This is a genomic window from Rhizobium sp. 10N414, assembly GCF_056394785.1.
The window spans coordinates 1-55,391 of sequence record NZ_JBFTIN010000020.1; the positions used below are offsets into that span (position 1 = coordinate 1).

Genomic DNA, 55,391 nt, shown 5'->3' on the forward strand with positions numbered 1-55,391 from the left:
ATGGGGCATTGAGAGCTTCTTCGCCAAGCTCAAACAATGGCGGCGTATCGCAACGCGCTACGACAAGATCGCCGACAACTTCCTCGGCTTCATAAAGCTCGCGAGCATCATGCTATGGATCAAATAGTTAAATTGTCACCACAGCCTAGAGCATTCCGCCGATGCGAACTCGTACGGAGCGACGTCCGATACGGTAGTCAGAGCGCGCCACCCGCCACCATCGTATAAAACAAAAAAGCCCGGCATCAGGCGGGCTTTTACTTCTATTTTCGATCAACCGTTGACGGCCATGCGCTTTTCGTCGCGCCCGCCCTTCATGCGCTCGGCCAGCAGGAAGGCCAGTTCGAGCGCCTGGTCAGCATTGAGACGCGGGTCGCAATGCGTGTGGTAGCGATCGTGCAGATCCTCGGCCGTGACGGCGCGGGCGCCGCCGGTGCATTCCGTCACATCCTTGCCGGTCATCTCGATGTGGATGCCGCCCGGATGCGAACCTTCAGCACGATGGATCTGGAAGAAGCTTTCGACTTCCGACAGGATCCGCTCGAACGGACGCGTCTTGTAGTTGTTCAGCGTGATCGTGTTGCCATGCATCGGATCGCACGACCAGACGACCTTGCGCCCCTCGCGCTCGACCGCGCGGATGAGACGCGGCAGATGCTCGGCAACCTTGTCGTGGCCGAAGCGGCAGATCAGCGTCAGCCGGCCCGCTTCGTTTTCCGGATTGAGAATGTCGATCAGGTTCAGAAGATCGTCCGCCTGCAGAGACGGACCGCACTTCAAGCCGATCGGATTCTTGATGCCGCGGCAGTATTCGACATGGGCATGGTCTGCCTGGCGCGTGCGGTCGCCGATCCAGATCATGTGGCCCGAAGTCGCGTACCAGTCGCCAGACGTCGAGTCGACACGCGTCAGCGCCTCTTCATAGCCAAGCAGCAACGCTTCGTGGCTGGTGAAGAAGTCCGTCTCGCGCAGGCTCGGATTGTTTTCCGCGCTGATGCCGATCGCCTTCATGAAGTCCATGGTTTCGCTGATGCGGCCGGCAAGCTTGCGGTAGCGCTCACCCTGCGGGCTATCCTTGACGAAGCCAAGCATCCACTGATGGACGTTCTCGAGGTTCGCGTAGCCACCCATTGCGAAGGCGCGCAGCAGGTTCAGCGTAGCGGCCGACTGGCGATAGGCCATAGCCTGGCGCTCCGGGTTCGGAATACGTGATTCTTCCGTGAACTCGATGCCGTTGATGATGTCGCCACGGTAGCTCGGAAGCGACACGCCATCCTGCGTCTCGATGCCGGAAGAGCGCGGCTTGGCGAACTGCCCGGCGATGCGGCCGACCTTGACCACCGGCAGCTGTGCCCCGAAGGTCAGGACGACGGCCATCTGCAGGAACGCACGGAAGAAGTCGCGGATGTTGTCGGCGCCATGCTCGGCAAAACTCTCGGCGCAATCGCCACCCTGCAGCAGGAAACCGTTGCCTTCTGCAACGTTGGCGAGATGCTTCTTCAGCCGGCGTGCTTCACCCGCAAAGACAAGAGGCGGATAGGATGCGAGCTGGGCTTCCGTTGCTGCCAATGCGGCCTGGTCCGGATAGTCCGGAACCTGCTGGATCGGTTTTTGCCGCCAACTACTCGGTGTCCAATTCTCTGCCATCTTACTCACCTGCTCCACCATCCGGTCAGTCCGGATGTTCCGTCCTAAAAATGTTGGGCGGCTTATAACCCTTTAGTGCCATCTTGCATAGCGGCGTTCCGCTCTTCGACACTGAGGATTAAATCGGCGACCACGCACGATATAAAGGAATTCGATGACGTATTTTCAAACAGAAAACGTACGATCAACGATCACTATACCAAGACGGTTTGTATCCAATTTAAGCTTGTCCCGGAAAAACGCCGGCAATTCTAATGAGGCGTCATACAGGCGCTCTTCCTCAACGTGATCCGCACGCCCCACATCACCAGCTGCTGGCGTCAGACATGAACACCGTCCCGAATGCGATAGCTCGGGGCATACATTGTGACGAGCTCTTCCGCGGCCGTCGGATGCACGGCCATCGTCCGGTCGAAATCGTCCTTCGTGCAGCCCGCCTTCAGCGTAATTCCAAGGATCTGGGCCATCTCACCGGCGTCGTGGCCGAGGATATGCGCGCCCACAACCTTTTGGCTGGCAGCGACCACAATCAGCTTCATGATCATCTTCTCGCCACGCCCCGACAGCGTCGCCTTCAGTGGACGAAACTGCGCACGGTAGACCTCGAGCTCCTTGTAGCGCTTGCCCGCTTCCTCCTCGGACAGCCCTACGGTACCGATCTCGGGCTGCGAGAAGACCGCCGTTGCGATCGTCTCGTGATCGGGCTTGGTCGGATTGTCCTTGTACTCCGTCTCGATGAAGCACATTGCCTCGTGGATCGCCACCGGCGTCAACTGTATCCTGTCGGTGACATCGCCGAGCGCATAGATGTTCGGGACGTTGGTGCGAGAATAGTCGTCGACCACCACCGCTCCGCGCTCGTCAGTCTTCACACCGGCGGCTTCCAGGCCTAGGCCTTCCGTATTCGGAATGCGCCCGAGCGCCAGCATCACGACATCGGCAACCAGCGTGCCGTTCTTCAGCGTCTCGACGGAAAGACGACCGTCCTCTTTCGATACCTTCTGCAGCATATCATGGCAGAGGATGCGGATGCCCTTGGCGGTCATCGCCTCGTGCAGTCCCTGGCGGAGGTCCTGATCGAAGCGCGACAGAATCTCGGCGCCGCGATAGATCAGCGTCGTCTCGACGCCGAGGCCGTGAAAGATATTGGCAAACTCCACCGCGATATAACCGCCACCCGCAATCACAATCGCCTTCGGCAGCTCCTCCAGATGGAAGGCCTCGTTGGAGGAAATGCAGAGTTCGTTCCCAGGCAAAGCCGCGTGCGGGTTCGGGCGGCCACCGGTCGCGATCACGATGGTCTTCGCGGTCACCGTCTTGCCGGTATTGACCAACCGGACCGTATGCGCGTCGACCAATTCGGCACGTGTTTCCAGGATTTCGGCGTTGGCGCCGGCCAGTCCCTTCTTGTAGAGCCCTTCCAGTCGCGCGATCTCGTTGTCCTTCGCGGCAATCAGCTTCTTCCAGTCAAACGAGCTCTCGCCGACCGTCCAGCCGAAGCCAGCGGCATCCTCGAAATGTTCATGGAACTGAGCCGCATAGACAAAGAGCTTCTTAGGCACGCAGCCGCGGATCACGCATGTTCCGCCGTAGCGGTACTCCTCTGCGATCGCGACCTTCTTACCGAGCGAGGCTGCAACGCGGGCGCTTCGCACACCGCCTGAGCCACCGCCAATGACAAAGAGATCGTAATCGTAGGACGTCATGAGAAACTCCGGATGGAATCGGCTGGTGAGGTGAAAGTGATATAGTATCGGCGGCCGCAAAAACAAAAGCCCGGACGGTGCCGGGCTTTTGATCTGTTATTCGCGCCTTCTTACGGCTTCGGCTTTGCAGCAGCCGGTGCAGCTGGCTTCGGCGCGGCCGTCGCAGCCGGGTTCGCCGGATCGGCAGCCGGTGGCGGGGCCTTGATGACCTTCACGAGTTCAGCGCTCGTCTGTTTCTGCAGATCGCGCGAGATGCCCTGCGCCCAAATGTCGGCGGCCTTGACGGTTTCGCGCGAAGCGATCGGGCCATCCTTGAGCAGCTTCTTGCCAACCGGCGAGTTGTAGAACTCGGCGATCGCGTTGAGTTCCTCGACGGAGAATGCCTTGGCATAGGTCAGCGCGGCTTCCTTCTCGAGATCGGCGCGACGCGGTGCAAGGGCCAGTGCTTGCTTGTCGACCTCAGCGGTGATCGCATCCTGGTAGTTCGGCGAGTCCTGGATGAGATCGGCCTTCAGGCGCTCAGCCAGTCCGGGCAGGATGTTGTCGAACTGCGCGGTGGCGCCGATCGCGTCGATCGCAGCGCGGGCCGCCTTCAGCTGCTCCGGAGAGGCTTCCTGCGCATGTGCGGCAAAGCCGAATGCGACGCCTGAGAAAATAACGGTCGCAGCAGCAAAACGGCCAAGACCTGCAAATTTAATCATGAGTTTCAATGCTCCTGTTACCTGTTCGCCCGCAGCGTGCGTGCGCCTGCTGGACCTGCAATGATCGCAAGCGCCGCCATTTTTAGAAAGAGCCCGTGTTCAACGACTCCGGGTATTGAATTCAGCTCGTTTGAAAGCGCCTCTGCATCAGGAATGCGGCCAAAAGATGCATCCAGGATGTAGTGGCCGCCGTCCGTCATGAAGTCTTCGCCACCGGATTGGCGCAGCGTCAGGCTGCCGCTCAACCCAAGCTTCGAGGCCTTCTTTTCGATCGCCATGCGTGTCGATACGAGTCCGAACGGATTGACCTCAATCGGTAGCGGAAATGCGCCAAGTGTCTCGACCAGTTTGCTCTCGTCGGCAATCACGATCATGCGCTGAGATGCCGCAGCGACGATCTTCTCGCGCAGCAGTGCACCGCCGCCACCCTTGACGAGCGTGAGGTCGGAATCGACCTCATCCGCGCCATCGATCGTCAGATCGAGTTCCGGCAGTTCATCCAGTGACTTCAGCGGTACGCCGAGCTCGACGCAAAGCCTTGCCGTGCGTTCGGAGGTTGGCACGCCTTCGACCTTGAAGCCGGTTGAAACCTTCTCTGCGAGCAGCCGAACAAACTCTTCGGCAGTACTCCCGGTTCCGATTCCAAGCCGCATGCCATATTCGACATGAGCGAGTGCGGCCTCGGCGGCCTTGATCTTCATTTCGCGGGCATCCATGCGCCGCTGACTCCGAATTATTGCGTTGGATGTGCTGTTTACACGGCTCGCTTGCCAAACGAAAGCCAAAAGAGCGTAATGATTTTTGAAAAGCCGTGGGCATTTGCAACTCGTCGCCTTTGCCGGCAAATATTGCTTTTCCGGTCCTCATCACCTACTGCCGATGACATCATTTCTGAAAGGCGCAATCCTTGACCCCTGCCCTTGTTGTATTCGATCTTGACGGAACACTGCTCGATACTCACACCGATCTTGTTGAGAGCCTGAATTATACGATCGCGGCGATCGGTGTGGCGCCGGTCAGCTACGACGACCTCACGCATCTCGTCGGACATGGCGCCAAGGTCATGATCGAGCGGGCCTGCGGTCTTCGAGGACATCCGTTGGCACAGGAACAGCTTCCTGCCCTGCTCAACCGCTTCATTGCGCACTACACCGACAACATGCCGGGACATACCGCGCCTTACCCCAGCCTGGTCGAGGCAATGGATCAACTGAAGAGTGCCGGCTGCAAGCTTGCCGTTTGCACCAACAAGCTCGAGGGCCTGGCGCGCAACCTGATCGAGAAGCTTGAACTCACCCATTATTTCGATGCCATTGCCGGCGGCGACACCTTCACCGTCAGGAAGCCCGACGCCCAACATCTTCTCGGAACCATCGAGCGCGCCGGCGGCGATGTCCGCAGGACCGTCATGATCGGCGACAGCGTCAACGACATTCTTGTTGCCCGCAATGCCGGCGTCCCTTCGATCGCCGTGCCGTTCGGCTATTCCGACGTCCCCGTCGAGACCCTCGGGCCAACGAGCGTGATTACGCATTTCAAGGAGTTAACTCCTGCGCTGATCGACGAATTGATCGAGGACTTCACCTCGGCAACGCCGGCGGCGGCGGCAGGCTGACGCAAAAGAAAAGGAGGCCCGCGGCCCAGCCCCTAACCCGATCGCGCGAAAAAACCCTCGCGAAACCCTGACCTACGCAAGGAGGTTTTGCGACATGCCTAGCCTCGACTATGGACTCTTCTTTTGCAGAGGCACAGATTCAGGATACGAGGCGCAAGTTGCAAATCGTCCGATGCCGCATGCGTGATATGCGCAACTGATACATGATTGGCTCGCGATAGTTCCAAGTGGGTTGCGCATAGCCCGCATGTCCCTGTTCAGGTGACCGACGAATGGACGGTGCGACGGCGTTCCAGAACCGTCACGGAGGGAAATATGCCTGATTTCCAGCGCAGAAAATTTCTCGTTCAAGGTAGCACGGCGGCGCTCGCCGGGATGGCCGGTCTCAATTCTTCATCTCCTGCGTCCGCGGCTCCGACGGACGAGCTCGTGGCCGCTGCCAAGGCAGAGGGCCACCTCACCGTTGTCGGCCTGCCTCGCGACTGGTGGGGATACGGGGACATCATCGACGGTTTCAAGGCGAAATACGGCCTTGGTATCACCGAACTTATGCCCGATGCGGGATCGGCCAAGGTGATCAATACCATCAGAAATGCGAGGGACACAGCCGACCCGCAAGCGCCGGATGTCATCGACGTCGGTCTGCCTTTCGCCTTATCGGCGAAGAGGGACGGCCTGCTGCGGCCTTACAAGGTGGCGGCGTGGGAAGCCATTCCGGACGCAGCCAAGGATCCTGATGGATACTGGTACGGCGGCTACTACGGCACGCTTGCCTTCGAGGTCAACGCGGATATCGTGACGACGATGCCGACCGATTGGGCGGACCTCGCCTCGCCGAAATACAGAAATGCCGTGGGTCTCGCCGGCAATCTGACATCAAATCAAGCCATCCAAGGCATTTTCGCTGCGGGCCTGTCAGCTGCTCACGGCAACGCGGACGAGGCAGCCGATCAGGGGCTGAGCTTCTTTGCAGACCTCAGCCGCCGCGGCAACTTCGTTCCTATCGTCGGCGGCCTTGCTTCGCTTGAGGACGGGCGCACGCCTATCCTCGTTCGCTGGGACTACCTTGCAGCTACTGATCGCGAACGATCAGGAGGACGAACCACGATTGAGATCGTGAGGCCGAAGACGGGCATCGTCGGTGGCGTCTATGCCCAGGCCATCAGCGCGTTCACTCCGCATCCGAACGCAGCCCGATTGTGGATGGAATACCTATACACTGAGACGCGGGCCTTCCTGAATAGCGGGTATGCGCCTGCCGACTTGGAAGGAAAGCTGGCACGGGTTCAGCATTCTGGTACCGAAGTCTACCCGCTCTTCCCAACACAGGAAGAACTCGATAGGGCAAGGGAGATCATCACCAACGGGTGGGGAGACGTCGTCGGAGTGCAAATCCAGTGTCTCCCGTGCGGAAGCCCTTCCGGTATCCCAATGGTTTTCAGTGAAGGCACCATCGGACAGCGCACGATGTCGCGGTAGCCGATATGGTTTTGATCGCCGTGCCATTCGACTATTCCGACATCCCGTCGAGATCCACGGAGCCTGCACAGATCGACGAATTGATCGCGGAGCTTGCTTCCGCAACGCGCGCAGCGGCGGCAAGCCGATCGCAAAAAGAAAAGGCGGCTCCCCGGCCGCCGTCATATCATCGGCGCGATCAAATCTGCGCGTCACGCGCCTTCGTCGTCGCATCGAAAGCCTTCTGCACATAGGCGTCGCGGCCGTATACGTCATCGAAATACTGGATGACACCATCCTTGTTCGGCCAGGCCGTGAAGTAAGCCACGTAGACCGGGATCTTCTGCGGAACCTGCAGGGCGTGGTTCTTGCCCGTGGCAATCTCCTTGCCGATCTGGTCCACCGACGTGTTCAGCACGGCCGCTGCCATCGCGCGTGGCTCGGCAAGGCGGACGCAACCATGGCTGAGGGCGCGCATATCGCGCTTGAAGAAGCTCTTCGAAGGCGTGTCATGCATGTAGATGGCGTGAGCATTCGGGAAAAGGATCTTGAGTTCGCCAAGCGCATTGTCGTCGCTCGGCGGCTGGCGCACGGAAACGTTGGTCGTCGAGCCGTACCAGTCGACGCTGGACGACGCCACGGCGCGACCGCCGACTGTTACCTCATAGCCCATCCGGTCCAGATAGCTCGGGTCGGAGCGCAGGCGCGGCAGCATCTCGTTGATGATGATCGACTGCGGCACACCCCAGAAAGGATTAAACTCGACCGTCTCGATCTGATCCTGGAAGAAGAAGGTCTGGTGCGACGGCTGACCGATCACCACGCGCATCGACAACTGTTCCTTGTTGTCGTTGTGGTAGTAGACCATATAGGCCGGCTGGTTGATGAAGACGTAGCGCGAGCCGAGGTCGGCCGGCAGCCAGCGGGCCTGCTCCAACGCAACAATCAGCTTCTCGACCTTCGATGCGTTGCTGTCGCCGCCAGCCATGATGCGGACCGTCGCCTGGCCGATAACGCCGTCCGGCTTCAGTCCATGTTCCTTCTGGAAACCTTCAACGAGCGAAACGATCTCAGGCGAATATTCGGTGCTGCCCGTATAGGCGGAGAGCGTTGTCGCATGTTCCGCCTTGAGCGCGGCCGAGCCATGCTTGCCGATCGCCTTCACGATGTTCGGGATTTCGGACGAGTTGTCGCCCGGACGAAGCAGGCCGCTCAGCGCGATATCGATGCGCTCTTCGCTGGCTCCCTCTGCGCGCAACTTCGCCAGTTCGCCTTCGAGTGCAACGAACTGCGGCGCATCCGGCGTACGGCTTCTGAGATAGGCCGGGGTATCCGGGCTCATGCGGGCGAGCTTCAGCACCGGCGCAAGGTTCACGTCCTTACGCTTGAAATCGTGATAGCCGGAGAGCTTGTTCGGATCGACGCGACCACGAACTGTATCCTGGACATAGGCGAGCACCTTTGCGGACAGTTCCAGTTCAAACTGCGTCAGGGCGCGGTCACGGACTGCCGGATCCGGATTGGTCGGATCCTCCGCCGGCACCTGGACCGTATAGTCGGCCGGGTCGAGACCGACCGAAGCGGCATCCGCCAGAACGTCCATCGCCGCCTTGGCACGATCGTTGACATCCGTTCCGGCGAGCCAGACCAGCGGATTCTTCACATCGCCGTAATAGGCCTCAAGCGCCCTGGCGACTTCGACGGGGGCGCGCACCTTCGCCTCGATAAGGAAGCGGCGCTGTACCGACGGCGTTGCCTCGGTCGCAGCCGACGCATCGGCAACTGCCCCGGTGACGACAGGATCGGTAAATTTACCGGTATCGACGAAGCGCATCGCATCTGGCTGATAGGTATAGTAGCGCGGGCTCGAAACCTTCGGCAGCGGCGCATCCGGAGCCGACTGAAGGAAGGACGGAACCGACCGCCTCGGATTGACAATCGTGCTCTGGGTGCGAGCGCGATCCCCGCGGATCATATCCATCAACGTGTAAGCCTGCGCGGGCGTGGAACCCATCGCAGCCATGGCGCAGGAAAGCGCTAGTGCGGAAGCCGCACCTTTCAGAAGGAATGTCATGCTTTTATCCAGTCCCAGTGTCATGCTGTCTTCAAATCGCGGGCAAAAACCCGCCTTAAAACTCGTTTCATCCGGCGCGAGCGTCACATGGCAGAAACTGGCCGCAGCCGCCAGCCTTGGGCCTCTCAACCCAAAGTAACGCGGAAAACGCTTATGCCGAGCCCCAGTTCACACAAAATAATGAAATTATTAGTTAATTTTTTACTTTATTTTCGCCTTCGGACACAGTGGCCAACGAGGCACTGAAATATAAAAATTTAGCCGTGTCTAAATGGCCACTGATCACCCGCCGATAACATGATTTATACATTCATATTTTGCATTTCCAGCAGTTTTCTTCGTCCCGTTTCGGACCTATAAGACGCATCTCCGAAGGCACCGCGACAGAAAGGCATGACCATGACCTCCACCCGCACCGAAACAGATACGTTCGGCCCGATCGAAGTACAGAACGACAGATATTGGGGTGCTCAGGCGCAGCGCTCGCTCGGCAATTTCAAGATTGGCTGGGAGAAGCAGCCGCTTTCGATCGTTCGCGCCCTCGGCATCGTCAAGCAGGCGGCGGCGCGTGCCAACATGGCGCTCGGTCAGCTCAATCCGGAGGTCGGCAACGCCATTGTCGACGCGGCGCAGGAAGTGATCGACGGCACGCTCAACGACCACTTCCCCCTCGTTGTCTGGCAGACGGGCTCCGGCACGCAGTCAAACATGAATGCCAACGAAGTGATCTCCAACCGTGCCATCGAATTGTTGGGCGGCGTCATGGGATCGAAGAAGCCGGTGCATCCCAACGATCACGTCAATATGAGCCAGTCGTCAAACGACACCTATCCGACGGCCATGCATATCGCCTGTGCGGAGCAGATCGTGCGCCACCTGCTTCCGAGCTTGAAGCACCTGCACGCCGCGCTCGACATGAAGGTCACCGAATTCAGCCACATCATTAAGATCGGCCGCACGCACACGCAGGATGCGACGCCGCTGACGCTTGGCCAGGAATTCTCCGGCTATGCAGCGCAGGTCGGCTCCGCCATCAAGCGCATCGAATTGACGCTTCCTGGCCTTTGCGAGCTGGCCCAGGGCGGCACCGCGGTCGGCACCGGTCTCAACGCGCCTGTTGGATTTGCCGAGAAGGTCGCTGACGAGATCGCCGAAATCACCGGCCTGCCCTTCGTGACGGCCCCGAACAAGTTCGAAGCACTCGCCGCCCATGACTCCATGGTGTTCAGCCATGGCGCCATCAATGCGGCCGCCGCCGCGCTCTTCAAGATTGCCAACGACATCCGCCTGCTGGGCTCCGGTCCCCGCGCCGGCCTCGGCGAACTCGCCCTTCCCGAGAACGAGCCCGGCTCCTCGATCATGCCCGGCAAGGTCAACCCGACCCAGTGCGAGGCGCTGACGCAGGTCTGCATCCACATCTTCGGCAACAACGCGGCCCTCACCTTCGCCGATAGCCAGGGCCACTTCGAGCTCAACGTCTACAATCCGATGATGGCCTACAACTTCCTCCAGTCGGTGCAACTGCTCGGCGACGCCGCCGTTTCTTTCACCGACAATTGCGTCGTCGGCATCGAGGCGCGCGAGGACAACATCAAGGCCGGTCTCGAACGGTCCCTGATGCTGGTCACGGCGCTTGCTCCGAAGATCGGCTATGACAACGCCGCCAAGATCGCCAAGACCGCGCACAAGAACGGCACGACCCTGAAGGAAGAAGCGTTGGCGAGTGGCCTCGTCACCGTCGAGGAATACGACGCAATCGTTCGCCCTGAAACGATGATCGGCCCGAAGTAAGCCTGCCTCCTCGCTTGCTTGAAACAGTTGACACCGCCGTACCCGCGGCGGTGTTTTCCAGATTTTCATGACTAAAACAGACAAGTTTTAGAATTATTGCAATTGCGAAGACGCCCGAATAGATCATCTGCGATTTCGGTCCGCATGAAAGGTCCCTCGATGGCTGACGATCTTTTCCCCCTCAGCAAAGACTCCACCCAATACCGCAAGATCAGCAGCGACTACGTCTCTGTCGACAGCTTCAAGGGGCAGGATATCCTGACCGTCGAGCCGGAAGGCATCCGCCTCCTTGCCGAAACGGCCTTTGCCGACATCAACCATCTCCTGCGACCCGGCCACCTGAAGCAGCTCGCCTCGATCCTCGAAGACCCGGAGGCGACCGACAACGACCGCTTCGTTGCTTATGACCTGCTGAAGAACGCCAACATCGCCGCAGGTGGCATCTTGCCGATGTGCCAGGACACCGGCACGGCGATCATAATGGGCAAGAAAGGACGCCGCGTCTGGACCGAAGGTGAGGACTACTCGGCTCTCGCCAAGGGCGTCATGGACGCGTACGAGAAGAAGAACCTGCGCTATTCGCAGCTCGCGCCCATCAAGATGTTCGAGGAAAAGAACACCAAGAACAACCTGCCGGCGCAGATCGACATCTACGAGGAAGGCACCGACTCCTACGACTTCCTGTTTGTCGCCAAGGGCGGCGGTTCGGCCAACAAGACCTTCCTCTACCAGGGCACCCCATCGCTCCTGACGCATGACCGGATGATCGACTTCCTTAAGGAGAAGATCCTTACGCTGGGTACGGCAGCCTGTCCCCCCTACCATCTGGCGATCGTCATCGGCGGCACCTCCGCCGAAATGAACCTGAAGACCGTCAAGCTCGCCTCGACGCGCTACCTCGACGATTTGCCGACCGAAGGTTCCGAGAGCGGCCACGCGTTCCGCGACCTCAAGATGGAGAAGGAAATCCACAAGCTGACGCAGCAGATGGGCGTCGGCGCGCAGTTCGGCGGCAAGTATTTCTGCCACGACGTCCGCGTCATCCGCCTGCCCCGCCACGGCGCATCCCTTCCGATCGGCCTCGGCGTTTCCTGCTCCGCCGACCGCCAGGCGAAGGGCAAGATCACCCGCGACGGCATCTTCGTCGAGCAGCTGGAGACCGATCCCTCCAAATACATGCCTGAGATCGACGAGTCGAAGCTGTCGGACTCGATGGTCCGGATCGATCTCAACCAGCCGATGAGCGCAATCCTGGCCGAACTCAGCAAGCACCCGGTCAAGACCCGCCTGTCGCTGACGGGCACGATCATCGTCGCGCGCGACCTTGCCCACGCCAAGATCCGCGAGCGACTGGAAAAAGGCGAAGGCATGCCGGATTACATGAAGAACCATCCGGTTTACTACGCCGGCCCGGCCAAGACCCCGGCAGGCTACGCCTCAGGCTCTTTCGGCCCGACGACCGCCGGTCGCATGGATTCATATGTCGACCAATTCCAATCCTTCGGCGGCTCCATGGTGATGCTTGCCAAGGGCAACCGCTCTCGCGCCGTGCGCGAAGCCTGTAAGACACATGGCGGCTTCTACCTCGGCTCGATCGGCGGACCGGCTGCCCGCCTCGCGCAGGACTGCATCAAGAAGGTCGAGGTGCTGGAGTATCAGGAACTGGGCATGGAAGCCGTGTGGAAGATAGAGGTCGAAGACTTCCCGGCCTTCATCGTCACCGACGACAAGGGCAACGACTTCTTCCAGGAATTCAACCTCGGCTGATCGACGTCAATGGATTGCCGCGGTCGCCCGATGGTCGACCGTGGCGGTATCGACGCGATTTGCGAGATCAGCAACATTGAGGACCTCCTCCGCCTTCACGCTGGCGAGAATGTCGCTGCGAAATACACCGTCGAAGAAACCATCCTGCTGGATCAGCGCGACGGAGCCTGCAATGACTGCAGCAACAAGGACGATCGGCGAAGTGTGACGAGAGCTTTCCAAGATCTCTGCCTTCCGTTGGAGCCACACGGCTCTTTCGGGGGGAATGTGCGCCTTCTCGCCGATCCGCAACAGCGCGACCGATCGACACCGACTGTCAACAAATATGAAACAATGCAAAAGCAACTGAAACGACTGGTTGGATTTTTTATTTTGCGCCACTCGCCCATAAGGCGAAATTACCGCAACCCTTCTGCAGCTTCTCAGATAAAAATCAATACGATAAGCAAATAACGCAGAATAATGGATAAATTTCACATGTAATCATTGGTATATCCTCTCTTAATCATTTCCCAATATTTCTTAGCTATCAAATTAAAGACTGCATTTGACATTCAATTGAGGAGTAGTCGCATGACGACGGCCGCAGCGCCAACGAGGGCGCAGGTTCCCGACGTGGCAGGTCAGATCACGTTCGCCATGCGCTCCATGGGCGTCGCACCGATCCCTCGGAACTACGAACTCTTTTACGAAGCCTATATCGGCTCCAACCCGGCGCTGACACGAGATCTTGCTGCGCTCGGCAGTCAGGCGACGCAGGAGGAACTGGACGCGCTCGGGGCGCAGTATTTTACGCACAGCCCTGCCCGTGTGTTCGACGACGCGCACGGTCGCATTGCCGCCGAGCTCGAGACGCTGCTGCGCGTGCTGCGCCAGGAGCAAATCTCGCTGGAGAGCTACAACAAGCTGCTTGGCGAAACCTACAAGCGGATCAGCTCGAAGAACCATACCAGCGTGGAGCTTATCGAAAACGCCCTCAGCCTGCTCACGCAGGCAACCGGCGACACCATGGCGCACGGCGAACGCACGGTCGAGAACGTCGTCCAGCGATCGCAGGAAATGGATCAGGTCCGCAAGGAGCTTGACGAATACAAGCGTATCGCCAACACGGACTCATTGACACGCCTGTCGAACCGCCGTGCATTCGACGATCGCCTCGCCGCCGTCTACAACAATCCGGCCATGCGGCCCGTCACTGCGCTGGTGCTCGCCGACATCGACAATTTCAAGAAGATCAACGACACCTACGGTCATCCGGTCGGCGACAAGATTCTCGCCACGGTCGCCTCGGTCATCCGCGCCAACGTCCGCCGCGACGTTTTCGTCGCCCGCACCGGCGGCGAGGAGTTCGCCCTCATCATAGAAGGCAACACGGCCGACGAAGTCATGGGGATGGCCGAGCGCATTCGTCGCACGCTGGAAACGACGCCCTTCACCAACTCGCGCACCAGAATAAACTACGGGCCGGTCACGGTATCGGTCGGCGTCTGTATGGCGTCCTACGCGGAAGACGCCGGCGAGCTTTACCACAGGGCCGACGTTGCCCTTTACGGCGCAAAGAATTCCGGCCGCAACTGCAGCGTCCTCTTCGAAGACGGTATGCAGAAGGACTTCACGAAGAGCTGGCTGATCTACAAGGGATAGACCCTGGCAAGCAGCGTCTTCGCCTGCCTGTCGATGAGCTTGATTGCCGCAATCGCCCGTCGCCATCGCAATGGACCGCGATTTGCGCGGCCCTCCTTCCTAAGAGGTGGGCCTGCCAATCCTACGCGGAAGCCTACCACATCGTCCTGGCGGCACGCTCCGGCCATTCGCGGTCATAGGTTTCGTAGTCGAAATCCCCTGTCGCCGCCTTCAGCATCAAACCGGGCGTTGGCAGGCTCTTCGGATCGATGAAGGTTGCCGGATTCCACAGCTCCGAACGGATCAGCGCACGAGCGCATTGGAAATAGACCTCGTCGATCGTAATGACGATCACCGTACGCGGATGCTTTCCGTCCATCACGAAGCTGGACAGGACTGCCTCGTCGTTCGTCACGACACCACGCCCGTTAATACGCATGGTGGTGTTCGAACCGGGAATGAGGAACATCAGCGCCAGGCGTGGATCCCGCACGATGTTGGAGAGCGAATCCACCCGGTTATTGCCGCGCCAGTCAGGCAGATGCAGCGTCCGGTCGTCGACGATGCGCACGACGCCGCCGATATCACCGCGCGGCGAACAGTCGAGGCCTTCGGGTCCCACGGTCGCGAGTGCCACGAAGGGCGACGCCTCGATCATCTCGCGATAGAGCGGCGTCAGATAGTCCGTCACCTTGGCTACGGATGCCTGCGTCAGCCCGCCAGCGTAGATCGCTGCGAGTTCCTCTACCGTTTCAATGATTTTCATGACTGTCCTGCCGCTTTTTATCGTGGCGGCCTTTAGCTGCCTAACGTGACGTTACAATGACACGCGCCGCACAGGAAGATCGAAAAGCGGAATGATCTCAGCATCCTTTCCGGAATCGTCCTCCGCGAGAAAACCCCTAATCGCATCGAGAACCGACCGCGCCGCCACGATGCGACGGTGCCCGAAGCCATTTGCCCAGTGGAGCCGCACGGCATTGCTTGCGGCCGCGTAACGCCGAGCGTGATTGGCACTCACTTCCTTGTCGTCCTCCGCGTGCACGATCATCACTGGCCGCTGGATCGCGCCGGCCGCCCCGCTCGCATCGAACGCCTCTAGTCGCCGACCGGTGACACGGTGCACCTCGTTCTCCAGCGCCTGCTGTGCCGGGCGCCTAAGCCCGATCAGCCTGCCGAAATCCTTGAAGAGCCAATGCATTTCGCTTGGCGAGCCGATCAGCACCAGCTTTTCCGGAAGCACGGCAGACTCGCCAGGCAACATGCCTGCCGCGGCCACCATCAGCGCGGCGCCGCCAAAGGAGTGGCCGATCGCGGCATCGAACGCACCGAATCGACGCTCGGCCGCGGCGATCGCCTTCACCGCCATGCCGATGTGGAGCATCCTCCCCGCCGCGCGGCCATGACCGGGAAAGTCGACCGCGATCACTTCCGCGCCGGTTGCCGCCAAAGTCGTCGCGATGTCGGCCATGTAGGCACCGCTCGATCCCCAGCCATGGGTCACAAGATAGCGCGGGCGCCGTCCCAAGGCGCCACCGTTCAGCCGATAGGCATGCGCCCGTCCGCCGCCGGCCAGACGAAGCGTGAACCGCTCCGCTCCGGCAAGCTTTGCCGCGCCGGCCGCATGTGCTGCTTTCGCCTTCTCGCCCTTCGGCCTTGTCGAGGGTGTTACGCAGAACAGGCGGAACGCCGCCTTCCCGGCGAGGCGCGGCGAAACCGACTGCAGCAGGGAAAAACCGAGGCGGGTGACCTTCAGCGCAAAGTTTGTCATAGTGGGAATCCAATAATGTTCAACACTGAACAATAAAGTACAACGATGAACAAAAATCAATCCCTGCCCTGGGATCATCCGCGTTTTCGCAGCTGGATCGCTGTTGCCCGCGCCTGCCAACTCATGCAGCAGTCGCTCGGTCGCTCGCTATCCGAACTCGATATCAAGACCCCGCACCTCGATATTCTGATCAATCTCTATCGCTTCGAGGGCATCTCGCAGCAGGAACTCGCCCGCAAGCTGCTGGTCGGTCGCTCGAACATGAGCATGCTCTTGCCGCAGATGGAGAAGCGCGGGCTGATCGAACGGCGCGGCGATGAGAAGGACAAGCGCGTACTGCGCCTCTTCCTGACGCCGGAAGGCCGGAATGTCACGGAGAAGGCCATGGTCATCCAGACCGACCTCATCGAGCGGGTGCTTTCGCCCGAGCCGATCGAGCAATGCATGGCGATGGCCGGATCAATGGAACGGATCATCCGGGTCCTGCAGCAAGACCTTGTCGACGAAGACTGATCTCAGTGAACGGTGTGGCCGACCGTTTGCCCCGCAAGGGATTTGTATTCCCACGCGGCCACGATGATCAGCACCAGCATCGCGAGGATACCGGCAAGGTAGACCTCGATGAACGGCGCAATGAAGGCGAGCAGAATCAAGAGCACAAGGCCGGCCAGATGCGACAGCGGCATACGTCCGCTGGTCGCCCCTTTGAACCAGAGATTGCCGGCAAGAAACAGTCCGGAGCCACCGAGTACGGAGGCCATCACGCCTAGATTGCCAGTCTCATGCGGATGCGAGAACATGAACTCGACGGCGACGGCGTGAACGATGATGCCCGCCAGGATCGGGATATGGGCATAGGTGAACGCCAGCCGTGCCAGGCTTCCCGGCGTTTCGTCGTGTTCGATCCGATGCGCCGCCCGCTCGTGGCCGAAGCGGAAATAGAGCCACCACATCGCCACCGTCCCCGCGAATCCAGTCCCGAAGACGACCGCCGTCAATGGCGAAAACGGCATTTCCGAGAAAGTCCGCCCCGACACCAGCACCGCCTCGCCAAGGCAGATGATGACGAAAAGCGCGCAACGCTCGGCCATATGCGCGCCCGACACGTCCCAGTCCGCGGCGGTCGATTTGCCAAGTCCCGGGACGGTAAAGCCGCTCGCCGGAGCGGCATATTCGATAGCAAGGGCGATGAGCCATGCGATCAGTCGCGCCTCGTGTTCCAGAAGGCCGCCGGCGATCCAGAAGACGCCGGAAAATATTAGCCAGCTACTGATGCGCACGAAATTTCGATACTTCAAGGCGTCCGACTTGACCGCATAGCACGCAAACAGCGATCGACCGACCTGCATGAGCACGTAGGACCCGGCAAAGAGCAGCCCCTTGTCGCCAAAAGCCTCGGGGATAGACGCGGAAAGAACCAGGCCAAGCAGCATCAAGACGACGAGCATGCCGCGAACCGCCATCCTGTCGGGGTCGAGCCAGTTTGTAACCCAGGTCGTGAATATCCACACCCACCAGACGGCAAAGGTCATCAGGCCGGCTTCAAGAGCGCCGAGCGGCGTATAATGCGCCGCGAGGGCATGCGAGAGCTGCGAGATCGAGAAGACGAAGACGAGATCGAAAAACAGTTCGAGGAAGCTGACCCTGCTTTCACTCGGACTGCCTTTGGCGCGCAGCCAGTTTCGCTTGCTCGTTCCCGCCATGCATTTCCCCCTTGCGGCAATTGTCGCTTAACGCGGCTTCTCTGAGGTGTCGCGGCTCATGCCCTTTTCGCGCAGCTCTTCTTCATAGGCCGAGAACAGCTCCTCGCCGCGCTCGCCGAGCTCGCGCAGATAGGTCCAGGTATAGATGCCGGTATCATGCATGTCGTCAAAGCCGATGCGCACCGCATAATTGCCGGTCGGCGTCATGGAAATGATCGCGACATTGCGCTTGCCGGGAACGGTGACTTTCTGCCCGGGCCCGTGCCCCTGCACCTCCGCCGATGGCGAAAGCACCCGCAGCATCTCGGCGGAAAGATCGAAACTCTGCTCGTCGTTGAACGTCACGACGAGGTGCTGCCGGTCTTTTGAAACTCTGAGTTCAGTCGGCCAGATATCGGTCATGATCCCATTCCCCTTCAAAATCACGAGTAGGCAATGAGGCTTGCCGAGGCAAGCTCAATTTACCGTGCGTAAGGGGCGTTTCCCTTGACGCGGCAATGGCATATACGCACATTAGTAGCATTGCGGAGGTATTCGTGAACAGCAACGTCGGAACGACAGGCAACGCATCGCCACTGGTTGCAGAGACGAAACCGATGATCGACCCGTTCAAACGGGCCGTGACCTATCTGCGTGTCTCCGTCACCGACCGCTGCGACTTCCGCTGCACCTACTGCATGGCCGAGCACATGACCTTCCTGCCGAAACAGGAGCTGTTGACGCTCGAGGAATTGCACCGGCTCTGTTCCGCCTTTATCGCCAAGGGCGTGCGCAAGCTGAGACTCACCGGCGGCGAGCCGTTGGTGCGCAAGAACATCATGTATCTCGTGCGGGAACTCGGCAAACAGATCGGCTCCGGCCTCGACGAGCTGACCCTGACCACCAACGGCTCGCAGCTTTCCCGCTTTGCCGGCGAGCTCTATGATAGCGGCGTGCGTCGCATCAACGTCTCGCTCGACACGCTTGATCCCGACAAGTTCCGCCAGATCACCCGCTGGGGCGATTTCCACAAGGTGATGGAAGGCATCGAGGCGGCCCAGAAGGCCGGCCTCAAGGTCAAACTGAATGCGGTAGCACTGAAGGACTTCAACGACACCGAAATGCCGGAGATGATCCGCTTCGCGCACGGCCGCGGCATGGATCTCACCGTCATCGAAACCATGCCGATGGGCGAGATCGAGGAAGACCGGACGGACCGCTACCTGCCGCTGTCGAAGCTCAGGGCCGATCTCGAAGAACGATTCACCTTCTCCGACATCGGCTACCGCACCGGCGGTCCGGCACGCTATGTCCAGGTGAAGGAAACCGGCGGCCGGCTCGGCTTCATCACTCCGATGACGCATAATTTCTGCGAGAGCTGCAACCGCGTCCGACTGACCTGCACCGGCACGCTTTACATGTGCCTTGGCCAGAACGACGCCGCGGATCTACGCGCCGCCTTGCGCGCCACCGAGGACGACGGATTGCTCTATGCGGCGATCGACGAGGCCATTTCGCGCAAGCCCAAGGGCCACGACTTCATTATCGACCGCACCCACAATCGCCCTGCCGTTGCCCGCCACATGAGTGTCACGGGTGGGTGACACCCGCGGAGCTAGGGCAGCTTACGTCCGGTTGATCGAAACCCCGCCATCCGCCAGCATTGACGTCCCGGTTACAAAGCTCGCCATATCCGATCCCAGGAACAGTGCGGCCTTGGCGATCTCCTCCGGCCGTGCCAGCCGTTTCAGCGCGTGCAGGCCATGGATGAAGGCGACGAGCTGCATGTCGGGATTCTCGAAATTCGCCGGGTTCAGCGCGGTGTCTGTGCCCCCGGGCAACAGCGCGTTGACGCGGATGTTTTTCGGACCGAGCTCGGCGGCAAGAACCTGCACCAGGCCGGTCAGTCCCGCCTTGCTTGCCGCATAGGCACCCATCCCAGGCATTCCTGCCGTGTGACCGACGAAGGTCGAGGTGAAGACGATCGACCCGCGGCCGCGGGCGATCATTGCTGGCACCTGATATTTCGCTGCCAGAAATGCGCTGGTGAGATTGACCGCCAGCATTTCGTTCCAGCCATCCAGCGACAGGTCAGCCACCGGCGCCGATTCGCCGGCGCTGCCGGCGTTGTTGAAGGCAACATCCAGACCGCCGAAGCGTTCGACCGCCACTTCGACCAGCCGCCAGTTCAAAGCCTCGTCGCGCACGTCGCCGGCAACCGCAACCGCCTCGCCGCCCGCATCTCCGATCTCTTCGACCAGCATGCCAAGCTGAGCCTCGCGTCGCGCCGCGACGACCAGCCGCGCGCCTTCGGCTGCAAAGAGCTTGGCGGCCGCCCGGCCGATGCCGGAGCTCGCGCCGGTTATGATCGCAACCTTGCCATCCAGATATCTCATTTCGGAACCTCCGCTTGTTCTTCGCGGTATCCCAATCCCAGACATCCTGGCGCTCAGCCACCCGTTTCCTGCCCGTGTCGGCGCGCGCCCTATTGTGCACTGCGCAATCGAATTATTTCGGGTGTGTCTTTCGTTCGATACCCATGGCGCCTGGCACGCTCTAAGAACACGTGTACGAGAATCGGAATATCGACATGCCGCGGTCCCGCAACACCCAGGGCGCCATCTACATGAGTTCGGCCATGGCCGGATTTTCCTGCAGCGACGCACTTTCCAAATCAGTTATCGCTTACATGAATGCCGGCCAGATCATGTGTCTGCGCGGCCTCTTCACCAGCATCTTCGTCTACTTCATCGCGCGCCACATGGGTGCCTTGCGATCGTGGCGCATCATCCTCAAGCCCATGATCATCATCCGCGTCATTTGCGAGATATTGGCAGCGGTGACTTACATTACGGCGCTCGGAATGATGCCGATCGCGAACGCATCGGCCATCCTGCAGTCGCTGCCGCTGGTCGTGACCTTCGGTGCGGCGCTATTCTTCCGCGAACCCGTCGGCTGGCGTCGCTGGTCGGCCATTCTCGTCGGCCTGATTGGCGTGCTGATCATCATTCGGCCGGGACCGGACGGTTTCACGGCCGCAGCTCTCCTCTGCGTTGGCAGCGTCCTCACGACGGCCGGCCGCGACCTCGCCACGCGCGGCATCGCCCCCGAGATCCCGTCACTGATGATCACAGTGGTGACGGCCGTCTCGGTAACGGTCGTCGGTGCATTGCTGACGCCGCTGCTGGGAGGATGGGAGCCGGTTAGCGTGACTTCGCTTTCGCACCTGCTGCTCGCCGCCATTCTCGTCCTGGTCGGCTATCAGTCGGTCATCATGGCGATGCGCACCGGTGAAATCTCCTTCGTCGCACCGTTCCGCTACACCAGCCTGATCTTCTCGACATTGCTGGGCTTCGTCTTCTTTGCGGAGTTTCCCGATGTCTGGACGCTCGGCGGTGCGGCTATCGTCATAGCGTCCGGCCTCTACACGTTCTATCGTGAGGCCAAGCGCCATGTACCGCCGGTCGCCCAGGAGTCCGAGCCGAGAACCCCCGTCTGAGGCAACCATGAACGATTTTGTGCTGGATAGATCCAATATTCCGGGTGTGGTCCTGGCGGGAGGACGCTCTTCGCGCATGGGCCGCGACAAAGCCTCCGTGCGGCTCGATGGCCGCACGCTGCTGGAGCGCGTCATCGAACAGCTCGAGCCGCAGGTGAGCACCCTTGCCGTCAACGCCGACGCAACCCCGGAAAATTGCCGGCATCTGTTCATTCCTGATATAGTTCCCGGCAAAGCGGGACCGATGGCCGGCATCCATGCAGCGATGACCTACGGTGCATCGCTTGGGGGTGTCACACACGTGGTCACGGTTTCTGTCGACAGTCCATTCTTTCCGAGCGACCTCGTCGATTGGTTCGCTGGCGTCATCGATTCACCTGGCAAGATTGCCATCGCCGCCTCCGAGGGCCGCAGCCATCCGGTGTTCGGCCTGTGGCCCGTCAGCCTTGCCGATGACCTGGAATCCTGGATCGCAACCGAGGAAAAACGCCGTGCGCGCGACTTCCTTCTACGGCATGACGTTACGGAAGTTGCCTTCCCGCTGCGCCCGACGCGGGCGAGCCTCCTCGATCCGTTTTTCAACGTCAACACGCCGGACGATCTCGCCGAGGCGGAGCGCTGGCTCAAGGTCATGGCATGATGGAGAAACCGAAGGTCTTTGGCATCGCCGGCTGGAAGAACTCGGGCAAGACCGGTTTGGCGGTCCGCCTCGTCGAGGAATTCACCCGCCGCGGCTACCGCATTTCCACCATCAAGCATGCCCATCATGACTTTGACATCGACAAGGTCGGTGCCGATAGCTACCGCCACCGACAGGCCGGCGCTCACGAAGTGACCATCGTCTCCGGAACGCGTTATGCCATCATGCACGAATTGCGCGGCGCCCCAGAGCCGACATTCGACGAAATTCTTGCCCGCATCGCGCCCTGCGACCTTGTCTTGATCGAGGGCTACAAGCGCGAACCGATCCCGAAGATCGAGGCGCGGCGGCTCGAATCCGCCAACCAGGAACCCCTCGCCCCGACGGATCCCCACATCGTTGCCATCGCGGCCGATCACCCGATCGCCGAAGGCTTTCTGCCGGTATTCAACCTCGATGACACCCAGGCAATCGCAGACTTCATTTCCGGAATAGTGGAGCTGCCTGCAAAGTAGGAAACGTTACGACCTAGAAGCTGGTGCGCTCGCGCCAGAACCGCAGAGCGCGCAAACGAAAGCCGCCGGTCTCCCGACGGCTTCCGATCAGTTTCGATTATCGGCTCGCGGAGGCGACCGGGCGTACCAGCGCCGTCACGCGACGGATGGTGACGCGGCGGTTCTCCTGGTTCGGCCCCTGCGTGTTGACCTTGAGGTAACGTTCGCCGTAGCCCTGCGTCGCCAGGTTTTCGGGCGGGATGCCGTAAACGTCGGTCATCACATTCGCCACCGATTCCGCGCGCTGGTCCGAGAGGACGAGGTTGCTCTGGTCGGAGCCGACCGCGTCCGTATGGCCTTCGATCAGAAAGGTTTCCGACGGATCCTTCCGCAACACCTCGTTGATCGCATCGGCGACCTTGCGCAGGCTGCGCGCCTGGCTCATCGGGATCTCGGCACTCCCCGTCGCAAAGGTGATCGTATCGAGATCGATACGGCGAACCTTGTCGCGGATACGCGCCGAATACTTCACCTCATCCAGCGAATAGACACGCTCCACGGGCTCCACCGGCGGCTCGCGCAGGAAGTCGTAGTAGTCGCGATCGTCGTCGCTGCTCGTGTCCATGATGTAGTCATCGAGCGGAATACGCAGGCGCATCGGCGGCAGGTCGCGGCCCGGATCTTCGAAGTAGCCGCGGTCCGGATCTTCGTAGAGACCAGGCGAATAGTAGAGCACGGACTCGCGCCCGCCATTGTCGATGCGCGACCGCTGGATGATGTCACCATAGCGGTTGCGGATCGTCACGATCTGATAGCCGTCACGGTCGATCGTCTCACGGTAACGGTCCCGCGGCAGCTGCTCGTAGGTCGGCCGCTCGCCGTCACGCAGGAAGCGCCGGTCGTCATCGCCGCGAACGATCGTCTGGTTGTTGATCTGGATGATCACACGATTGTCGTCACCACGCTCGCCGAAGCGCGCGCCTTCCGGCCGCTCGAACTGCGGACGCCTGTCGAGACGCCGACCCTGTTCGCTGGTCACGGCTTCGATCTTGATCGGAGCAGCCTTGGCGCCCTCGGTTATGATCTGGGCCTCGGCGTCGGTTTTTGGAACCCGGAAATTCTGCTCCTGGCCGCGTTGCCTGTCGCGGTCACGACGGGACTGGATGCCCCCCGAGCGGTCGGCGTCCTTGTCGCTGTCGAGAACGGCGGCACCGTTTTCAACCGGCAGAACGACGGTTTCCGTGCTCTTGCTCGGGTCCGCCGCAATCTCCTTGCGGCGCTCGAGTTCCTTGGGCGTGATTTTCTCCGGAGCCGGGATAACCTGCTCGGCTTGGCCCACTGCCGGCTGATCGGTCGGCTGCGCCGGAACCTGTTCACCCTGCTGCTGAGCCGGTGCTTGCTCGCCCTGCTGAGGTGCTGGAACCTGTTCGCCCTGCTTCAGGATCGGCTGCGTGCCGCCAGGCTGGGCCTCCGTCGCCGGCTCCTGCGCGGGAACGGGCGGCTTCTCGGCCGTCGGCGCCTCTACTGGAGCAGGCGCCTGTTCCGCGGCTGGCGCCTGCGCTTCAGCGGCAGGCTTCTTGCGCGGCTTCACCGGCTGCTCAGAGCTTTCGGTCGCCTGCTGCTTGCCTGCCTTCCTCGTGGGCTGCGGCGCTTCGCCCTGCGGCTGAGCCTGCTCCTGCTGCGGGGCGACCTGCTCGGTCTGCGGCTGCGGCGCGGCCTCCTGCTGAGGTTGCTGCTTGTCGCGCTTGTTGCGACGCGGCTTTTCCTGGCTTTCGACAGGCTGCTGTTCCTGGGCCGCCGGGGCTATCTGCTCCTGCGGAGCCGCGGGCTCAACCTGCTCAGCGGCCGGCTGCCGCTTCTTGCGCGGCTTTTCGACAGGGGCTGCTTCCTGCAACTGCTGTTCCTGGGCCGGCGCTATCTGCTCCTGCGGAGCCGCAGGCTCTGCCTGCTCGGCGGCCGGCTGCCGCTTCTTGCGCGGCTTTTCGGCGGGGGCTGCCTCCTGCAACTGCTGCAGCTGCTGTTCGACGACAGGCTCCTGCTGTGGCGCGGGCTGTGCCTCTGCTGCCGGCTCACGCTGCTTGCGTGGCTTTTCGGCAGGCGCATCCTGCGATTGCTGTGGCTGCTCCTGCTGGGCGGCCGGCGCCTGTTCTTCACCGCCGCCGCCGTGCTGCTTGTGGTGCTTCTTCAGAATCTCTTCATCGGAGGGCGCATCCTGCGCAACCTCGAAGCTGCCCGCGACCGCTTGCGGTGCTGTCTGAACCTGTTCAACGCTGGCAACTGCGGCAAAGGATTGCACTGGAGGCATCACAAGCGACAGCGACAACAGCGGAAAGGCGGCACTTGCAAACAATCTGGATTTCATTCCCATAAAGGGGCTCCTCGTTGACTTCATTTTCTTGGGACGCGGTCGTGGCCACGTCCGATTTTGGGGCACCCATCCGCGGCGAAAACCGCGCGGGGACTGCATTTGTTCCACGAGTCTTAGGAACTGCAGCATTAACCCGGTATGAATGTGGCAGTGCGGCATTGTTCATCTTCGACATAGTTGATCGTTCGCCACACCCCTGCGATTCCAGTTGCAATTCCGCCGAAAAAGGTTTGAGTATCGCGCCAAGGCCGTGCCTTGCACCGCCCTGCTCAGCCGCCGTCGAAAAGAAGAACACGAGCGGCAGCACCAACAGAGAGGACTAACATGCGTATCTCCACCCGTATTCTTGCCGCCGCTTCCGTCGCCGCGATGTCTCTTTTCGCAGGCGCCGCCATGGCTGATGGCGAGAAGTATGTCATCGGAACAGACTCGACCTACCCGCCCTTCGAATACGTTGACGCCAGCGGCCAGTTCCTCGGCTTCGACATGGACATCGCCCGCGCGCTCTGCGCCGAGATGAAGGCCGACTGCACCATCGTCAGCAGCGACTGGGACGGCATCATTCCCGCCCTGCAGGCCAAGAAGTTCGACATGATCATCTCGTCCATGTCGATCACGCCGGAGCGTTCGAAACTCGTAGACTTCACCAACAAGTACTACAACACCCCGCCGGCAATCGCCGTACCGAAGGATTCGACCGTCACCGACGTGGCCGGCCTGAAGGGCAAGACGATCGGCGCGCAGACCTCCACCACTCACTCGAACTACGCTGAAAAGCACCTGCCGGATACCGAGCTGAAGCTCTACCCGACGGCAGACGAGTACAAGCTCGACATCACGAATGGGCGCGTCGACGCCGTCATCGACGACATCGTCGTGCTGTCGCAGTGGGTCAAGTCGGATGCCGGCGCATGCTGCAAGATCCTGACGCCACTGCCGGTCGACAAGGAAATCAACGGCGTTGGTGCAGGCATTGCCGTCCGCAAGGGCGACGACGCGCTGCGCGAAAAGCTGAACACCGCGATCGCCGCGATCCGCACCAGCGGTGAATACAAGAAGATCCAGGACAAGTACTTCGACTTCAACGTTTACGGCGAATAAGAAAAGCTGTAGGTCGCTGATAAAGCTGATGGCGGAAGGCTTGCTCTTCCGCCATTTTTGTTTGACAACGATAGAAAGATCAAAGCGGTAGAAACCGCGAGGGGAAAACTGGCATGGGCGGATTATTTTCCGCGCTAGGTCCATTCTGGGCCTGGATTGGGCATATCTTCGATCCGCTTTGCGGACCCGCAGGACTCTTCACGTGGTTCGGTTCCTCGACGATCCTGGCCTGTGGCGACACCGGTTGGGGCGATGAGATCGCCGCCGGCCTCAAGGTCACAGTTGCGGTCGCTCTGGTTACCCTTCCAATCGGACTTGTCATCGGCTTCCTCGTCGCACTCGGCCAGCAATCGGAAGAGAAATCGGTCCGCCTTGCGGCCGGCATCTACACCACGATCTTCCGTGGCCTGCCGGAACTGCTGACGCTGTTCATCATCTATTACGGCATGCAGATCCTGATCCAGTCCGTCCTCGCCTCCATGGGCTATGACGGCCGGATCGAAATCAACGCTTTCTTGGCGGGCGTGATCGCGCTGTCGATTGTATTTTCCGCCTATTGCTCGGAGGTGCTGCTCTCGGCTTTCCGCGCCATCCCGAAAGGCCAGTACGAAGCCGGGGACGCACTGGGCTTTCATCGTGGGCGCACGTTGCGCCTGATCGTGTTGCCGCAACTAGTGCGCATCGCCCTTCCCGGCCTGGTGAACCTCTGGATGATCCTGCTCAAGGATACGTCCTACGTCTCGATCATTGGCCTTGCCGATATCCTGCGGCAGACCGGCGTCGCCGTTAAGGTCACTAAACAGGCATTCCTGTTCTATACCGTCGCCTGCGCTCTCTATCTCGGCCTCGCCATCATTTCCTCCTTCGGCCTTCGCTACATAGAACGGTGGGCCAAGCGTTCGGAGATCAGCCGATGAGCCACGCCCAGACGCTCATTCCGGCGCAGCCGGCTCCGAAGCAAGCGCACAGGCCAGTCACCGCTGCGCGCATTACCGGATACGTTGTCGTCGCTCTCTGGATCGTCCTGGCTGCCGCACTGCTCACGATGGTCGTGACCGGTTGGGATCCGGAGAAGTTCACCCGCTACGGTCCCCGCTACCTGCATGGTCTGTATACGACGATTGCCTTGGTGGTGATCTCGGTATTCTTCGGCGCCATCTTGTCGCTGCCGTTGGCCTTTGCCCGCATGTCCAAGAACAGGTTCATCAACGGCATCGCCTACTGCTACGTCTATGTGTTCCGCGGCACGCCGCTGCTGGCACAACTCTTCCTCATTTACTACGGCCTGGGCAGTTTCCGTCCGCAGCTGGAAACCGTCGGCCTCTGGTGGTTCTTCCGCGATGCCTGGTATTGCGGTCTGTTTGCGATGACCATCAACACGGCCGCCTACCAGGCTGAAATCCTGCGTGGCGCCATCCAGAGCGTTCCGCGCGGCCAGCACGAAGCCGCCGCCTCGCTTGGCATCCACAAGGTCATCGCCTTCCGCAAGATCCTCTTGCCGCAGGCGCTGATTGTCGCCTTGCGGCCCTACGGCAACGAGATCATCCTGCTGATCAAGGGCTCTGCGGTCGTCGCCATCATCACCGTTCTCGACCTGATGGGTGAAACGCGCTACGCCTTCTCGCGCACCTTCGATTACCAGACCTACCTTTGGGCAGCGATTTTCTACCTCACCATGGTCGAAGCCCTGCGCCATCTCTGGGCATGGATCGAGCGCCGCCTCACCCGCCACCTGAAGCGCTGAACAACTTGGCAGCACTCGCCGATGAGAGCTGCCAAAGATTTGAAATTGCAAAAGAAATTCCTGAGGCACTAGCAATTCGTCAAGCTTCGGTTAAGCATGTAGTGGTTCCATTTCATTGATCGCTAATGAGCGATCAATGAAACCAGAAGCGAGACGACGATGCACAAGGACATGGAAAGGCAGCTTCAGGGCTACGGCCTCACGACGGCCCAAATCATCTACCGGATGCCGGATCATCAAACGATCCTACAGACATACATCTGGCAGGACTACGACCTTGCACCGGATTTTCCGGAAATGCGCAGCTTCCTGAAGTTCTGGCAGGAAAGGCTCGACGGACCGCTGCATTCGGTCCGCTACATGCACCGGAAGCTCATCTCGGCCACCGAATGGCGGGCGCTGAGAGGCGAGTTCATCATCAACTGATCGCGCTGCGAACGCCGATCAGACATGAGCCTCCCCTTTGACGAACTCGTCTTCGTCCATCTCCCGATGCAGTGTGCCATAGAGGATACCGGCATAGCCCAAGGCAACCAGGCAGAGCACGGCCCAGCCCGGGATTGGCCCAAGTGCCGCGTTCTCGACTACGTAAGTCCATGAATGCGTCTGCGTCAGCGGATTGCCCTCTGTCTGGAGCTTCGGCGTGGTGATCTTCAGACACCATGCGAGCAACAGGATAAAATACATCCAGCAATAGTTGCGGCGCAGTCGCCGCTTGACCGCCCCGGGGTAGCTCAAGAGAAATTGCGGCTTGCGCAAGCTCCTGGCGATCGCGCCGGCCCAATCGGGCCTGGATTCGCCGTTCGGCGCAAGAATTTGTGCGAAATAGCCCCGCTCCAGCTTCCGCACTCGGGCGCGGTAGATATCGAAGAAGCGGTATCGGCGCGCTTCGATGAGCAACAACAGGGTGATCAGCATCATCCCGAAAAGCAGCACGCCATGGTGCGAGGTCGGCGTCGATAGTGAAACGGAAAGCAGTGCCGCCGAGACCGTGATCGCCCAATTTGATGTTCGGTCGATGCGATCGCGCCAGCTTATCATCCGGCCGAGCTCTCCCCGATAATAGTGGCTGAGCGTATTCGTGATCTCGCTTGGCGTTGCCGGGAGCGCTGGTCGCGGGCTATCCAGCTCTATCTCGAAGTTTGCCTTACTGATTTCGGCCACCATGGTATTTCCTCCATTTTGTTCTTATCCATTAGAGGATCCTTATTCTGCGCCTCGAACGTCGCCATTGCAAAAGACAATCAGTCGCCGTAGACGCAGCTCTGGAATTAAAACGATGGTGAATTGCTATGGCCAAGAAGATCGACGAAGACGCACTCGCGGAAGCCTATAACCGGGCTCTTGCCCTCGAGAAGGCGGGAGATGTCGATGCTGCCGTAAAGGCCTATGAAGAGGTCCTGGCCATCGACCCCGAGGATCATGGCGGCGCCGCCGTCCGGATCGCCTCCATGGGACGCGGCGAGACGCCGCCCAAGGCGCCGGACGCCTATGTCGAGACCCTGTTCGATCAGCACGCCGAAGTCTTCGAGGACGTTCTCGTCGAACAGCTCGGCTACCACGTGCCGATGATGGTGCGCCAGCGCCTGCAGGAGCTGAACCTTGGCCCCTTCAAGCGCATGCTCGACCTCGGCTGCGGCACTGGCCTCACCGGCAGCGCGCTCAGCAACCTCTGCGAGGACATGACCGGCATCGACATTTCCGAAAACATGGTCGAGATCGCCCACGAGAAGGAGCTCTACGAGACGCTCTTCGTCGCTGAGGTCGAGGACTTTCTCGAAGACAATGACGAGGATCCGTTCGATCTCGTTACCGCGACTGACGTCCTACCCTATCTCGGCGCGCTCGAACCGCTGTTCTTCGGCGTCGCGGAAAACCTGAACCCCGGCGGTTTCTTCATCTTTTCATCCGAGGAACTGCCCGAAGCCTCCGCAAATGGCCAACCCTACATGGTCGGCCCGCATCAGCGCTTTTTGCATTCGGCAGCTTATATTCGCGAACGCCTCGCAGCGACGGGATTCGAGCTCGTCGAGATGCGAGAGATCAACGTTCGCATGCAGGAAGGCAATCCGAGCCCGGGCCACCTGGTGATTGCGCGGCTGTCTTAATACTTAGCCATCCACGCAACTTTCCTGTTGCCAGCGAAGCGGCGCCCTGATACTTAGCCATTCACGCAAGTTTTAAAACAACGTGAAAGGCCGGCCGCATGTCGCTCTTCCTCCACAGTCATCCGCTTGCATCTTTCTGCCACAAGGTCCTGATCGCCCTTTACGAGAACGACACGCCCTTCGAGCCCGTCCATGTCGATCTCGGAAACGAGGCATCGAGAGCCGCGTTCCTCAGCGTCTGGCCACTCGGAAAGATGCCGGTGCTGCGCGATGAGGCACGCAACCGCACTGTCCCTGAAACGACGATCATCATCGAGTATCTCGATCGCTACTATCCGGGTGCGACGACCCTCATCCCAGGCGATCTCGACAAAGCGCTCGAAGTCCGCCTGTGGGATCGCTTCTTTGACCTGCACGTGCAGGAACCGATGCAACAGATCGTTGCCGAACGTCTGCGCGGCGGCGGCGATCCGAGCCGCGTGGCCAGTGCCGAGGCGGCGCTGCGCAAGGCCTACGGCATGATCGAGCGGCAACTCGGCGAACACCCTTGGATCGCAGGGGATAGCTACACCATGGCCGATTGCGCCGCGGCGCCCGCCCTCTTCTATGCAGAGACCCTTGTTCCTTTCGCCGGCCAGCCAAGCCTGCGGGCTTACTATGACAGGCTTCTGGCGCGCCCGTCCTTTGCACGGGTCCTTGAAGAAGCGCGACCGTATTTCAGATTCTATCCCTACCGGGAACGGCTACCCGCACGCTTCCGGCCGGACGAAGCCTCTATATGATGGACGAACCCGCCGCACTCGATGAGATGTTCCACGCGCTTTCGGACCGCAGCCGGCGCGGGATGGTCGACCGTCTCGGCCGCGGGCCAGCTTCGGTGTCCGAGCTTGCGGAACCTCTGTCGATGGCGCTGCCGACCGTTATGAAACACCTCGCCGTGCTGGAGAGGAGCGGCCTTGTCCGTTCCGAAAAGAGCGGCCGCGTGCGGACCTATCGCCTGGAAGCAGGCGCATTGGGCCAGGTCGAACGCTGGCTTGCCGAACACAAGGCAAGTTGGAACGCCCGCTTTGACCGACTTGAACGATTTCTCTCGGACGACCAACCGGAGTGACGAACGACATGACAAGACATTCCGCCATGCACGAGACATTCGCAATCGAGCGAAAGATGCGGGCGCCGGTCTCACGGGTGTTTGCCGCCTGGGCCGATACGGAGGCCAAGCGGCAGTGGTTTGCATGCCACGACGAGTGGGTCCCCATCGAATACAGCCTAGAGTTCCGCGTCGGCGGCCAGGAGCGCAATCGCGTCGCTGACAGCGACGGCGTGCTGCATGCCTACGAGGCGCGCTATCTCGATATCGTGCCGCAGGCCCGCATCATCTATGCCTATGACATGAAGCTCGGCGAAACCCGCATTTCGGCATCGCTTGCGACGATCACCTTCGAAGCGACGCCATCAGGAACAACCATGCTCTTTACGGAACAGGTCGTCTTCCTCGATGACTATACCGACGGTGGCTCGCGACGGCAGGGAACGGAAATTCTGGTCGATCGCATCCAGGCGTTTGTCGAGCGCGACGGCAGCACAGCGCACTAAATCTTGAACCGGTTTCATGCTAGGTTGGCGCCTCGGCATCTCACGGCCGCAGGCGAGGCAGTATGACTGCAGATAAACGGCACACACAAACCGGATCCACGCTCAAGCGGCGGCCGAAATTCAATCCCAAGCGCGGCCCCAGGCCAAGCGTCCTGGCCCGGGCCAATCGCACGGTTGCCTGGGGAGCGTCCCTGGTTATCGCTGCCTTTCTCCTGATTGTCACAGTCAACGCGTTGGTGCACTAGCCGGAAGAGGCCGGGCTGTACCTAAGCCAGCACCACCGGTCGACGCAGTTATCCGGCGAGCATGGTCGGCAGGTGCGTCGTCGATGAAAGAGCGCCGCCGGACAGCAGACGGCGCCGGTTGCCACATCAGGAGCCGGACACCACTTTGAGGTTTCCGCCATGGCTGCCGCCACCGAAGACCTGATGCTTGCCGAAATCGCTCTGGAAGCCGTGCCGCTGCTCTTCGCGCGTGATCCCGAGTTCCGGGAACAGTAGCTCGGCAACGCGATAGGCCTCCTCGAGATGCGGATAACCGGATCCGATGACTGTATCGATACCGACGTCCTGATATTCCCGCAGGCGGGCGGCCACGGTCTTCGGCGACCCGACAAGTGCTGTCCCTGCCCCGGCGCGCACCAGGCCGACACCGGCCCAAAGGTTCGGCGACACTTCCAGCTTGTCGCGCCGGCCACCGTGCAGGGCCGCCATACGCTGCTGGCCGACGGAGTCGGATTCCTTGACGAAGCGCTCCTGTGCCTCGCGGATCGTCTCGTCGTCGAGTTTCGAGATCAGGCGATCGGCCGCTGCCCATGCTACCTCATCGGTTTCGCGGACGATGAAATGCAGGCGAATGCCGAAGCTGACCTCGCGCCCCTTGTTCGCCGCGGCAGCCCGCACCTTTTGAACCTTTTCGGCAACCTGAGCCGGTGGCTCGCCCCAGGTCAGGTACTTGTCGACGCGGCCGACCGAGAAGTCGATACCGGCATCCGACGAACCGCCGAAGTACAGGGGCGGCCGCGGGTTCTGCACCGATGGAAAGCCAAGCTTCGCATTCGTCGCCTTGATGTATTTCCCGTCGTAGCTCGCGACACCCTTTTCGAGCAGCTCTTCGAAGACCGTGAAGAACTCATCGGCATGGGCATAGCGCTCGTCGTGCGCCAAATGAATGCCGTCGCCGGCAAGCTCCGCCGGACTGCCGCCGACGACGATGTTGAGCAGCAGGCGCCCGTTCGAAATACGGTCCAACGTCGTCGTTAGACGCGCGTAGTATGCGGGTGATGCCGTACCCGGACGGATTGCCACCAGAAACTGCAGCTTCTCGGTCTTGGCGGCAAGCGCTGCCGCTGTCACGAAGGATTCTTCACAGGCAACGCCCGTCGGCAGCAGCACGCCGGAGTACCCAAGGCGATCAGCCGCCTGGGCAATCTGGGTGAGATAACCGATTTCCGGCGCGCGCGTCTGCTCGTTCGAACCGAGATAGGCACCATCCCCAGAGGTCGGGATGAACCAGAGGAAATTGATGGGATCGTGTTTGCCGGTCATGGAAATGATGCCTTCTAGTCGGAATTGAATTAGCTTTGCTTTGCGTGCAAGGCGCCCGTCGTCGGTGTTCAGGACGGTGCCATGCCGAAATGCCCCAGTGTTTGACGTCGTAAAATCATCGTCTTCCCTTTCCGGAAGTCAGCCGCTCTCGGCGCTCCAGTGTCTCGTTGCAATCTTGACAAAACCCATCAAATCGATCGACATTTGTAATTATTTTCTTTCGAGGCTCGCCGGATTATCCGAACCGGCAATTGCCGCTTTCGGAGAAAATTTTTCCGCCACGATGCAACCCGCACTTCGACGGCTTTCCGCGCGCCGTGCTTTCCGCTAATCCTCATGCCCGGCATTCAGGAGAGGATTGGAACATGGCAAAAGTCGCATTCATCGGTCTTGGCGTAATGGGGTTTCCCATGGCTGGCCATCTCAAGGTGAAGGGCGGCCATGACGTTACCGTCTATAACCGGACTGCATCGAAGGCGGCGGCCTGGGCGGAGAAGTTCGGCGGCAAATCGGCCCCAACACCCGCCGAAGCGGCCAAGGATGCGGATTTCGTCTTTACCTGCGTCGGCAACGACGATGATCTCCGTTCGGTGACAATAGGCGAGGACGGCGTTCTCAAGACGATGAAGCCGGGTTCAATCCTGATCGACAACACGACCGCGAGCGCGGAAGTTGCCCGCGAGCTCGATGCCGCCGCGAAAGACAAGGGCTGCGCCTTTATCGATGCCCCGGTATCGGGTGGACAGGCCGGCGCCGAGAACGGCGTCTTGACCGTCATGTGCGGTGGTGACGAGGCCATCTTTGACAAGGCAAAGCCGGTGATCGATGCCTACGCCCGGATGGTCGGCCTCATGGGACCGGCGGGTGCCGGTCAGCTGACCAAGATGATCAACCAGATCTGCATCGCCGGCCTCGTCCAAGGGCTCGCGGAGGGCATTCACTTCGGCAAGCGCGCCGGCCTCGACATCGAGAAGGTCGTCGAGGTTATCTCCAAGGGTGCTGCCGGCTCCTGGCAGATGGAGAACCGGCACAAAACGATGAATGCAGGCAAGTACGACTTCGGCTTTGCCATCGACTGGATGCGCAAGGATCTCGGGATCGTGCTCAACGAGGCACGCCGCAACGGCGCGAAGCTGCCGGTGACGGCCTTGGTCGACCAATTCTATGGTGACGTCCAGGCCATGGGCGGCAATCGCTGGGATACGTCCTCGCTCCTGGCCCGTCTCGAAAAATGATCGGTCCCTCCTCCAGCAGCGCGGAGCTGATTGCGCATCTGCAAACGCTGCGCTCGGAGGAAAGCATATCAGGCATGGCCCGTTTCGGCATCGTCACCGAAACGGCGCTCGGCATCTCCAATCCGGATCTCCGAAAGATCGCCCGAACGGTGAAGCAAAGTAACGGCCGTGCGCTGGAGTTGTGGCAAGGCAACATCCGCGAAGCGCGCCTGCTAGCGCTCTATACGGCCGAACCGCAGAAGCTCACGGCAGACCTCGCCAGAACATGGTCCGATGACTTTCACTCGTGGGAAATCGTCGATACGGCGGCAGACCTCTACGTCAAGGCTGGTCTCAAGGCGCTCATACCTGAATTCGCAGCCGACGATCGCGAGTTCGTTCGGCGAACTGCCTTTGCGATGATTGCCAGCGCAGCCGTGCATCTGAAGAATGAGCCGGACGACACGATCCTTGCCTGGCTTCCACTCATAGACGCGCACGCTCGCGACCCGCGCAATTTCGTACGCAAGGCGGTGAACTGGGCGCTGCGAAACATCGGCAAACGCAACCTGCATTGCCATGCTCGCGCATGCACAGTCGCGGAACGACTTGCCGCATCCGACGACCGGACCGCGCGCTGGATCGGCAAGGACACCGTCCGGGAACTCAAAAGCGAGAAGGTCATCGCGAGGCTCGAGCGAAAGTCGGCAACGCGATAATCGCTGTAAAAGACAGCGAGCGGATGATGGTATCCGCCCGCCGTCCTTCCCCCCACTATTTCTGGATGCAGGTATCGACCGTATCCTTGGTGCACTCATCGAGGCCGGTGAAGACTGGATCCGGGACCGTCTTGCCGGCGATCAGGTCCATCATCACTGACGGTGCCTTGTAGCCCATTTCGAACGGCCGCTGGCCGACAAGAGCGGTGACGAGACCTTCCTTGGCGATCGCGACTTCATCACCGATCGTGTCGGCCGCACCGATCACGAACTCGTTCTTGCCGATCTTTTCGGCCATCGGCTTGAACAGGTCGCGATAGGGCTGCGGCGCGCCGAACAGCGGCCAGCCGCCCATAATCCCGAAAGCATCGAGATCGGGGTTTGCCTGGAGAATGTCGGTCATGGCCTGAACGCCTTTGGCGCCATCGTCGTTCGTGAAGACCGGGCAACCGGCAACTTCGGTCCACCCGCCCTCGCCTTTCAGCGCGGTCAGGCCTTTCTGGCCGGTCAGGGTGTCACGCATCCCCTGCGCGCGCCGCAGAATGTTGTCGGCACCCGGGTTGCCTTCGATCGTGCAGATCTTGCCGCCCTGCGGCTTGGCCTTCTTGATGTACTCGCCGATGCGCGCGCCCATCAGATAGTTATCGGTGCCGAGATAGGTCTTGCGCAGTGCTGAATCTTCCGCCGCAAGGTCGGCGTCGAGCGTCATCACGGGAACCTTGGGATTTGCCGTCTTCAGCGTCTGAGCGATCAGTTTGGCGTTCGACGGAGAAATGGCGATGGCCACCGTTTCCGCCTTGCCCAACACGTCCTGAACGATTTGCGCTTCGCCGGCTTCATCCGAAGTCGATGCAGGGCCAGTGTAGAAGCACTCGTATTCGGAGCTGGCGTTTTCCTTGTTCCACTTCTGGCAGCCTTGGTTGATTGCCTCGAAGAACGGGTTGTCGAGGCCTTTCACAACGATGACCAACTGTTTCTTGGCCGCCAGCGCTTGTCCCGCCGTCAGCGCCAGCACCGCGGCTGTAAGCAATAATGCCTTCCTCATAGCTTCCTCCCATTGAAAAAATGGCGGACGCCATCGTCCGCCACATGATCAACCCGGATACCAGACGATGCGAGGATCCTCCTCCAAACGCACATACCCCCAGGCCGAGTCGATTAGCATTTCCAGATCGTAGACGGGCCGCCATTCGAGCAGGTATTTCGCCTTGCTGTTGTCCATCCAGTTGGAATGGAACTGGCTCGGTATATCGACCGCACCGAGGCCGCGCGTCCGCGAAAGGTGGGCGGCAACCTCGCCGTAGTCGACAGGTCGGTCCATGCAGATGTTGAACAGCTGACCTCGCGCGCGCGGATTGTCGAGCGACGCGAGGATCGCCGAAACCAGATCGTCAACGTGAACGAAATTGCGCTTCAGCGGCCTGCCGTCGGCATCGCGCAACAACGGCACCGTCCGCTCCCGCTGATAGCGCTCCGCATCAGCCCGCGGCACGAGTGTCTTCCAGTCCGGCCCGCCGAAAACATCGTCGCCGAACGACAAGGTGAACTTGAAGTCGTCCTTCTCCATGATCCAGGGCGCGCGCAAGCAGCAGCCGTTTATGCCATACTGTATCTGGAACTGCTCCAGCATCACCTCTTCCAGCACCTTCGACAGCGCATAGCAGCCGGGATAGGCCTGGTGAGGCGTAGCCTCTGTGATTGGCGCTTCATGGCGATAGAAAAAGTGCCCTATCCCTGCATCGCCGCCGATAAGAATGAATTGGCGCGCAGTAGCGCTCGTCCTGAAGCCCTCGAGCAGCCAGAAAAGTCCCTTGACGGTGACGTCCATGACATCTTCAGGCGTTTCCTTGCATGTCGCGAGATGCACGACATGCGTGACGCCGGCAAGCGCATTCGACACGGCCCCTCGATCGCTGATTGAGCCTCGCACAGCTTCGACGCGCTCGTTTTCCGGGCACAAGCGATTATGACAAAGCGCGCGAATGCGCGCCTTGGAAAATCGCGGATCGTCGAGCAGCCCCCCGATGAAGCGCTGCCCGACCTTGCCCGTTGCACCGGTGACAAGGATCAGCATGCTCTCCTCCGTCAACAGCTAATATACAGAGACCTCCGCGCGTCAATCGAATTGTAGTATGAAACGAGTAATTGTAACAAAGACGGTAAATTAGCAGCATCCGATTGACGGTTTCGCACGGTTCTGGGTAAATGTTGTAAGCGCTCGCAGGGAGGAAACTGGCGAGCGAATCAGCGGCCCCAAGAAAGGGTCGCGCTTTGGGAGGCTAGACGGCTGGTGGCAGTTCTTGAGCTCGCCAACATCTCCAAACATTTCGGCGCCATACAGGCGGTCAACGACGTTTCGTTTTTACTGGAAGCGGGAGAAGTCGTCGGATTGATGGGCGATAACGGCGCCGGCAAATCGACGCTCGTGAAAATGATCGCGGGCAATTTCCGTCCGAGCCATGGAACGATGCGGCTCGACGGCAACGACCTCATTCTGCATCGACCAGTCGAGGCCCGGCAGCGGGGCATCGAGATCGTCCACCAGGACCTGGCGCTCTGCAACAATCTGACGGCCGCAGCGAACGTGTTCCTCGGCCGCGAGATGCGCCGTGGTTACGGCCCCATGCGCATTCTCGATTACAAGACGATGTACAAGCGCGCCGGCGAAATCTTCAAGGAACTGAAATCGGAGACGCGGCCGCGAGATCTGGTGAAGCAGATGTCGGGTGGTCAGCGCCAGGCCGTCGCAATCGCTCGCACCATGCTGGCGGAAGCGAAGCTCGTGCTCATGGACGAGCCTACCGCCGCCATCTCGGTTCGCCAGGTTGCCGAGGTTCTTGCTCACATCCGTCAACTGCGCGATCGCGGCATCGCGGTCATTCTCATCAGCCACCGCATGCCTGACGTTTTCTCGGTCGCCGATCGGGTGATCGTCATGCGGCGCGGGCGCAAGGTTGCCGACAAGCCGATAACGGCGAGTTCGCCGGAGGAAGTCACCGGGCTCATAACAGGCGCAATCGAACAGGTGTGACTGGCAGCCGCTCCCTAACGTAAGTGAAGGTCGACCATGGCAATAACCCTCGATCAGACGATAGCGCAAAGGCAGCGCAACTGGTTCTCGTCCGTGTTCGCGAGCCAGACCTTCTGGGTCCTCGTCGCCGTCATCATCGCCTGCATCTTCCTGTCCTTCGCCACGAGCTCCTTCGCCACCCCCACCAATCTCTACAACATCACCCGCAACGTCACCTTTGTCGCCATCATTGCTCTCGGCATGACGCTGGTCATCATCACCGGAGGCATCGATCTGTCCGTTGGGTCGGTTCTTTGCCTCTGCAGTATGGTGTTGGCGGTTACGATGCATGCCGGCTATGGGATCGGGACCGGCATTGCGGCCTCGATCGGCACGGCGCTGGTGGTCGGCGCCTTCAACGGCCTGTTGATTGCCTATCTCGGATTCCCGCCGTTCGTCGTCACCCTTGGCATGCTGTCAATTGCCCGCAGCCTCGCAATGGTGGCCTCCAACAATACCGTCGTCTTCCAGTTCGGCCCGGATCACGACAAGCTGCTAGCGCTTGGCGGCGGCGCATGGCTCGGCATCGCCAATCCGGTCCTTTACATGGCCGTGCTGGCGCTGCTGACCGGCTTCGTGCTGCGCTGGACGCGCTTCGGCCGTTATGTCTTCGCGATTGGTGGAAACGAGCATGCAGCCACGCTGACGGGCGTGCCTGTCAGGAAGATCAAAGTCGCGGTCTATATGATCTCGGCTCTATCAGCCGGTGTCGCCGGCATCATCCAGACCGGATGGCTGGGTGCCGTAACCACGAACATCGGTGCAGGGATGGAACTGCAGGTCATCGCCGCAGCCGTCATCGGCGGCGCCAATCTTGCAGGTGGCGTCGGCACCGCCTTCGGCGCCATTGTCGGCGCCGCGTTGATCGAGGTCATCCGCAACAGCCTCGGCCTGCTCGGCATCAACGCCTTCTGGCAGGGCACCTTCATCGGCGGCGCGATCGTTCTCGCGGTTCTGTTTGACCGGCTCAGGAACCTGCGGCAGAGCGACTAGCAACTGCCGCGGCTCTCGTATCAGTCCTCGTTCGACTTCGCGTTGTCGAGGATCATGTAATCGAGCGGCAACTGCGTCGAATACTTGATCTGCTCCATCGCGAAGGCGGAAGACACGTCGCGAATCTCGATCTTTGCGATCATCCGCTTGTAGAAGGCGTCATAGGCGGCAATGTCAGGCACGACCACCCGCAGAAGGTAGTCCACGTCGCCGCTCATGCGATAGAACTCGACCACCTCGGGAAAATCGGCAACGACTTCCGAAAAACGCCGCAGCCACTCGATCGAGTGTGTTGCGGTGCGGATCGAGACAAAAACCGTGACCTTTGTGTTGACCTTTTCCGGGTCAAGGATGGCGACGCGGCGCTTGATCACGCCATCCTCTTCCATCTTCTGGATGCGCCGCCAGCAGGGTGTCGTGGACAGCCCGACCTTCTTGGCGAGATCGGCAACAGCCAAAGTCGAATCCTCCTGCAACAGGCGCAGGATTTTGCGGTCGAGACGGTCCATACGGAAAAGCCCTTTCGAATTTATTTTCTTTGTATAGCGTGATTCCGGCAGTTTAAAAGAATTTTGTTTCAGCGCAGCAATGAGGCAACCCGCTCTCGCAGCACAGGCAACAACTCCGTCTCGAACCACGGGTTGCGCTTGATCCATCCGGTATTGCGCCAGCTCGGATGAGGCAGCGGCAAGATGCCAGGCATGCGGACCTTCGACAGCGTCGTTCGCCAGGCTCGCACCGTCTCCGTCATATTCTCGCTGCGCTCCGCGCCCATGTGCCACGCCTGCGCATATTGGCCGACTGCAAGGACAAGCTCGATCTGCGGCATAGCCGATATGACCCTGCTCCGCCAATGCGGCGCACATTCACGCCTCGGCGGCAGGTCGCTTCCCTTCGAGTCATAGCCGGGAAAACAGAAGCCCATCGGCACGATGGCGAAACAGTCGGGGTCGTAGAACGTCTCCCGATCCACCCTCAGCCAGTCGCGCAACCGGTCGCCGGATGCATCATTGAAGGGAATGCCGCTCTCATGAACCTTGAGGCCGGGCGCCTGCCCCGCGATCAGGATCCTCGCCTTCGACGACATCACTGCAACCGGCCGCGGCTCGTGCGGCAGACGAGCGTTCGCACCGCCAAGCGGCGTGTCACGACAGATGCGGCACGCCCCAATCTCCTGCCGAAGACTATCGAGCGCCGCGTCGTCCGGCGCACCTCTTGCAATCACCATCCGAGCAACCCCAGGACACCCCGTGCAACTGGTCGCGGCGCATGGTCGCGTACGCTTCGCGGCATCTCGAAGGTGCCCGCCCAGAGCCCGACCTTCTGCGCCCTCGCCCGCGCCTCCTCGTCACCATACGCTCCGTAGGATACCGCCATGCCCTTGCGCACCATCGTGGCGTTGAGATCCGCCCCGCCAGCATGGCAGACCACCAGCAGGCGATCGAAACGGTCCCGTTCGGTTCCCCTGCACTGCGTATCGGCGGCCCTGACAAGGGCTTGCAACGCCTGCTTCGCCTCCCGCCCGCACGCCCATTCGCTGCCCGCACGCTCGCATGTCTGGCTGAGCTCGGGCGCGTCGATACCGTATAGCCGCATCCGATCGCCGCCTATGTTCAGGCTGTCGCCGTCAGCCGCATGAAACTGGCCGGCATAGACCGTTGCCGCGTCATCATTCAGCTTGGCTGCAATCAGCCACAGGAATGCCAGCAGAGCCAGCGCCGTCACGCCGTCGCGCATCACCCGCAAACCGCGCGTCACGCTTTCGCCTCCTTAAAAAACAAATCCTTGGCAAAGATGGCTAACACCATCTTAAGGATTGCGCTTTAGGGTTTAGACAACCGCGGATCAAGTTTCAACGTGCACAATGGGTACTGGCGTTAGCACATCGGCCGACAAGAACATCGTCGACAAGTCACGCAGCCACCGCAACAAGCCAGTGTCGAAGGCTGTGCGGCTGACGCGAGAGCGCCTCCAGTCGAGCCACGCCGCAAGCGGTAACTTCGATCGCGACGTGCTGGCAATGTATATCAATACGGTCCTGCAGGGCGCGTCGATCGTCCCGCTCTTCGTCATGATCATCGCCGCCCTCGGCGTCTACTTCACCGAAAACACCCAAATCTTTCTGTGGGCGCTTCTGACCCTCACGGCCCATGCGACCAACGTATTTCTGGCGCGCCGCGCCCGAGGCCAGGAGATCAACGCGACGACGGCCCGCAAATGGCGCCGCCTTCTCCTGTTTGGACAATTCATGGTCGGCTGCTGCTGGGCGGTGTTTGCCCTGCAGGACTGCACGGCATGCGAACCCTCGAGTTTCCTGCTCTACAAGGGGGCCACGCTGCTGATCGCGCTCTCGATCACTGCGATGTCGAACTTCATGCTGACGCCGTCGGTGCTCATCACCTTCGCGCCGGTCGTCCTCGGACTGATCGCCCAAGCCGGCCTTTCCCGTGGAATCCTCGAGATCAGCCTGACGGCCGTCTTCACCACGACGGTTATCCTCTTCAACTACATCAGCGACCGGCTGTTCCAGTCCAACCTCAGGATCCTCGCCTATCAGGCCGAGAAGGACGACCTGATCGCCGAGTTGGAAGTCGCAAAGTCGATGTCCGATGAGGCCCGCCGCCGTGCGGAAGAAGCAAACCTCGCAAAGTCGCGCTTCCTTGCATCCATGTCGCACGAATTGCGCACGCCTCTCAATGCGATCCTCGGCTTCTCGGAAGTCATGTCCGCCGAGGTGATGGGGCCGCTGAACAACGCCACCTACAAGGAATACACCAGCGACATTCACCGCTCGGGCGAGCACCTGCTGAACCTCATCAACGAGATCCTAGACCTCTCGCGCATCGAGGCCGGAAAATACGAGCTGAGCGAGGAAGCCGTCTCGCTGCTGAACATCTCGGAAGATTGCATCGGCATGGTGCAGCTACGCGCACGCGGCAAGAACATCACCATCTCGCCGCAGTTCGAGGCCGAATTGCCGGCCGTTTGGGCGGATGAGAAATCACTGCGTCAGGTCGTCCTCAATCTGCTGTCCAATGCCGTGAAGTTCACCCCGCAAGGCGGCGAAATCCGCGTCAAGGTCGGCTGGACCGCCGGCGGGGGCCAATACATCTCCATCAAGGACAATGGCCCCGGGATTCCTGAAGAAGAGATCCCCGTGGTTCTCTCGGCCTTCGGCCAGGGGTCGATCGCGATCAAGAGCGCCGAACAAGGCACCGGCCTCGGCCTGCCGATCGTTCAGGCGATCCTCGCCAAGCACGACGGCCAGTTCATCCTCAAATCGAAGCTGCGCGAAGGCACCGAAGTCATCGCCATCCTGCCCGCCAAACGCGTGCTCCAGACTGTCCCGGCGGTCGAAGATGCGCCGGCGGTCTCCCGCAAGCGCCGGAGTTTTGCTTGACCGTCTGGTCGACCACAGGCGCCTCTATCCAAACAGCAGATGCTTGCCGATCGTGAACAGCAGGAACACGCCGCACGCAACGATCATGCAGACGACGGCGAAGGAGCCGAGATCCTTGGCGTGCTTTCCGACCATGGAAATCTCCGGCGAAATCCTATCGATGACTTCCTCGATCGCCGTGTTCAGGGCCTCGACGGCAAAGAGGGCAAGAAATAGCACGACGGCAATCATCAGCTCGGCAAGCGTTGCCCCGACGACGATCAGGAGGATCAGTGAAAACGCGAAGAACAGCAGTTCTTGCCGGAATGCAGCCTCCCTGATCAACCGCCTGAAGCCGCCCAGCGAGTAGCCGGCGGCTGCAAAAAAGTGGCTGATGCCGGTGAGTTTTGTCACGGCAGGTTTCATCAAGTGCCCTCGTTGTCCGTCAATGGCGGCCTTGTCGCCGCCAGTCAGAAATTGCGAATACCGGTTCGCGGTCGCCGCGGCAAGGGCTCCGTCATCAACCTGTCACAAACCTGAAGGTCAGTGCTTGTTGGTGACGCCTGCCTGCGAAAACGTCGCCATGCCGGAATGGCAGGCCGCCGCCGCCTTGACGATCCCGGCCGCAAGGGCCGCCCCCGTCCCCTCGCCGAGCCGCATGCCGAGCGCCAGAAGCGGCGTCTTGCCAAGCATTTCGATTGCCCGCAAATGGCCCGGCTCGCCGGAGACGTGGCCGATCAGGCAGTGATCGAGCGCCGAAGGATTGGCAGCCTTGAGGATGGCGCCGGCTGCCGTTGCGACGTAGCCGTCGATCAATACCGGAATCTTCTCGACACGCGCGGCAAGGATCGCTCCCGCCATCGCCGCGATCTCACGACCGCCGAGGCGGCGCATGATCTCGAGCGGATCGTCCAGATGATCGCTGTGGAGCGCAACGGCCCGCTCAACGGCTGCGATCTTGCGCTCCAGCATCTCGCCTTCGGAACCCGTGCCCGGACCAACCCAATCACGCGCAGTGCCGCCGTAAAGGGCGTAGTTAATCGCCGCTGCGATCGTGGTGTTGCCGATTCCCATCTCACCGATGCAGAGAAGATCGGTACCGCCAGCGATCGCTTCCATGCCGAAGGCCATGGTCGCCGCACAGTCACGCTCGGACAAAGCAGGCTCTTCGGTAATGTCGCCGGTCGGATAGTCGAGCGCCAGATCGAAGACTTTCAGCCCGAGGTCATAGGCGACGCAAATCTGATTGATCGCAGCGCCGCCGGCCGCAAAATTCTCGACCATCTGCTGCGTGACGGCAGGCGGAAACGGCGTGATGCCCTGCCTAGTCACGCCATGGTTGCCGGCGAAGATCGCCACCAGCGGCCGATTCACTGCAGGCGCCCTGCCCGTCCAGGCGGCGAGCCAGAATGCAATTTCCTCAAGCCGTCCGAGCGCACCGGGCGGCTTCGTCAACTGCGCATCGCGCTCGCGCGCGGCAGCAAGTGCCCTGGCATCCGGTCCCGGCAGATCGCGCAAAAGTGCCCGAAAATCGTCGAACGGCAGGCCTGAAACGCTCATGAATGCGGCTTCCTTGTCTTGGTCGGTAACTTGTCTTTTCGCTGCAAATCAGCTTCTTTCGTCGCAACTCTCTTAAAGGCAGGCGCCGAGGCGAACAACACCTAAAGCGCTGCATATGGTCGCGGGGTCGGGGTCAGAATGAATATCGGAAACTATGCGGCCGACCTTGCTCGTGCGGTTGCCTTCCTCAGCCGTATTCCGATGCCGTCTTTTGCCTTCGCCGACTTTAACGGCAAGCTTGACCGCGCCTCCCGCGCCTTCCCCGCGGCGGGCATTGTCATCGCACTGCTGCCTGCGCTCGTCTTGCTGGTCATGCTTGGCCTACGCGCCGACCGGCTGATGTCGGCCTTCGCCGCGCTTGCCGTCCAGGCGGCATTGACCGGCGCGCTGCACGAGGATGGCCTCGCCGACTGCGCCGATGGCCTCGGCGGCGGGCGCCACCGCGATCACGCGCTTTCGATCATGAAGGACAGCCGCATCGGGACCTACGGCGCGATCTCCTTGATTCTGTCGTTTGCGCTTCGCGCGGCGGGACTCGCCGCTGTCGCACGAGAAGCCCCGCCCATGGCTGCAGCCCTTGCCATTCCGGCGATCGCCTGTATCAGCCGCGCCGCGCTCGTTTGGCACTGGCATCGGCTGCCGGCAGCAAAACCCGATGGTGTGGCGGCCGCCGCGGGACAGCCGGGCGAAGGTGCGATGCACATGGCGCTCGCCACAGCCTGCCTTTTCGCGGCCCTGCTGCTCTGGCCGAGCCTTGGCCTCCTGCCCCTCGTCTGCGCCCTTCTCGCCTGCGGTTTATCCGCCATGGTCTTCACGCGCATCGTCCGTCGCAAACTCACGGGACACACCGGCGACACGCTTGGGGCTACCCAGCAGATTTCGGAGATCGCCGCCTTCTGCGCCCTTGCCATGGCTTTCTGAAATCTCGATATAGATTGCATGCAAACACCTTGCATCCACGTCTGCTCAATTGATCCGGAAACCGCCCTGTGCACGGGTTGCGGTCGCACGCTTCCGGAGATCGGCGGTTGGATGTCCTTTTCCGACGAAGAGCGCCGGCGTCTGATGACATTGTTGCCCGCGCGGCTTGCCGCATGCGGACTGACGACCCCATCGAAGCCGACTCAGCAGGCCACAGCGGAGCAGCGTGCATGAACCGTCTGACGATCGTCCTTGCGGTCCTTGGCCTCGGTCTCGCAGTCCTCTTATTCAGCGGCGACACGACCCGCGTCTTCGGCATGCGAACCGATGATTTCGGCCGCTTTGTCTATCTGCTTCCTATTGCACTAATGCTGGCCGCCGGCATCTGGGCGAGGCGCACGAGCGCGAGCGAGACACTGCGCAACCTCATGATCTGGCTCGTGCTGATCCTCGCTCTTGCGACCGTGTATCTGTATCGCCAGGAAGCGCTTGGCGTCGGTAACCGCCTGCTGGCCGGCCTCGTGCCGGGGCGTGCCGTTGTCGTGACAACCAGCGAGGGCGGTCAGGAGGTGATCCTTCACAAAGTCCTGAACGGCCACTACGAAGCCTATGTCACGGTCAACGGCCAGAGCATTTCCATGCTGGTCGATACCGGCGCCAGCATGATCGCGCTGTCCCGCGAGGATGCGAAGCGAGTTGGCATCATCCCGGAAAATCTCGATTATTCGATGAGCGTAATCACTGCCAACGGCCGCGCCCGCGCAGCTCGCGTGACGCTTGCCGAGGTCGCGATCGGCCCGATCGTTCGTCACAACGTCCCGGCCAGCGTCGCTGAGGACGGCAAGCTCGACCAGAGCCTGCTCGGCATGAGCTTCCTCTCCACCCTCGGCTCCCTCCAGATCCAGACGGACGAACTGCGGATGCGAGACTAATGGCCTCGGTCTAGCTCCGCAGCCTGTATCCCGTCTTGAAGATCCAGCCCAGGCTACCGAGGCAAATCAGCAGGAAGAGCGAGATCATCCCGAGGCTGACCAGCGGATTGACGTCGGCAATGCCGAAGAAGCTCCAGCGGAAACCACTGACGAGGTAGAGCACCGGATTGAAGTGGCTTACCGCCTGCCAGAACGGCGGCAGCATGTTGATCGAATAGAAACTGCCGCCAAGAAACGTCAGGGGCGGCACGACCAGCATGGGGATCAGGTTCAACTGTTCGAAGTTGGCGGCCCAGATGCCGATCATGAATCCGAAAAGGCTAAAGGTGATCGCCGTCAGCAGGAAGAACAGAACCATCATGACAGGATGCTGGATCCTGATATCCACGAATAGATTCGCCGTAAGCAGGATGATCACCCCGATCATCAGTCCCTTCGTCGCCGCCGCACCGACGTAGCCAAGCAGGATCTCGCTCGTGGCCACCGGGGCCGACAAGACCTCGTAGATCGTGCCGGTAAACTTCGGAAAGTAGATGCCGAACGACCCGTTGCTGATGCATTGGCCAAGCAGCGTCAGCATGATCAGGCCGGGCGTGATGAACGCGCCGTAGGATACCCCCTCCACTTCCTGGATCCGCGAGCCGATCGCCGCGCCGAAAACGATGAAATAGAGCGACGTCGAGATCACCGGCGACACGACGCTTTGCAGAAGCGTCCGGCGCGTGCGCGCCATTTCGAAGAAATAGATGGACTTGATGGCTTCGACGTTCATTTCGATCCTCCCACGAGCGCCACGAAGATGTCTTCCAGCGAGCTCTGCTGCGTCGAAAGATCCTTGAAGTGAATGTTGTGCTCGCTGAGCCGGGTCAGCAACGTGGCAACGCTTTCCTGTTCTTTCTCTGCATCGAAATCGTAGATCAGGCGGGTGCCGCCTGCGACGAGCGAGAGGCCGTTGCCGGCAAACCGATCCGGCAACGCCTGCAATGGCTCGGTCAATTCGAGAATGAGCTGCTTGCGGCCAAGCTTGGCCATCAGCGCCGTCTTGTCTTCCACCAAAAGCAGCTCCCCGCCGTTGATGACGCCGACACGATCGGCAATCTCTTCCGCCTCTTCGATGTAGTGTGTCGTCAGGATGATCGTGACGCCTGAGCGTCGCAGCTTCTCCACGACATGCCACATGTCCTTGCGCAGCGTCACATCCACGCCCGCGGTCGGCTCGTCGAGGAAGAGGATTTGCGGTTCATGCGACAGTGCCTTGGCAATGAGCACGCGCCGCTTCATGCCACCGGACAGCTGCCGCAGCATATTGTCTTTCTTGTCCCACAGCGACAGATCGCGGAGCACCTTATCGATATGCCCGGGATTGGGCCGCTTGCCGTGCAGCCCGCGGGAGAAGCTGACGGTATTCCACACGGTCTCGAACTGGTCCGTGGTAAGTTCCTGGGGAACAAGGCCAATCATCGAGCGCGTCGCCCGGAACTCCTTCACCACGTCATGGCCATCGACCGTGACCGTGCCACCGGTCGGATTCGTGATACCGCAGACGATTGAGATCATAGTTGTCTTGCCCGCCCCGTTCGGCCCGAGCAAGGCTAAAATCTCCCCCCTCTCGACATCGAGATCAATGCCCTTGAGCGCTTGAAATCCGTTGGCGTAGGTCTTGGTGAGATTTCGGATGGAAATGATGGGGGCCATGAACTCTTCTGACATCTGCGGCGGGAGTTGCTGGGGCGCTATATATCCGCTTTGAGTAGTTTTGACATCCCAACACAGGTGAACAGAGTATTCACTTGCGTGAAAAGGCGCGCGGGAAGAAAAGATCCTTCGCGCCTTCAGCGAACCCCAAAGCAGCAGATGTCATCAGACGGTGATATTTCTGATCCATAAAGACGGCGAGGCAGGCAAGCGCTCTCCGTCCCGCCGCACCCCTTGCGGAGCCGCCGTCCGAGCGATCTCGTTACGCTCCTTTGCTTCCTCGACATACAGTAGAGCGTATTACCTATGATGACATGAGATGACAGGATCCGGCTGGGCGGCCGTCGCCCGCGCCGCGTTCGCATTGGGGGCCGGCTCTCGGGCCGGCCTTTCCTTTTCAATCGCAGTAGACCCTACCGCTTTGGCGTGCGCGCAGATCGAAGTGAAAATGGTTCCAATGCTCTGGATTGCTGCCCGGTCCGAGCACCGTGTTGAAGTACTTGCAGCTGTCGCTGCGCACGGCCTGCAGCAGCCTGCCCTCCCGGAAAGAGAACAACCCCTTCTTGCGCACGTCGATCGCGTGACCGCTCTTCAGGACAAACTTGCCGACATCGATTGCGTTGCCGTGAGCGTGCTCGGACATCGGATTGTAGCGCTGCCGGCTGTTGTTCATGCGGCGGCAGCTATATCCGCCGAGGGGCTGGATGGTCTTGATACCGGACCAGTAGCGAAAGCGGGCGGAAGGCGCGAGCTCGTTCTTGACCCATTTGGCGAAGGCGAGCGTCACCTGGCAATTCAGCGTCACCGCCGGCCGGACGCCGATATTGCCTGACAGGCCCTGCAATGAGATCGGGTACGGCACCTGGCAGGCCGGCCCGTTTGAGATCGGCGGCTTCTCGGTATAGACGACACCCATCCGCTTCAACTCACGGCGACAGGCAAGCTCCGAGGCTGGCATTACGCTCGGATCAGCGGGCGCGACCGGTTCGCTCATCATCGGCGCGGTCGGGTTGCTCGGTCGCAACATGGCGACCTCGTTCTCTTCGGGCACGCGCGCCGGCGCAACCACCCGCCTTCCGTCATTCCAGACAGGTGCGTTACCCATCTGCGCCTGCGCCGCGGGCGCAGGGATCCGCGCGCTGTTAAGCTGGGTCGGATTTTCGGTGCCGATGCCATCGACAACGGGCTGGTCGGACTGGCCCTCGGCGATCTGCTGCTGTTGCTCCTCTGCCAGACCGACGACAGGCTCCGCCCCCAGTTCAGCATCCATATTGACGCCACCGGTAGGCACGGAAAGTGGCTGCGTTCCGCCCCAGGTCGAAGGCTGGTTTCGAAGTGAGCCGGCAGCGCCCTGCGCGCCCGCCATCGCCTCGTCGCTGTCGATCATTGGCAGTCGCCCGGGCTGCGCGGATGCTCGTAGCGTCTGGCTGCCACTGCGGCTCTCACCTGTTCCAGCAAGATTGGGGGTGTTGAGATAATCCACCGATCCTGCGGCATCGCTGACAGGCGCGTTTGCGGCCGGATAGGCCTGCTCGCTCGGCGCTGTCTGCATTTGCGGCACAGGTGCGCGGCGGCTTGCCGGAGAGATCGATCCCACCCGTGTTCCATTGTCCACCTCGCCGGGCGGAATAAGGCCATCGGTGGAACACGTCACCAGGGCTGTCGATAGCAGCACGGGCAATACGTATTGCCGAAGAATGGGAACAAACGCCATACTCTCATCGCTTCCGAGGAACGGCAGGGATCTAAAACTTGAGCCGAAATTTAACGATGAACGGTGAACGAAAGCTTACCCGGATCGCGACTGCCGCCCCCAACTCCCGAAACCGAGCCCGGACAGCACCTATCCAGGCCAAGGACAAGACGCTGGCCCGACACGCAGCTGTCACAATTTGGACATAGCCGCCCTCGACAACACAAGTTGCCGCATGCTGTACAAAAACGAAATCTTAAGTCATTCCAACGATTGTAAGATTGAGCCATCCAACGTCGGACCGGGTATGAGTTTCTTCGCTGCTTTCGTCAAAATCGCAGACCCGATGGCGTCATCCCGAGGTAGCAGCGAGGCTGCCGTGGCGGCGCTGGAACGCCAACTCGCGGACAAGGAGCGGCAGCTCGAACAGCAGGCGGTCGCCCTCGCGCACAGCCGGAAGATATTCGATCGCTCGTCCGAGGCCGCACGGATTGGCGTATGGGAATGCAGCCTACCCGACAATCAGCTTGTCTGGACCAAGATGGTCTACGATCTCTTCGACCTGCCACATGAGGCGAATCTCGACCGCGCCGAGATCCTGAAATGCTACTCTAGAGAATCGCTTTCCGAGCTTATTCGTCTCCGCGGCCGAGCGATCGAGGAGCGGACCGGATTTACGCTCGATGCCGAGATCCTCACGCCCAAGGGCCATACGCGTTGGATTCGCATCACCGCGACCGTTGAGTGTGAAGACGATGTCCCCGTCCGGATCTTCGGCATGAAACTCGACATCACGGCTGAAAAGATGATGTACGATCAGATCCGCTATCTGGCGGAATTCGACATCCTGACCGGCCTGCCGAACCGCGCGCAGTTTCAGACCGCGCTGCAGCGCCTGCCTCTGCGCTCCGTTGGCGGCAATGCCGCTGCCCTGCTTCTGATCGACCTCGACGGCTTCAAGGGCATTAACGACACCTTCGGCCACCAGGCGGGCGACGATTGCCTCAAGGAAACGGCAGAACGGTTGCTCGCAGCGTGCGCGGGGGCAGACCTCGTGGCACGGATTGGCGGCGATGAGTTCGCGGTTCTCGTCAGCGGCTACGACAGTGTCGAAAGCGTCGCCGCGCTCGCCGGGACAGTCGTTCGGCGCCTCAGCCGCTCTATCGAACGGAACGGCGCCAAAATGGATGTCGGCGCATCCGTCGGGGTTGCCTTCCACGACGCATCGCTGCGTTCTGACATCTTCGTTTGCGCCGACGCCGCGCTCTACAAGGCGAAAAGCGACGGCAAGAACCGCTTCCAGGTCCACCAGGCTCCCGCCTGCATCGACAATCCAAAGATGGACGCCGCCTAACCTCTCCCACGCATTGACCGAGCAACGTGCCTTCTGAAACGCTGGCGACGGATGCACGCATCTGGACTATACTACAGGCTGACTGCGGTCATCGGCAACGTGCGTCAGGAGTGACATATGGCAGACAGCAGATCCCCGGTCGCCCCAGGCGCACGCGACCTTGCAATATTGATCGGCCGGCTGCTTCTCGCCTGGATTTTCCTGCATGAAGGCGTCTCGCTGGCGTTGAATTTTTCAGGCGCCGTCGAGATGGCCGCGCAATTCGGCTTGAGCGTTCCCCTGCTTGTGGCAACGATCGCACTCCAGATCGGCGCCGGCCTATCTATTGCGGGCGGGCTCTTGACCCGCTTCGGCGCAGCCGCCCTGGGCCTGTTTTGCGTCGCAACCGCCACGCTCTACCACACGAACTTCAGCGACCAGAACGAACTCCTTCATTTCGAGAAGGACCTGGCCATTGCTGGTGGGATGTTCGTGCTCGCCGCGGCGGGAGCCGGCGCTCTCTCGATCGATCACTGGCTGAGGAGCCGCGGGCAGTAGCGCCGGTCGAACTAAAAAATCTGAACACCTACCCTCGTCGCCGATCCGTCGCGAAGATTATTGCGCGAAGTCACCATGCGGTCACGCAGCATCGCACCGCTCTCCCCGATAGGCTCTCACGATCGCCTCGACCGCCTCCACTGCCTGGGCAGTGTTCGTCTGGTAGTTCGTGACTGACAGCCGCAAGACCTGCCTGCCGCGCCATATCGCGCCACCGGCAAACAGGGCGCCTTCCCGCTGCAAGGCACCGATCGTTCGCTTGGTCAGCTCGTCGGCCTGCTCGGCCGGCCAGTCCGCTCCGAAGCGCACTATCACTTGGTTGAGCAGCACATCGTTGGCGATCGCAATTCCCGGCTCTTTGGCAAGCGCCTGCGCTATGGATGCCGCGACGTCACTGGCGCCATCAACCAAGGCCTCGATGCCCTGGCGTCCGAGATGCCTGATCATCGCCCACGTGGCAAAGCCACGCGCGCGCCGCGACAGCTCCGGCACATAGTGCGAGGGATCGCGCTCGCCTTCGCTGGCAAGCGGCAGATAGCTCGCCGATATGGTCATGGCCCGCCGATGCGCGACTTCGTCGCGAACGATTGCATAGCCGCAATCGTATGGCGTCTGCAGCCACTTGTGCCCGTCCGTCGCCCAGCTGTCCGCCTGCTCCACGCCTGAAGTGAGATGACGGCGCCGTGCCGATACCTGCGCCCAGAGGCCGAACGCCCCGTCGACATGCACCCATGCGCCTTTCGATTTGGCGATCGGGATCAACCTGCCGAAATCATCGCAGGCACCCGTATTGATCTGCCCGGCCTGGAGGATCGCTATGCGCGGGCCAGAGACATCAGCAACGGCCTGTTCGAACCCTGCCGGCACGATACGCCCCTGATCATCGGTCGGGACCCGTATCACGCGGTCGTGGCCGAGACCGAGAAACTGCAAGGCAGAAAATACCGTCGTATGCGCATCATCGCCGATCAGCACTGAAATGGGCGGCGCTCCGAACAGCCCGTTGGCGTCGGCATCCCAGCCGGCGCGCAACAGCACCTCGCCTCGGGCCGCCGCCAGGCAAGTGAAATTCGCGACGGTTGCGCCGGTAACGAAACCAACTGAGGCCTCTAAGGGGAGTCCGAGCAGCTGAAGCAGCCAGCGCCCGCCCACTGTTTCAACGGCCGCGGCCGAAGGCGATACCGTATGGTTGCCGGCATTCTGTCCCCACGCACTGGTAAGGAAGTCAGCCGCTACCCCCATTGGGTGAGAGCCACCGATGACCCAGCCGAAGAAGCGTGGGCCGGTCATCAAATGCAGTCCGGGCTCGGCCGTTGTTACTAGCTCGTCAAGCACGTCGACAAGTGGCGATGGCTGTTCCRGCAGCGGAGCGGCGAAAGCCTCCAGCGAGCCGGCGTAATCCCGCAACGGATGATGGGGCCGACTATCGATCGTGTCGCGAAAGCGCGCGGCATGGTCGGCAGCGATTGAGAACAATTCCTTCGTGCCCATGCGTCCGCCCCCCCCCAACATCAGGCAGTTGAGCCTGCGATGGCGGAGAATAGCCTGAACTCAGTGCCGGAGCCAGCCAAACGGCTCAACCCACCGACGGAACGCTTTCAGATAATCAGGCGCCTGCACTGCGAAGTGCCACGGGCGCCTCGTGTTTCTCGCTGCCGTAGAGCTCGTTCATGATCTTGGCGACTTCGACGGCATAGCCTTCCGTCAAGCCGTGCAATATCTGCCCGCCGAAGGATGCGGGCTCCTCGGTGTCGTTGTCCCACACCATCCAGAGATCGAGCGGGTCGCAAATGACGTCGTAGCGTAGGTCGGAACTGTACATGGTAGATTGCCTCGATAACCCCACCCACTTAACCCACTGACTCTTAACGTCCTCTTGCTTTGGACTAGCAATTAGGGTGAACGATTTTTTGTGCTGGTGGCCGGAAGCCCAGAAACGACCAGGACAAAAACGGTTCCTGATCCTGCCGGAGCTCTCGCAGCGATGTCGCCTCGCGGCAGGCAGGCCCTGAATACAAGTTGCGACGCCCTTCAGAGGCGCTCGCGGCCGTCGGCACAGAGCAAATCCAAGGTCCCCGTTTTATTGCGCAGGGACGCTCCCCGTAACGATACGATCCGTTTTCATCACGTCCATCTGCGGCCAGTTGGACGCGGCTTCGGTCGCCGGACGGCTACCGACTGCCAGAATTGTGATCAGACCGGCCACGATGGCAGTCACAATCAAGCCGCTATAGGTCATGTTTCGAGCCTCAATGCTGTGGTTTCCCAGCCACTGCGGCGCAAACTGATACGAGAGCCTAAATGAAAGCATAATGAACGTGGTTAACGCACAGCCTTTCCGTTCTTGACCGGCGTGTTGTGGATAACTAATCGGCAGCACTGGCCTGCGCGGACCGCTCTTGGAACAACCGCTTCAACGCATCGAGCTTCTCAGCATCAATCTTCGGGTCGGTCACAGCGACCCAGCCATCGATATAGTGCTGGGGCGCATAGACGTGACCGTACCCCATGGGAGAGCTCGTGGCGATTGCCACGTCGACCAGCAATTGCAGCATCGTCAGCGCGGGAAACCAACGCAGGCTCGGCGAAACATCCGGGCCGCGTGGACGCCTCATCCATGCCGGCTCCCGATAGAAGGAATAGGCATCGAAGAAGGTTATTGGGTCGCTGGCATATTGCAGGTAGACGATGCGAATGGGTCCCCAGGTCGCCCCGGGAATATCCAGGTGGTTCGTCTGGTTGGTAAATCGGATGAGGGATCCGTCGCGGAACTGCGGCAGCCACGCGGGCGATTGGGGATTGCGCGCCGCCGTCACGTCTCGCCACATCCTGCTTTCAAAAGGGGGCCCGCTCCACAAAGCCCCCTGAAACGGATCCGCGACAATGTCGAATATATCGGCAGATACCTGCGAATTCAGCGCGCCAAGGCTGAGGCCATGCAGGTAGAGCTTCGGTCTCTTGTCTCGTGGCAAGGTCGTCCAGTAGCCATAGACTTCCCGAAACAACGCCTTGCCTGAGGCCGAGCCATATTCCGGCTCAACCAGCAGCGATAGCCAACTCGCCAGATAGGAATATTGAAGAGCGACGCTCGCCACGTCACCGTGATGCAGATATTCGAGCGGGTCCATCGCCTGCGGGTCGATCCAGCCGGTGCCGGTCGGAACGATGATGACGAGAAGCGAGCGTTCGAACGCGCCCTGCCGCTTCATCTCCTCGAGTGCGAGCTTTGCGCGCCCCTCGATCGTTTCAGCGTTGTTCAGGCCCACATAGGTTCGTATCGGCTCGCGCGCAGGCGCCTTCCAGAAATCGCTGATCTCGGCCGCTGTCGGTCCCGAAGCGATAAACTGGCGTCCGCGACGCCCAAGTCCCTCCCAAGTGACAAGCGAGGCAGTGCTCCCGGTCTTTGCCGGGTCATCTGGCATCGGCACGCCCGTTTCCACAAGCGCGTCGACGCTGCGGAACGAACTATCAGCGAGATGCAATCCCGCCCGCAGCAATACGCCATCCACGACCGACCAGAAGAGTGCGATCGCAAGAACACCTGCGATGACCTGCGAGACGCGGCGCGGAACGTATCGTGATAGCCATCCCGACAGGAACAGACAGGTGAACCGAAACAGCCGGCCGATCAGAACAGCAACGAAGAAGGTGACGATTGCGACGAACGCGACGCTGAAGGGTTCAGCGGTATCGACGCGCTCCATGTGCCACAAGTCGCGAATGGAATTCTGCCAGTCGACAACTCGCCGAAGGAAGATTACGGCCAGCACGACGCCGAGTACGCAAACGATCAGGTTGCCGCGCAGCCTGCCAACACCGGGGACCCGCAGTTCCAGGTACTTCCAGAGCCAGCTGAAGGCCACCCCGAAGAAATATCCCACGGCCGCGGCAATGCCGGACAACACGCCTTGAATCAAATAGGAGCGTGGCATCAGGCTCGGCGTCAGCGACGCGGCGAAGAAGATGAAGCCAAGCGCCAACCCAGGCGTCGAAAGCGATACGAACAGGCGCAACAGCAAACGTTTCATGCGTTCCCTCTCATGCGTCTTGCGCCGGTAAAGGCAGCACGACCGCCCAGCCTGCCTACATCTGAAGTCCGAGGAACTTGAACGGCTGAGAGTCCTTGAACTCCTTTGTCGCGTCCCCGGAATAGGTGTGGTCCTGGTTCTCGCCCAGGTCGAGTTTCTTCACCTTACCGCTCCCCTTGGAGAAGTCGATTGCCTTGAGATCGACCCAGAACGTATTGGGTGTCAGGGCCGACTCGAAGAAATACAGCATGCGCTTGTGGTCGACGACGGTCCGCCAGCGCGTCGACGAAATGTTCGGCTCTTCGGGCGTGTTCAGGCCATAAGGGACCGAGGTGTTTCGAATGACGCTGAAGACACTCGCCAA

Annotated in this window: 57 protein-coding genes and 1 pseudogene (1 of these 58 running past the window's edge); 29 read left to right on the forward strand and 29 right to left on the reverse strand. The window is 60.7% G+C overall.

Features of this window, described 5'->3' with window-relative positions:
- Positions 1-127 (forward strand): annotated as a pseudogene (locus AC1DE4_RS18365) (IS5/IS1182 family transposase); the annotation flags it as partial.
- A gap of 146 nt (positions 128-273) precedes the next feature.
- On the opposite strand, the gene AC1DE4_RS18370 reads toward AC1DE4_RS18365, so the two are convergent.
- From AC1DE4_RS18370 to rpiA, 4 genes are all read right to left on the reverse strand, one after another.
- Complete coding sequence (locus tag AC1DE4_RS18370) at positions 274-1,647, reverse strand: class II 3-deoxy-7-phosphoheptulonate synthase (protein ID WP_018854824.1); 1,374 nt, start codon at positions 1,645-1,647, stop codon at positions 274-276.
- Positions 1,648-1,967: 320 nt separating this feature from the next.
- Positions 1,968-3,353, reverse strand: coding sequence for a glutathione-disulfide reductase (gor, locus tag AC1DE4_RS18375; RefSeq protein WP_477882403.1), 1,386 nt, complete (start codon positions 3,351-3,353; stop codon positions 1,968-1,970).
- A gap of 110 nt (positions 3,354-3,463) precedes the next feature.
- Complete coding sequence (locus AC1DE4_RS18380) at positions 3,464-4,054, reverse strand: DUF2059 domain-containing protein (protein ID WP_018854822.1); 591 nt, start codon at positions 4,052-4,054, stop codon at positions 3,464-3,466.
- 17 nt (positions 4,055-4,071) lie between these two features.
- The gene (gene rpiA / locus AC1DE4_RS18385) at positions 4,072-4,770 is read right to left on the reverse strand and encodes a ribose-5-phosphate isomerase RpiA (RefSeq protein ID WP_018854821.1); all 699 of its coding nucleotides are present in this window, start codon (positions 4,768-4,770) and stop codon (positions 4,072-4,074) included.
- Between the two features lie 191 nt (positions 4,771-4,961).
- Between rpiA and AC1DE4_RS18390 the strand changes: the two genes are divergently transcribed.
- Complete coding sequence (locus AC1DE4_RS18390; protein ID WP_018854820.1) at positions 4,962-5,669, forward strand: HAD family hydrolase; 708 nt, start codon at positions 4,962-4,964, stop codon at positions 5,667-5,669.
- A gap of 315 nt (positions 5,670-5,984) precedes the next feature.
- Positions 5,985-7,148, forward strand: a complete 1,164-nt coding sequence (locus tag AC1DE4_RS18395) for an ABC transporter substrate-binding protein (protein WP_192240593.1) — start codon at positions 5,985-5,987, stop codon at positions 7,146-7,148.
- A 178-nt stretch (positions 7,149-7,326) separates the two neighbouring features.
- Here the strand turns inward: AC1DE4_RS18395 and AC1DE4_RS18400 are convergent, their stop codons facing one another.
- Positions 7,327-9,201 (reverse strand): L,D-transpeptidase family protein, encoded by a 1,875-nt coding sequence (locus AC1DE4_RS18400; protein WP_477882406.1) that lies wholly within the window; start codon positions 9,199-9,201, stop codon positions 7,327-7,329.
- Between the two features lie 399 nt (positions 9,202-9,600).
- Between AC1DE4_RS18400 and fumC the strand changes: the two genes are divergently transcribed.
- A complete protein-coding gene (gene fumC / locus AC1DE4_RS18405; RefSeq protein ID WP_018854817.1) occupies positions 9,601-10,992 on the forward strand; it encodes a class II fumarate hydratase in 1,392 nt (463 codons plus the stop codon).
- Between the two features lie 159 nt (positions 10,993-11,151).
- Positions 11,152-12,759, forward strand: a complete 1,608-nt coding sequence (locus tag AC1DE4_RS18410; RefSeq protein WP_169680236.1) for a fumarate hydratase — start codon at positions 11,152-11,154, stop codon at positions 12,757-12,759.
- 6 nt (positions 12,760-12,765) lie between these two features.
- On the opposite strand, the gene AC1DE4_RS18415 is transcribed toward AC1DE4_RS18410, so the two are convergent.
- A complete protein-coding gene (locus AC1DE4_RS18415) occupies positions 12,766-13,236 on the reverse strand; it encodes a hypothetical protein (protein WP_245267896.1) in 471 nt (156 codons plus the stop codon).
- A 96-nt stretch (positions 13,237-13,332) separates the two neighbouring features.
- On the opposite strand from AC1DE4_RS18415, the gene AC1DE4_RS18420 reads away from it, so the two are divergent.
- Positions 13,333-14,403 (forward strand): GGDEF domain-containing protein, encoded by a 1,071-nt coding sequence (locus AC1DE4_RS18420; protein WP_025662762.1) that lies wholly within the window; start codon positions 13,333-13,335, stop codon positions 14,401-14,403.
- A 133-nt stretch (positions 14,404-14,536) separates the two neighbouring features.
- Here AC1DE4_RS18420 and AC1DE4_RS18425 read toward each other — a convergent pair whose 3' ends face one another.
- Entirely contained in the window at positions 14,537-15,148 is a 612-nt protein-coding gene (locus AC1DE4_RS18425; RefSeq protein ID WP_018854813.1) for a pyridoxamine 5'-phosphate oxidase family protein, read from the reverse strand.
- Positions 15,149-15,199: 51 nt separating this feature from the next.
- A complete protein-coding gene (locus tag AC1DE4_RS18430) occupies positions 15,200-16,153 on the reverse strand; it encodes an alpha/beta hydrolase (protein ID WP_477882409.1) in 954 nt (317 codons plus the stop codon).
- Positions 16,154-16,198: 45 nt separating this feature from the next.
- Here AC1DE4_RS18430 and AC1DE4_RS18435 point away from each other — a divergent pair, with 45 nt between their 5' ends.
- Positions 16,199-16,666, forward strand: coding sequence for a MarR family winged helix-turn-helix transcriptional regulator (locus AC1DE4_RS18435; protein WP_018854811.1), 468 nt, complete (start codon positions 16,199-16,201; stop codon positions 16,664-16,666).
- Between the two features lie 2 nt (positions 16,667-16,668).
- Here the strand turns inward: AC1DE4_RS18435 and AC1DE4_RS18440 are convergent, their stop codons facing one another.
- Positions 16,669-17,856, reverse strand: a complete 1,188-nt coding sequence (locus AC1DE4_RS18440) for a low temperature requirement protein A (protein ID WP_477882411.1) — start codon at positions 17,854-17,856, stop codon at positions 16,669-16,671.
- Between the two features lie 27 nt (positions 17,857-17,883).
- Positions 17,884-18,258, reverse strand: a complete 375-nt coding sequence (locus AC1DE4_RS18445; RefSeq protein ID WP_018854809.1) for a gamma-butyrobetaine hydroxylase family protein — start codon at positions 18,256-18,258, stop codon at positions 17,884-17,886.
- Between the two features lie 134 nt (positions 18,259-18,392).
- Here AC1DE4_RS18445 and moaA point away from each other — a divergent pair, with 134 nt between their 5' ends.
- Entirely contained in the window at positions 18,393-19,439 is a 1,047-nt protein-coding gene (gene moaA, locus AC1DE4_RS18450; RefSeq protein ID WP_018854808.1) for a GTP 3',8-cyclase MoaA, read from the forward strand.
- Positions 19,440-19,460: 21 nt separating this feature from the next.
- On the opposite strand, the gene AC1DE4_RS18455 is transcribed toward moaA, so the two are convergent.
- A complete protein-coding gene (locus AC1DE4_RS18455; protein WP_018854807.1) occupies positions 19,461-20,231 on the reverse strand; it encodes an SDR family oxidoreductase in 771 nt (256 codons plus the stop codon).
- 194 nt (positions 20,232-20,425) lie between these two features.
- On the opposite strand from AC1DE4_RS18455, the gene AC1DE4_RS18460 reads away from it, so the two are divergent.
- From AC1DE4_RS18460 to mobB, 3 genes are read left to right on the forward strand one after another with little or no spacing between them, the layout of a single operon-like run.
- Positions 20,426-21,334, forward strand: a complete 909-nt coding sequence (locus AC1DE4_RS18460) for a DMT family transporter (protein ID WP_018854806.1) — start codon at positions 20,426-20,428, stop codon at positions 21,332-21,334.
- A 7-nt stretch (positions 21,335-21,341) separates the two neighbouring features.
- A complete protein-coding gene (gene mobA / locus AC1DE4_RS18465) occupies positions 21,342-21,974 on the forward strand; it encodes a molybdenum cofactor guanylyltransferase MobA (protein ID WP_477882414.1) in 633 nt (210 codons plus the stop codon).
- Entirely contained in the window at positions 21,974-22,489 is a 516-nt protein-coding gene (gene mobB / locus AC1DE4_RS18470; RefSeq protein WP_018854804.1) for a molybdopterin-guanine dinucleotide biosynthesis protein B, read from the forward strand. Before mobA ends, mobB begins: the two co-directional genes overlap by 1 nt.
- A gap of 97 nt (positions 22,490-22,586) precedes the next feature.
- On the opposite strand, the gene AC1DE4_RS18475 is transcribed toward mobB, so the two are convergent.
- On the reverse strand, positions 22,587-24,836 hold the full coding sequence (locus AC1DE4_RS18475; protein WP_477882416.1) for an OmpA family protein: 2,250 nt from the start codon (positions 24,834-24,836) through the stop codon (positions 22,587-22,589).
- Between the two features lie 324 nt (positions 24,837-25,160).
- On the opposite strand from AC1DE4_RS18475, the gene AC1DE4_RS18480 reads away from it, so the two are divergent.
- The 4 genes from AC1DE4_RS18480 (at position 25,161) to AC1DE4_RS18495 (ending at position 28,107) form a co-directional block, all read left to right on the forward strand.
- Positions 25,161-25,937 (forward strand): ABC transporter substrate-binding protein, encoded by a 777-nt coding sequence (locus tag AC1DE4_RS18480; RefSeq protein WP_018854802.1) that lies wholly within the window; start codon positions 25,161-25,163, stop codon positions 25,935-25,937.
- A 113-nt stretch (positions 25,938-26,050) separates the two neighbouring features.
- Entirely contained in the window at positions 26,051-26,854 is an 804-nt protein-coding gene (locus tag AC1DE4_RS18485) for an ABC transporter permease (protein WP_018854801.1), read from the forward strand.
- Positions 26,851-27,681, forward strand: coding sequence for an ABC transporter permease (locus AC1DE4_RS18490; protein WP_018854800.1), 831 nt, complete (start codon positions 26,851-26,853; stop codon positions 27,679-27,681). Before AC1DE4_RS18485 ends, AC1DE4_RS18490 begins: the two co-directional genes overlap by 4 nt.
- Before the next feature lie 159 nt (positions 27,682-27,840).
- Entirely contained in the window at positions 27,841-28,107 is a 267-nt protein-coding gene (locus AC1DE4_RS18495) for an usg protein (RefSeq protein WP_062371053.1), read from the forward strand.
- Positions 28,108-28,125: 18 nt separating this feature from the next.
- Here AC1DE4_RS18495 and AC1DE4_RS18500 read toward each other — a convergent pair whose 3' ends face one another.
- Positions 28,126-28,848, reverse strand: coding sequence for a DUF2270 domain-containing protein (locus tag AC1DE4_RS18500; protein ID WP_025662000.1), 723 nt, complete (start codon positions 28,846-28,848; stop codon positions 28,126-28,128).
- Positions 28,849-28,973: 125 nt separating this feature from the next.
- Here AC1DE4_RS18500 and AC1DE4_RS18505 point away from each other — a divergent pair, with 125 nt between their 5' ends.
- The 4 genes from AC1DE4_RS18505 (at position 28,974) to AC1DE4_RS18520 (ending at position 31,385) form a co-directional block, all read left to right on the forward strand.
- Entirely contained in the window at positions 28,974-29,789 is an 816-nt protein-coding gene (locus AC1DE4_RS18505; RefSeq protein ID WP_477882419.1) for a class I SAM-dependent methyltransferase, read from the forward strand.
- Between the two features lie 98 nt (positions 29,790-29,887).
- Positions 29,888-30,571 carry a glutathione S-transferase family protein gene (locus AC1DE4_RS18510; protein WP_477882421.1) on the forward strand — a complete coding sequence of 228 codons (684 nt, stop codon included), beginning with the start codon at positions 29,888-29,890 and terminating at the stop codon, positions 30,569-30,571.
- Complete coding sequence (locus tag AC1DE4_RS18515; RefSeq protein ID WP_192240584.1) at positions 30,568-30,900, forward strand: ArsR/SmtB family transcription factor; 333 nt, start codon at positions 30,568-30,570, stop codon at positions 30,898-30,900. The genes AC1DE4_RS18510 and AC1DE4_RS18515 overlap by 4 nt, the downstream gene beginning before the upstream one ends.
- Positions 30,901-30,908: 8 nt before the next feature.
- Entirely contained in the window at positions 30,909-31,385 is a 477-nt protein-coding gene (locus AC1DE4_RS18520; protein ID WP_192240583.1) for an SRPBCC family protein, read from the forward strand.
- A gap of 371 nt (positions 31,386-31,756) precedes the next feature.
- Here the strand turns inward: AC1DE4_RS18520 and ssuD are convergent, their stop codons facing one another.
- A complete protein-coding gene (gene ssuD, locus AC1DE4_RS18525) occupies positions 31,757-32,932 on the reverse strand; it encodes an FMNH2-dependent alkanesulfonate monooxygenase (RefSeq protein ID WP_192240582.1) in 1,176 nt (391 codons plus the stop codon).
- 317 nt (positions 32,933-33,249) lie between these two features.
- Here ssuD and AC1DE4_RS18530 point away from each other — a divergent pair, with 317 nt between their 5' ends.
- Positions 33,250-34,167 carry an NAD(P)-dependent oxidoreductase gene (locus AC1DE4_RS18530; RefSeq protein ID WP_312867234.1) on the forward strand — a complete coding sequence of 306 codons (918 nt, stop codon included), beginning with the start codon at positions 33,250-33,252 and terminating at the stop codon, positions 34,165-34,167.
- Positions 34,164-34,865 (forward strand): DNA alkylation repair protein, encoded by a 702-nt coding sequence (locus AC1DE4_RS18535; protein WP_192304752.1) that lies wholly within the window; start codon positions 34,164-34,166, stop codon positions 34,863-34,865. Before AC1DE4_RS18530 ends, AC1DE4_RS18535 begins: the two co-directional genes overlap by 4 nt.
- 55 nt (positions 34,866-34,920) lie before the next feature.
- Here AC1DE4_RS18535 and AC1DE4_RS18540 read toward each other — a convergent pair whose 3' ends face one another.
- On the reverse strand, positions 34,921-35,910 hold the full coding sequence (locus tag AC1DE4_RS18540; protein WP_018854790.1) for a sugar-binding protein: 990 nt from the start codon (positions 35,908-35,910) through the stop codon (positions 34,921-34,923).
- A gap of 48 nt (positions 35,911-35,958) precedes the next feature.
- A complete protein-coding gene (locus tag AC1DE4_RS18545) occupies positions 35,959-36,939 on the reverse strand; it encodes an NAD-dependent epimerase/dehydratase family protein (protein WP_192240579.1) in 981 nt (326 codons plus the stop codon).
- 213 nt (positions 36,940-37,152) lie between these two features.
- On the opposite strand from AC1DE4_RS18545, the gene AC1DE4_RS18550 reads away from it, so the two are divergent.
- Both AC1DE4_RS18550 and AC1DE4_RS18555 read left to right on the forward strand, forming a co-directional pair.
- On the forward strand, positions 37,153-37,896 hold the full coding sequence (locus tag AC1DE4_RS18550; protein ID WP_062371073.1) for an ATP-binding cassette domain-containing protein: 744 nt from the start codon (positions 37,153-37,155) through the stop codon (positions 37,894-37,896).
- 36 nt (positions 37,897-37,932) lie between these two features.
- A complete protein-coding gene (locus AC1DE4_RS18555) occupies positions 37,933-38,928 on the forward strand; it encodes an ABC transporter permease (protein ID WP_018854787.1) in 996 nt (331 codons plus the stop codon).
- A gap of 20 nt (positions 38,929-38,948) precedes the next feature.
- Here AC1DE4_RS18555 and AC1DE4_RS18560 read toward each other — a convergent pair whose 3' ends face one another.
- The 3 genes from AC1DE4_RS18560 to AC1DE4_RS18570 all read right to left on the reverse strand — a co-directional run bounded on the left by AC1DE4_RS18560 (position 38,949) and on the right by AC1DE4_RS18570 (position 40,686).
- The gene (locus AC1DE4_RS18560; RefSeq protein WP_007533095.1) at positions 38,949-39,437 is read right to left on the reverse strand and encodes an Lrp/AsnC family transcriptional regulator; all 489 of its coding nucleotides are present in this window, start codon (positions 39,435-39,437) and stop codon (positions 38,949-38,951) included.
- 68 nt (positions 39,438-39,505) lie between these two features.
- Positions 39,506-40,156 (reverse strand): uracil-DNA glycosylase family protein, encoded by a 651-nt coding sequence (locus AC1DE4_RS18565; RefSeq protein ID WP_169680212.1) that lies wholly within the window; start codon positions 40,154-40,156, stop codon positions 39,506-39,508.
- On the reverse strand, positions 40,150-40,686 hold the full coding sequence (locus tag AC1DE4_RS18570; RefSeq protein ID WP_169680210.1) for a thermonuclease family protein: 537 nt from the start codon (positions 40,684-40,686) through the stop codon (positions 40,150-40,152). The genes AC1DE4_RS18565 and AC1DE4_RS18570 overlap by 7 nt, the downstream gene beginning before the upstream one ends.
- 106 nt (positions 40,687-40,792) lie before the next feature.
- Here AC1DE4_RS18570 and AC1DE4_RS18575 point away from each other — a divergent pair, with 106 nt between their 5' ends.
- On the forward strand, positions 40,793-42,328 hold the full coding sequence (locus tag AC1DE4_RS18575; protein WP_192240576.1) for a sensor histidine kinase: 1,536 nt from the start codon (positions 40,793-40,795) through the stop codon (positions 42,326-42,328).
- Between the two features lie 24 nt (positions 42,329-42,352).
- Here AC1DE4_RS18575 and AC1DE4_RS18580 read toward each other — a convergent pair whose 3' ends face one another.
- Both AC1DE4_RS18580 and cobT read right to left on the reverse strand, forming a co-directional pair.
- Positions 42,353-42,733, reverse strand: coding sequence for a diacylglycerol kinase (locus tag AC1DE4_RS18580; protein ID WP_018854783.1), 381 nt, complete (start codon positions 42,731-42,733; stop codon positions 42,353-42,355).
- A 117-nt stretch (positions 42,734-42,850) separates the two neighbouring features.
- A complete protein-coding gene (cobT, locus tag AC1DE4_RS18585; protein WP_018854782.1) occupies positions 42,851-43,867 on the reverse strand; it encodes a nicotinate-nucleotide--dimethylbenzimidazole phosphoribosyltransferase in 1,017 nt (338 codons plus the stop codon).
- A gap of 138 nt (positions 43,868-44,005) precedes the next feature.
- Here cobT and AC1DE4_RS18590 point away from each other — a divergent pair, with 138 nt between their 5' ends.
- From AC1DE4_RS18590 to AC1DE4_RS18600, 3 genes are read left to right on the forward strand one after another with little or no spacing between them, the layout of a single operon-like run.
- Complete coding sequence (locus tag AC1DE4_RS18590) at positions 44,006-44,788, forward strand: adenosylcobinamide-GDP ribazoletransferase (RefSeq protein WP_192304748.1); 783 nt, start codon at positions 44,006-44,008, stop codon at positions 44,786-44,788.
- A gap of 18 nt (positions 44,789-44,806) precedes the next feature.
- Complete coding sequence (locus AC1DE4_RS18595) at positions 44,807-45,022, forward strand: DUF1289 domain-containing protein (protein WP_477882427.1); 216 nt, start codon at positions 44,807-44,809, stop codon at positions 45,020-45,022.
- Entirely contained in the window at positions 45,019-45,720 is a 702-nt protein-coding gene (locus tag AC1DE4_RS18600) for a TIGR02281 family clan AA aspartic protease (RefSeq protein WP_477882429.1), read from the forward strand. The genes AC1DE4_RS18595 and AC1DE4_RS18600 overlap by 4 nt, the downstream gene beginning before the upstream one ends.
- 10 nt (positions 45,721-45,730) lie before the next feature.
- Here the strand turns inward: AC1DE4_RS18600 and AC1DE4_RS18605 are convergent, their stop codons facing one another.
- From AC1DE4_RS18605 to AC1DE4_RS18615, 3 genes are all read right to left on the reverse strand, one after another.
- Positions 45,731-46,492: an ABC transporter permease gene (locus AC1DE4_RS18605; RefSeq protein ID WP_477882431.1), complete on the reverse strand. Its 762-nt coding sequence runs from the start codon at positions 46,490-46,492 to the stop codon at positions 45,731-45,733.
- On the reverse strand, positions 46,489-47,415 hold the full coding sequence (locus AC1DE4_RS18610) for an ABC transporter ATP-binding protein (RefSeq protein ID WP_477882433.1): 927 nt from the start codon (positions 47,413-47,415) through the stop codon (positions 46,489-46,491). The genes AC1DE4_RS18605 and AC1DE4_RS18610 overlap by 4 nt, the downstream gene beginning before the upstream one ends.
- A 397-nt stretch (positions 47,416-47,812) precedes the next feature.
- The gene (locus AC1DE4_RS18615; RefSeq protein WP_192240573.1) at positions 47,813-49,129 is read right to left on the reverse strand and encodes an extensin-like domain-containing protein; all 1,317 of its coding nucleotides are present in this window, start codon (positions 49,127-49,129) and stop codon (positions 47,813-47,815) included.
- 286 nt (positions 49,130-49,415) lie between these two features.
- On the opposite strand from AC1DE4_RS18615, the gene AC1DE4_RS18620 reads away from it, so the two are divergent.
- Positions 49,416-50,462 carry a diguanylate cyclase domain-containing protein gene (locus tag AC1DE4_RS18620; RefSeq protein WP_192304742.1) on the forward strand — a complete coding sequence of 349 codons (1,047 nt, stop codon included), beginning with the start codon at positions 49,416-49,418 and terminating at the stop codon, positions 50,460-50,462.
- 117 nt (positions 50,463-50,579) lie between these two features.
- The gene (locus AC1DE4_RS18625; protein ID WP_192304740.1) at positions 50,580-50,999 is read left to right on the forward strand and encodes a DoxX family protein; all 420 of its coding nucleotides are present in this window, start codon (positions 50,580-50,582) and stop codon (positions 50,997-50,999) included.
- An 81-nt stretch (positions 51,000-51,080) separates the two neighbouring features.
- Here the strand turns inward: AC1DE4_RS18625 and AC1DE4_RS18630 are convergent, their stop codons facing one another.
- The 5 genes from AC1DE4_RS18630 to AC1DE4_RS18650 form a co-directional block, all read right to left on the reverse strand.
- A complete protein-coding gene (locus AC1DE4_RS18630; protein WP_477882436.1) occupies positions 51,081-52,490 on the reverse strand; it encodes a pyridoxal phosphate-dependent decarboxylase family protein in 1,410 nt (469 codons plus the stop codon).
- A 115-nt stretch (positions 52,491-52,605) separates the two neighbouring features.
- The gene (locus AC1DE4_RS18635; protein WP_018854771.1) at positions 52,606-52,821 is read right to left on the reverse strand and encodes a hypothetical protein; all 216 of its coding nucleotides are present in this window, start codon (positions 52,819-52,821) and stop codon (positions 52,606-52,608) included.
- A gap of 258 nt (positions 52,822-53,079) precedes the next feature.
- Complete coding sequence (locus AC1DE4_RS18640) at positions 53,080-53,238, reverse strand: hypothetical protein (RefSeq protein WP_167354909.1); 159 nt, start codon at positions 53,236-53,238, stop codon at positions 53,080-53,082.
- A gap of 127 nt (positions 53,239-53,365) precedes the next feature.
- Entirely contained in the window at positions 53,366-55,027 is a 1,662-nt protein-coding gene (locus AC1DE4_RS18645; protein WP_018854769.1) for an alpha/beta hydrolase, read from the reverse strand.
- 55 nt (positions 55,028-55,082) lie between these two features.
- Positions 55,083-55,391, reverse strand: the 3' portion of a protein-coding gene (locus AC1DE4_RS18650) for a linear amide C-N hydrolase (protein ID WP_246734427.1). It continues 714 nt past the right edge of the window; the window shows 309 of its 1,023 coding nt (coding positions 715-1,023); its start codon lies off the right edge, out of view — the gene reads right to left on this strand; its stop codon occupies positions 55,083-55,085.

Bases quoted from the DNA above. Each gene is read 5' to 3' on its own strand.
- AC1DE4_RS18445 (WP_018854809.1), bottom strand. From the start codon at position 18,258: ATGACCGATATCTGGCCGACTGAACTCAGAGTTTCAAAAGACCGGCAG.
- AC1DE4_RS18420 (WP_025662762.1), top strand. From the start codon at position 13,333: ATGACGACGGCCGCAGCGCCAACGAGGGCGCAGGTTCCCGACGTGGCA.
- AC1DE4_RS18545 (WP_192240579.1), bottom strand. From the start codon at position 36,939: ATGCTGATCCTTGTCACCGGTGCAACGGGCAAGGTCGGGCAGCGCTTC.
- AC1DE4_RS18605 (WP_477882431.1), bottom strand. From the start codon at position 46,492: ATGAACGTCGAAGCCATCAAGTCCATCTATTTCTTCGAAATGGCGCGC.
- AC1DE4_RS18645 (WP_018854769.1), bottom strand. From the start codon at position 55,027: ATGAAACGTTTGCTGTTGCGCCTGTTCGTATCGCTTTCGACGCCTGGG.
- rpiA (WP_018854821.1), bottom strand. From the start codon at position 4,770: ATGGATGCCCGCGAAATGAAGATCAAGGCCGCCGAGGCCGCACTCGCT.
- AC1DE4_RS18370 (WP_018854824.1), bottom strand. From the start codon at position 1,647: ATGGCAGAGAATTGGACACCGAGTAGTTGGCGGCAAAAACCGATCCAG.
- fumC (WP_018854817.1), top strand. From the start codon at position 9,601: ATGACCTCCACCCGCACCGAAACAGATACGTTCGGCCCGATCGAAGTA.
- cobT (WP_018854782.1), bottom strand. From the start codon at position 43,867: ATGAGCGTTTCAGGCCTGCCGTTCGACGATTTTCGGGCACTTTTGCGC.
- AC1DE4_RS18615 (WP_192240573.1), bottom strand. From the start codon at position 49,129: ATGGCGTTTGTTCCCATTCTTCGGCAATACGTATTGCCCGTGCTGCTA.
- AC1DE4_RS18625 (WP_192304740.1), top strand. From the start codon at position 50,580: ATGGCAGACAGCAGATCCCCGGTCGCCCCAGGCGCACGCGACCTTGCA.
- AC1DE4_RS18435 (WP_018854811.1), top strand. From the start codon at position 16,199: ATGAACAAAAATCAATCCCTGCCCTGGGATCATCCGCGTTTTCGCAGC.
- gor (WP_477882403.1), bottom strand. From the start codon at position 3,353: ATGACGTCCTACGATTACGATCTCTTTGTCATTGGCGGTGGCTCAGGC.
- AC1DE4_RS18460 (WP_018854806.1), top strand. From the start codon at position 20,426: ATGCCGCGGTCCCGCAACACCCAGGGCGCCATCTACATGAGTTCGGCC.
- AC1DE4_RS18425 (WP_018854813.1), bottom strand. From the start codon at position 15,148: ATGAAAATCATTGAAACGGTAGAGGAACTCGCAGCGATCTACGCTGGC.
- mobA (WP_477882414.1), top strand. From the start codon at position 21,342: ATGAACGATTTTGTGCTGGATAGATCCAATATTCCGGGTGTGGTCCTG.
- AC1DE4_RS18560 (WP_007533095.1), bottom strand. From the start codon at position 39,437: ATGGACCGTCTCGACCGCAAAATCCTGCGCCTGTTGCAGGAGGATTCG.
- AC1DE4_RS18580 (WP_018854783.1), bottom strand. From the start codon at position 42,733: ATGAAACCTGCCGTGACAAAACTCACCGGCATCAGCCACTTTTTTGCA.
- AC1DE4_RS18590 (WP_192304748.1), top strand. From the start codon at position 44,006: ATGAATATCGGAAACTATGCGGCCGACCTTGCTCGTGCGGTTGCCTTC.
- AC1DE4_RS18440 (WP_477882411.1), bottom strand. From the start codon at position 17,856: ATGGCGGGAACGAGCAAGCGAAACTGGCTGCGCGCCAAAGGCAGTCCG.
- AC1DE4_RS18485 (WP_018854801.1), top strand. From the start codon at position 26,051: ATGGGCGGATTATTTTCCGCGCTAGGTCCATTCTGGGCCTGGATTGGG.
- mobB (WP_018854804.1), top strand. From the start codon at position 21,974: ATGGAGAAACCGAAGGTCTTTGGCATCGCCGGCTGGAAGAACTCGGGC.
- AC1DE4_RS18490 (WP_018854800.1), top strand. From the start codon at position 26,851: ATGAGCCACGCCCAGACGCTCATTCCGGCGCAGCCGGCTCCGAAGCAA.
- AC1DE4_RS18495 (WP_062371053.1), top strand. From the start codon at position 27,841: ATGCACAAGGACATGGAAAGGCAGCTTCAGGGCTACGGCCTCACGACG.
- AC1DE4_RS18535 (WP_192304752.1), top strand. From the start codon at position 34,164: ATGATCGGTCCCTCCTCCAGCAGCGCGGAGCTGATTGCGCATCTGCAA.
- AC1DE4_RS18520 (WP_192240583.1), top strand. From the start codon at position 30,909: ATGACAAGACATTCCGCCATGCACGAGACATTCGCAATCGAGCGAAAG.
- AC1DE4_RS18455 (WP_018854807.1), bottom strand. From the start codon at position 20,231: ATGAGATATCTGGATGGCAAGGTTGCGATCATAACCGGCGCGAGCTCC.
- AC1DE4_RS18505 (WP_477882419.1), top strand. From the start codon at position 28,974: ATGGCCAAGAAGATCGACGAAGACGCACTCGCGGAAGCCTATAACCGG.
- AC1DE4_RS18410 (WP_169680236.1), top strand. From the start codon at position 11,152: ATGGCTGACGATCTTTTCCCCCTCAGCAAAGACTCCACCCAATACCGC.
- AC1DE4_RS18565 (WP_169680212.1), bottom strand. From the start codon at position 40,156: ATGGTGATTGCAAGAGGTGCGCCGGACGACGCGGCGCTCGATAGTCTT.
- AC1DE4_RS18480 (WP_018854802.1), top strand. From the start codon at position 25,161: ATGCGTATCTCCACCCGTATTCTTGCCGCCGCTTCCGTCGCCGCGATG.
- ssuD (WP_192240582.1), bottom strand. From the start codon at position 32,932: ATGACCGGCAAACACGATCCCATCAATTTCCTCTGGTTCATCCCGACC.
- AC1DE4_RS18595 (WP_477882427.1), top strand. From the start codon at position 44,807: ATGCAAACACCTTGCATCCACGTCTGCTCAATTGATCCGGAAACCGCC.
- AC1DE4_RS18620 (WP_192304742.1), top strand. From the start codon at position 49,416: ATGAGTTTCTTCGCTGCTTTCGTCAAAATCGCAGACCCGATGGCGTCA.
- AC1DE4_RS18635 (WP_018854771.1), bottom strand. From the start codon at position 52,821: ATGTACAGTTCCGACCTACGCTACGACGTCATTTGCGACCCGCTCGAT.
- AC1DE4_RS18610 (WP_477882433.1), bottom strand. From the start codon at position 47,415: ATGGCCCCCATCATTTCCATCCGAAATCTCACCAAGACCTACGCCAAC.
- AC1DE4_RS18510 (WP_477882421.1), top strand. From the start codon at position 29,888: ATGTCGCTCTTCCTCCACAGTCATCCGCTTGCATCTTTCTGCCACAAG.
- AC1DE4_RS18380 (WP_018854822.1), bottom strand. From the start codon at position 4,054: ATGATTAAATTTGCAGGTCTTGGCCGTTTTGCTGCTGCGACCGTTATT.
- AC1DE4_RS18575 (WP_192240576.1), top strand. From the start codon at position 40,793: ATGGGTACTGGCGTTAGCACATCGGCCGACAAGAACATCGTCGACAAG.
- AC1DE4_RS18515 (WP_192240584.1), top strand. From the start codon at position 30,568: ATGATGGACGAACCCGCCGCACTCGATGAGATGTTCCACGCGCTTTCG.
- AC1DE4_RS18600 (WP_477882429.1), top strand. From the start codon at position 45,019: ATGAACCGTCTGACGATCGTCCTTGCGGTCCTTGGCCTCGGTCTCGCA.
- AC1DE4_RS18395 (WP_192240593.1), top strand. From the start codon at position 5,985: ATGCCTGATTTCCAGCGCAGAAAATTTCTCGTTCAAGGTAGCACGGCG.
- AC1DE4_RS18400 (WP_477882406.1), bottom strand. From the start codon at position 9,201: ATGACATTCCTTCTGAAAGGTGCGGCTTCCGCACTAGCGCTTTCCTGC.
- AC1DE4_RS18540 (WP_018854790.1), bottom strand. From the start codon at position 35,910: ATGAGGAAGGCATTATTGCTTACAGCCGCGGTGCTGGCGCTGACGGCG.
- AC1DE4_RS18430 (WP_477882409.1), bottom strand. From the start codon at position 16,153: ATGACAAACTTTGCGCTGAAGGTCACCCGCCTCGGTTTTTCCCTGCTG.
- AC1DE4_RS18640 (WP_167354909.1), bottom strand. From the start codon at position 53,238: ATGACCTATAGCGGCTTGATTGTGACTGCCATCGTGGCCGGTCTGATC.
- AC1DE4_RS18475 (WP_477882416.1), bottom strand. From the start codon at position 24,836: ATGGGAATGAAATCCAGATTGTTTGCAAGTGCCGCCTTTCCGCTGTTG.
- AC1DE4_RS18555 (WP_018854787.1), top strand. From the start codon at position 37,933: ATGGCAATAACCCTCGATCAGACGATAGCGCAAAGGCAGCGCAACTGG.
- AC1DE4_RS18500 (WP_025662000.1), bottom strand. From the start codon at position 28,848: ATGGTGGCCGAAATCAGTAAGGCAAACTTCGAGATAGAGCTGGATAGC.